Below are 54,632 nucleotides of genomic sequence, written 5' to 3' on the forward strand. Positions count from 1 at the left end.
GGACCTGATCATCGGGACCGAGCGTTCAGCGATCGGGACTCTGGCCGAGCGCAAGAGCCGGGCCACGATCCTGGTCCACTTGCCCCGCCTGGAGGGATGGGGTGAGCAGCCGCCGGTGAAGAACGGGCCGTCGCTGGGTGGGTACGGGGCCGAGGCGATGACCGCGGCCCTGATCAAGGCGATGGCGACGGTGCCGGAGCAGCTGCGTCAGAGCTTGACGTGGGATCGGGGCAAGGAGCTGGCCGGGCATGTCCAGTTCACGATGGCCACGGGCACGAAGGTGTTCTTCGCTGACCCCCACTCGCCGTGGCAGCGGCCGACGAACGAGAACACGAACGGGGTGCTGCGGCAGTACTTCCCCAAGGGCACGGACCTGTCGAGATGGTCGGCCGAGGACCTCGCAGCAGTCGCGTACACGCTGAACAACAGGCCCAGGAAGGTCCTGGACTGGAAGACTCCCGCGGAGGTCTTCGCCGAGCAGCTACGCTCGCTCTCAACGCACGGTGTTGCAACGACCGGTTGAACCCGCCCAGTACGTCAGCTTGGCGTACTCGGACGCGCTCATCACCGCCGGGGTGACGGCTTCGGTAGGCACCGTGGGCGACTCCTACGACAACGCCCTGGCCGAGACCGTGAACGGGCTCTACAAGGCCGAGCTCATCCACTCCAAGCGGGTGTGGGAGTCCGTCGAGGCGGTCGAACTGGCCACCATGGGGTGGGTGCACTGGTGGAACACCGCCCGCCTGCATGAGACCCTCGGCTACCGCACTCCCGCAGAGGTCGAGGCCGCCTACACTCACGATCAGGATTCAGCGCCCGTTGCGTCCTGACCTCGGAACGAAACCCAGGGCGCTTCAGGTCTCCTCGCCGTCGACCTTCGTCCCCTCGACCTTCCGGTCGGCCAGCACCACGGGTGAGGACTCCAGCCCGGCGAGGTTGCCGTTGCGCACGTACCCCTCGGCCGGCACCTTGTGGAACTCGCCGTCGCGATACACCACTGGCCCGTTCTCGCAGCCCAGCACGACGACGTCGCCCGCCTCCGTCGGCTGTGCGGCGGCCTCTCCGTGGACCCCGGGACAGTCGTCGGTCTCGGCCATGACCTCACCGGACGCGCGGTCGATCACCTGCACGGTGTCCCGGGAGTCCGCGGTGCCCTGCGTCGTCAGCAGCGACCCGTCGGCCAGCTCGAGCGCCACGCCGTGGTGCGGGGCCGTCGTCGTGGTCTCTTCCATCACGGGCATGAGGTCCCACGTGGCCTTGTCCAGGTGGGCGGACTCGAAGGTCTGGATCCTGCCGGTGCCGTCCGCGAAGAGCGTGGTCTGGCCGTTGTGCGTGACCACGTGCCCGGCGTGGTCGCCGGGGAACGTCACGCCGGTCATGCCCGGCTCGGACTCGTAGTTGTGGACGTGGTCGCCGTGGGCCTTCGCCTGGATGCCGGCGTTGAACACCTCCCAGCCGTGGCCGGTGACGACCATGACGTCCTTGCCGTTGCCGGCGTTGGCCAGGCGCTTGAACCCGGGGACGGCCTGCTCCGTCACCACCTCGCCGGACTCGGCGTCCAGCAGGGTGAGGCCGTCCTGGTGGGAGAGCAGGATGCGCGGGGTCACGGTGGTCACCTCGGTGGACTCGGTCGGGTCCACCCAGTCGGACTCGGGCACGGACGAGGCGGCGTCGGATCCGGAGGTGGATCCGGAGGCGAGGGCAGGGGCGGGGGACGGCGTCGGGCCGGCGGACCCGGTGCCGTCCGAGCACGCGGTGAGTGCGACGGCGGCGGCCGCGAGGGTGGCGGTGAACGTGGAGGCGGCGCGGCGGGAACGGCGCTGCGGGTGCGGGGTCATGGGGTCTCCAGTCGGTGCGGCTCAGGCTTGTTGCGACCCGTTCACACTAAACACTGTTGCGATCCATTCTCAACACGTGCCCCTGCGACATCCCCTGGGAGGATGGGCGCATGTCCGCCGCCCACCCCGCCTCCGCCGTCGCCCCCGTGCTGGGCTGGACACCGCCCCAGGGGTGGCCCGCCGCGCTGACGGAGCACCTGGGGATGGAGCTGTGGCGGGTCCCGGTGGTGGTGCTCAGCGCACTCGGGATCTACCTCACGGCACTCCTGCTGCTCCGGGTGTTCGGCGCGCGGCTGATCACGGGGCTCTCGGTGTTCGACACGGTGGTGGCCCTGATGTTCGGCGCTGTGGCAGGCCGCGTCATCCTGGGACACCCGCCCACGCTGGCCGCGGGCGTCGTGGGGCTGACCACGCTCGCCGTGCTCGAGGCGGTCTTCGGCACCCTCACCGGCACCGTGCGCGGCGCCCGTACGATGGGCGGCCGCGCCCGCGTGATCGTGGCCCGCGGCCGAGTCCTCGCCGACCAGGCGCGCCGCGGGCGCGTCACCCGCGGCCACCTCAACACGGCCCTCCGCGCAGCCGGGGTGCGCCACCTCGGCGAGGTCCAGGCGGTCATCCTCGAGGCCAGCGGCCGCCTCAGCGTGATCCGCGCCGGGGAGCCGATCGACCTCGACCTCCTGGGGGATGCCATCGGCTCGGAGCACCTCCACGACGACGCGGACTGAGCCGCGGCCTTCACGCCCGGCCGGGGCCGCCGTCGTCGTCGTGGCCGTCCTCGAACTCCCCCCGCCGGTGCAGCCGGCCCCCGGGCGAGCGCGCCCGCAGCCACGTCATCACCGTCAGCAGGATCAGCACCACCACCGACATGATCAGCCCGTTGAGGACCAGGACCCCGGCCGGCGCGGGATCCACCGCCCGCAGGAGCGTGGGCTGGGCGGCGGCGCCGGCCAGGGCGGACAGCACCAGCGGCCAGCGGGCGTCCAGCCGGTCCGCGACGCCGGCCCCGGCACCGCGGCGAGCCACAGGAGGGACCGCCGGGGCAGCGTCGGCCCGGACGGACGCGCCCGCTCCGCCGACTCGACCACCAGGAGCACCGCCAGCAGCGCGAGGAGCCCGGCCGCCGTCGTCGCCCCGGGCACCGCGGTCAGGAGCCCGCCGCCGGCGCCGCTGGTCACGTGCAGCGCGGCGAGCGCCAGGCCGCTGACGACGGCGGGGGCCGGTTCGTCGAGCCAGCGCCAGTCGCGCTCGTGGGCGGCGGGGGCCTGCTCGACGCGGATCATGGGCTCCATTGTGGGGCAGGGCGGCGAAACATCCACCCACCGGGAATCCACTGCAGTTCTGACCCTTCTGAGCTCCAATCAGGGCTCCAGAAGGGTCAGAACCGCAGTGGATTCGTGAGGAGGGGTCAGTGGTCGTCGGCGCCGTCGTCGTCGTGGTCCTCGTCCGGCACCCACTCCAGCAGGTCGCCGGGCTGGCACTCCAGGACCCGGCACATCGCGTCGAGCGTGGCCAGCCGCACGGCCTTGGCGCGCCCGTTCTTCAGCACGGCCACGTTGGCCGGGGTGATGCCCACCCGCTCCGCGAACTCGGCGACCCCCATCTTGCGGCGGGCCAGCTCGACGTCGATCCTCACCACGATCGGCACGCTCAGACCACCTCGTCCATCTCGACGCGCAGCGCGGTCGCGTCCGCGAGCAGGCCGCGCATGACCACGAGCAGCAGGATCACCGCGCCGCCGACGAGCGGGGCGAGCAGCTCCAGGAGAAGAAGGCCCGGGTTGGACGCGCCGGCGGCGGTCTGCCAGACCGTCGTGACGGCCACGATCCCCCACGCCGCGGCGAGCGCGCCGATCATCACGGCCGTCCACCGCAGCCCCGCCCCGCGGAAGATCTCGTGGGCCCGGACCAGGCCGAGGAGGCGCACGACGGCGGCCAGGGCCACCTGGATCGCCACGAGGGCGGCGATCAGCGCCACGGTCAGCGGCCACTGCGCGAAGGCGAACTCGGGGTACTCCGCGGCCATCGAGGCGGCGACGGCGGGGATCGCCCACACCTGGAGGGCCAGGATCCCGAGGATCCCGACGACGGACAGGACTTGGAGGGCCAGGGCAAGAGTGCGGTTCATGGCTTGAGTCTCGATGATCATCTATCGAGAGTCAACAGATTTCCATCGCAGGGCGACCATAGACGAGACCCAAAGAGAATCCACTGCAGTTGTGACCCTTCTGACCGCAGATTCGGCTCCCAGAAGGGTCAGAACCGCAGCGGATTCGCGATGGGTCCGCACCGCCCGCGGCCGGGAGCGCCGTTTCCCGAACGAAAGCGTCCCGGCACGTGCCGTTTCCCGAACGAAAGCGTCTCGTCGGCGGGGGTCAGTCGTCCGCGCCGAGCAGCTCCCGGATGTCGTCGGCCGTCAACGAGTCCGTGAACGCGCCCGCGCCGGAGTCGTCGGACTCGTCCACGAGCGCCCCGAACAGCTCGGCCTTGCGTCGCTGCAGCTCGAGGACCTTCTCTTCGATCGTCCCCTCGGAGACCATGCGGTAGACCACCACGGTGCGCTCCTGGCCGATGCGGTGTGCGCGGTCCACCGCCTGTGCCTCGGCGGCGGGGTTCCACCACGGGTCCATGAGGAACACGTAGTCGGCCTCGGTCAGGGTCAGGCCGAAGCCGCCGGCCTTGAGGGAGATGAGGAACACCGGCGCCTCGCCCTCCCGGAAGCCGCGGATCACCTCGGCGCGGCCGCGCGTGCCGCCGTCGAGGTAGGCGTGCTCCACCTCCATGGCGTCCAGCTCCTCGGCGATCACCTTGAGGAAGCTCGTGAACTGGCTGAACACGATCACGCGGTGGCCCTCGGCGAGGATCTCCGTGAGGTCGTCCAGGAACCGCTCCAGCTTCGAGGAGGGGATGGAGGCGTACTCCCCCTCCACGATCTGCGGCGCGAGCGCGAGCATGCGCAGCAGCGTGAGCGACTTGAAGATGGTGAAGCGGTTGCCGTCCACGTCGCTCAGCAGCCCCAGCACCTTGCGGCGCTCGCGCTGCAGCACGCGGTCGTACACCTTGCGATGGCTCGGCTCGAGCTCCACGCGCAGCACCTGCTCCTGCTTGGGCGGCAGGTCCTTGGCCACGAGCTCCTTGGAGCGGCGCAGCATGAACGGGCGCACGCGGCGGCGCAGGGCCGCCATCCGCTCCGGGTGCTCCCCGGACTCGATGGGCGTCACGTACGCCTCGCGGAACCGGCGGTGGCTCGGGAACAGCCCCGGCACGACGACGGCGAGCAGCGCCCAGAGGTCGCTGAGCGAGTTCTCCATGGGCGTGCCCGTGATGGCCAGACGGAACGGGGCGGGCAGGTCCCGGGCCACGGCGTGCACCTTGGAGGCGCGGTTCTTGAGGAACTGCGCCTCGTCGTAGACCACGCCGCCCCACGTCACCCTCCCGTACTGGGCGGCGTCGATCCGCAGCAGGGTGTAGCTCGTCACCACGACGTCGGCGCCGGCCACCGCCGTCTCCACGTCCGCTCCCCGCTTGCGCGTGGTGGTGTCCAGCACGCGCACGTCCAGGCCGGGGGTGAACTTGGCCGCCTCCGCGGCCCACACGGACACCACCGAGCTCGGCGCCACCACCAGGAACGGCGCGCGGCCGGGGTGCGCGGCGCGGGCGTGCGCCATGAGCGCGAGAGTCTGCACGGTCTTGCCGAGGCCCATGTCGTCGGCCAGGATCCCCCCGAGGTCCTGCTCGTACAGGAAGTGCAGCCAGCGCAGCCCCTCCTGCTGGTACGGGCGCAGGTCCGCCTGCAGCCCGGCGGGCTCAGGCGCCTCGGGCAGGCGCTCCATGGCGGCGAGGCGGCCGACGGCGGCGGTCCACGCGGGATCCTCCGTCGTCTCGTCGGCGAGCTCCTTGAGCTCCTCCCAGAACCCCACCTGATGCCGGGACACGGAGGGGTTCTCCGGGGTCCACTCCTGCAGCGTGGCGGCCTCGGAGAGCAGCGCGCGCAGCCGCTCGAACGCCGGATGGTCGAGGGAGAGGTAGGAGCCGTCGAAGAGGATCAGCGAGCTCTGCCCCTGCACGAGGGCGGTGAACAGCTGCGCGAACGGCAGCACGTGCCCGTCCACGGAGACCTGCACGCCCAGGTCGAACCAGTCGTTGCGGGCGGCGGTGGTGCTCGCCTCGATCCGCGGCGCCGCCGTCAGCTCGCGGTACTCGGGGCGCTCGCCGCGCACGTCCACGCGCACGTGGTCCAGCCGCTGCAGCTGCGGCAGCACGGTCTCGGAGAAGCGCGCCGCGGCCACGCCCTCGAGCACCTGCTCCTCGGCCCGGCCCGCCCGGGGCCAGGCCTCGGCGGCGGCGCGCAGGACCGCGTCCTCATGGCGGACGTCCCGCAGGGTGTCCCCCGCCGGGTTCATCCCGAGCTCGCGGGGCGGGTCGAAGTACAGCCAGGACCAGCGCAGCACGAGGCGGTGGTCCTTCTGGAAGTCGGCGCGCAGGCGCAGCACGGGGGGCTCGAACTCGGGCAGCTCCACGGACGCGTCGGGGCTGGCCACCTCGAGGGCGGCACGCAGCCGCGGGTACACGCGGTTGAGGAACTCGTCCTGGTCGGCGGCGGGCACGCGCACGGGCTCGCCCGCGAGCACGAGCTGCTGCACGGCCTCCGGGACCGGGGCGACGGCGGGGATGAGGTGCAGGGTGAACCCGCCGTCGTCGTCGGTGACGCGGTAGAAGCCCACGCTGCCCACCACCTGCACCCCGGCCATGCCGCCGGGCATGGTGCTCAGCGAGGGGGCGACCTCGAGGCCGCCGCCCGGGGCGCGCGTCACGTCGAGGCCCACGGCGGCGGGATCGTCGAGGACGACCCCGGAGAGCAGGCCCAGCGGCACCAGCTCGACGCCCGCGGACTGCGCCTCGGCGAGGAGTTGCCAGATGCGCGGGGAGTCGAAGCCGTGCAGGCCGAACCAGGCGTCCGTGGGGTAGGAGTCCTCGGCCATGAGCTGGCGCCAGATGAGGCGCAGCGCCCGCTCCTGGGCCGGGGCGAACTCGGCGCGCGGGAACTGGAAGGCGCGCCACGTGAGCCCGCCCTTGATCCAGGTGCCCTTCGCGCCGCGCCTGAGGGGGCGGACGATCACGTACAGCGGGCGGCCCTCCCGCAGGTGCTCCTCGCCCGCGGGCGCGGGGCCCCATTGGGCGTAGACGTTGCGGGAGGACTCGGCCACGAGCTCCACGCCGATCCCCAGCGGCGGGGCCGCCCCGAGCCGGCGCGGGGCGTCGAGCCCGGCCAGGGGCTCCATGACGCGGCGCCAGTCGAGGCCCGTGCCGCGGGCGGCCGAGCGCTCCCGGGCCGCGGCAGCCACGGCGTCGGGGTCCGAGGAGGGCGGCACGGGCAGGGCGTCGGCCGTGGTGACCATGTCCGCGAGCTTGCGGCGCGCGTCGTCGAGGGCCCGGCCGGCGTCGAGGCGGACCACCTGGTAGAGGACGGCGGCCACGTGCTTGCAGTCCGTCCCCACCGGGCACGTGCACTGCCCGCCGACGGGCTCCGCCTGGGCCGGGGCGTCCTCGCCGGGGGCGAACGCCTCCTGCACGTGCACCCGCACGCGGTAGGGGCTGGGCGCCGAGCCCTGGACGGACGCGGTGAGGAGCCCCTGGCCGGCGTCGTAGCGCAGGCGGCCGACGGCGCCGCGCGCCGCGATCTCGAACCCGCGGTCGGCCATCGTGGAGCCGACGACGGCCCGGATGGCCTCGGTGCGCAGGTGCGGCAGGACGTCTCCGGAGTCTGCGATGGCCATAGCGAACAGTTTCCCACGGCGGACTCCCCCGTCGCGAACGCCTGTGGGCCACACCGCGCCCGTGGGCTCTCGTCTCGGGTCCGGGGGGCTCTCTAGGGTGATCCCATGACCTCCTCCGCCGACCGCCCCGACTCCCTCCTCGGCCTCGCCCTCCCCGAGGGGGCCGGCCGCCGCGTGCTCGTCACCGGTGCCACCGGCTACGTGGGCGGCCGCCTCATCCCCGAGCTCGTCGCCGCGGGCTTCACGGTGCGCGCCGCCGCCCGCCGTCCGGATGACCTCCAGGGGCGTCCGTGGTCGGACGCGGTGGAGGTCGTCCAGGCGGACCTCTCGGAGCCCGAGCAGGTCCGTGCCGCCATGGAGGACGTGCACACCGCGCTCTATCTCGTGCACTCGATGGGCGGCAAGGGCGACTTCGTGGCCCGCGAGCAGAGGATCGCCGACGTCGTCGCCACCGCGGCGGACGAGGCCGGCGTCGCCCAGCTCGTCTACCTCTCCGGCCTGCACCCGGATGAGAAGCCGGTGGAGGAGCTCTCGGACCACATGCGCTCGCGCGAGCTCGTGGCCCGCCGCCTGGATGAGGCAGCGACCCCCGCGCTCGTGTTCGAGGCCGGCGTGATCATCGGCTCCGGCTCCACGTCCTACGAGATGATCCGCCACCTCTCGGACCGCCTCCCCGTGATGCCCGGCCCCACGTGGCTGACGAACATGGTGGAGCCCATCGCCATCCGCGACGTCCTCTACTACCTCGCCCAGGCGTGCGCCCTGCCCGAGCCCGTGCAGGCCCGCGCCCAGATCGGAGACGGCACCCCCCAGGCGTTCGCCTCGCTGCTGACCGAGTACGCCGAAGTGGCGGGCCTGTCCAAGCGCACCGTGATCCCCCTGCCCATCCCCGCCGCGCACCTCTCCGGCGTGTGGATCGGCCTGGTCACCCCGATCCCCGTGGGCGTGGCGATGCCGCTGGCGGCCTCCCTGCAGGAGGACGCCGTCACCTCGGACCACCGGGTGGCGGAGATCATCCCGGACCCGCCGGGCGGCCTGACGGACTACCGGGAGGCGGTGCGCCGCGCGCTGGCCCGGGAGAAGTCCGGCCCGCTGGACGTCATCTGGGACGCGGACGAGTTCTCGGTGGCCGACCCGGCCGCGCCGCTGCCCTCCGACCCCGAGTGGACCGGCCACACGGTCTACACGGACGACCGCGAGCGCGAGTCCGACCTGGCCGCCGAGGACGTCTGGCCCGTCATCGAGTCCGTGGGCGGGGCCAACGGCTGGTATTCCACGCCCTACCTGTGGCGGATCCGCGGCGTCATGGACAAGGCCCTGGGCGGCCCCGGCCTGGCCCGCGGACGCCGCGACGCAGACCACCTGCGTCGCGGGGACGTCGTGGACTGGTGGCGCGTGGAGGACATCGAGCCCGGCCGCCGCCTCACCCTGCGCGCGGAGATGCGCGCGGGCGGGCGGGCCTGGCTGCAGCTGTCCACGCAGCCCCGCGAGGGCGGCGGCTGCGTGTACCGGCAGCGGGCCGTCTTCATGCCGGACGGCCTGCTGGGCCGCGCCTACTGGACGGCCATCCTCCCGTTCCACGCCGTGGTCTTCCCGGAGATGGCGGCCAACATCCTGGCCGAGGCGCAGCGGCGCAAGACCGGGGGCGAGCGGACCCGCACGCGCAGCTTCGTGCGCGTGCTCGCCGACCGGCTGCCGATCAGGAAGAACCCGCTGGACCGCTCCACCCGCGAGGAGAACGAGGAGAGCGAGGGCGATCGGGGCTGAGCCGCCGCACCCACCGCAGACCGGGCGGGAGTATCGCCCAGTTGACGCGCAGGGTGGCGGCGGCCATGCGGCCCTGCCGCACCCGCTCGCCGAGGGAGTGGAAGATCCGCCCCGCCGCGCCCACGCGCAGCTGCGGGTCGAACCGCACCGTGCGGCCGGCGAGGGCGAGGTGGAAGGAGAGGTCGAGGTCGTCGTGCACGTCCGGGCGGCGCCGGTGGACGCGGCCGCTCACCTCCCGCCACGCCTCCGCCCGCAGCGCGAGGTTCGACCCCCACACCGGGGTGCCCGCGAGCGCCGCGCCCGCCGCCCACCGGTACGCGGCCGCGTAGGCTCGCGATCGCACGCGCCCGCGCCGTCCCGGCTGGTCGTAGAACACGCCCGGCCCGGTCAGGGCGTCCAGCGCGGGCTCGGCGGCGAAGCGCGCCACGATCCGCTCGATCCAGTCCGCGGGGGCGCGGGTGTCTGCGTCGCAGCGCAGCAGCAGGCTCCCGACGGCGGCGTCCAGCCCGGCGGCCGACGCGGCCGGGATCCCGCGCTCGGGCTCGGCCACCACGCGCGCTCCGAAGGACCGGGCGACGGCCGCAGAGTCGTCGCGGCTTCCGTTGTCGACCACCACGACCTCGTCCGCCGGCCGCGTCTGCCGGGCGAGGTGGGCGAGGCACACGCGCAGGTGGGCCGCATCGTCGAGGACGGGGATGACCACGCTGACGGTGTGGCCGTCCGCGGCGGAGGAGGCGCTCACGGGCCGTCCGCCGAGCGCACGGGAGCTGCCGCCGGTGCCGGCGCCGCCGCCCGCACCACGAGGGCCGAGCCGGCCAGTGCGCCGACCAGGTCCGCGGTGAGGTCCCCCAGGGTGTCGTCGTAGCCCACGCCGATCTCCTCGCTGACCGCGTGGTGGCCCCACCACTCGGCGATCTCCCACAGCACGCCGAGCGCCACGGTCAGGGCGGTGAGCACGAGCAGGGCGAGCCCGAGGCCGACGTGCCGCGCGAGCTCCCCCGCGTCCACGCCGCGGCGCCGCAGCCACGAGCGCAGCGTGACCGCCACGAGGGCGGCGATCACGGCGGAGGCGGCCGCATGGGTGAGCACGTCCAGCCATCCCACGCGGTGGTACAGCCCGATCACGCTGAACCACCCCGCGGTCAGCAGCACGGCCTGGCCGGCCCAGTCCAGCAGGCTCCCGCCGGCGAGCCAGCGCAGCTGCCACTGCGCGCCGAACACCAGGAACATCACGGCCGCGGACGGCCAGCCGGCCTCGGCGCCCGCGAGCGGAATCAGGGCGAGGCCGAGGGCGCGCAGCAGGTCGGCCGGCAGCAGGGGGAGCACGTCAGCGGCCGTCCTCACGGTGCCGGTCATCCCGGTGCTCACTGCGCCGGCCCGTCAGCAGCAGCCAGACCGCGGGGAGCAGCAGGGCGGAGCCCAGCGGGTACGCGAAGTCCTCGATGGGGGCCAGCCCCACGTAGAGCCCGGAGAGCAGGTCGTGGCCGTAGTCGAACAGGCCGGAGGCGATCATCACGTTGTCGAACACCGCGGTGAGGATCCAGAGCACCACCACGCTCGCCGCCATGGCCGCGGCGTGCGCGCGGCGCAGGCGCCCCGTGAGCGCGGCCGCCGCGACGGCGGCCAGCGCCGCGCCCACGAACACCGCGTTGAGCTCCCAGAACGTCATGCGCCCCTCCCCCTGACGTGCTCGAGGATCCGCAGGGCCCCCGTGAACAGGACCATGGTGATGTAGCTCAGGAAGAGCAGGAAGAAGCACTCCTCCAGGGGCAGCTGGGGCACCACCATCACGCCCGTCATGTACGGGGACTCGCGGTGCAGGAACACGCCCTCGGCGATCCCCCACACGTCCCACGCCAGGAAGTAGGCCAGCCCCACGGCGAGCACCGCGGCGCCGGCCGCCGGGCGGTGCCACAGGAGGAGACGGAAGCGGCGGTCGAGCAGCGCCATGCACCCGATCACGCCCAGCAGGATCAGCAGGTAGATCATGCCGCCCCCTCCCGCGCGAACGCCCAGCCGATCAGCAGCATGGTCACACCGAACCCCACGCCGTAGTTGAGCGGCAGGAAGAGCCTCCAGCCGCGGTTGGCCTCACCGGACGTCGCATCGGTGACGCCCCGGAAGCGCAGCACGTTGAGCAGGTACGGCGCCGCCAGCAGCCCGGCGAGCGGGCCCGGCCACTCGGTGCCCAGCATCAGCAGCCCCGCGGCCGCATACAGCGCCGCCGAGAGCCAGACCGTGGGGCGGGCGCCGAGCACGGTGGCCACGGACGCCAGGCCGCCCTCGCGGTCCGGGACCACGTCCTGCACCGCGCCGAACATCTGCGAGGCCATCCCCCACAGGAAGAACGCGCCGAGCAGCGCCCCCAGGGCGGGGGTGAACGCGGCACCGGCCAGCACGAGCCCGTAGACGGCCGGGGAGACGAAGTGCGTCGCCGACGTCGCCGCGTCCAGGAACGGGTGCTCCTTGAACCGCAGGCCCTCCCACGAGTAGGCGACCACCGCGAACAGGCTCACCACGAGCACCCCGACGGCGGCCCACTCGCCCCGCGCGATCGACCAGCCCGCGAGCACGGCCGCGAACGGCACGGGCAGCAGCGTGGACCACGCGAGGACGGACCGGCGCACGGCGGGATCGGCGAGCACCGATCCCTCGACCCCGCCCTTGCGCGGGTTGCGCAGGTCCGAGGCGTAGTCGAAGACGTCGTTGATGCCGTACATCGCGAGATTGTACGGCACGAGGAAGAACACCGCGCCCAGCACCACGAGCCACGCCGGCAGCCCGCCGGTGAGGATCACGGCGGCCGCGAAGGGGAACGCCGTGTTGATCCAGCTGACGGGGCGCGAGGCCCAGAAGAGGGTGCGGATCACGCGCGGTCCTCCCGCGCGGACTCCCCCGGCAGTGGGACACCGGGCCGGGGCGCGGGGACGCCCAGGTGCTCCCCCACGGCCTCCCGCGCGATCTCCGCCGAGATGAGGCACATGGGCACCCCGATGCCCGGCCGCACGGAGGAGCCGACGTGGACGAGCCCGGCCACGCCCGCGTCCCGCACGGGCGGGCGGAACATGGCCGACTGCGCCAGCGTGTGCCCCGGACCCAGCAGGGAGCCGCGCCACGCATTCACGTTCGCTGCGAAGTCCCCGGGCCCGTAGGTGCGGCGCACCTCGATCCGCTCGGCGAGGTCCGGGATCTGCGCCCAGCGCGCGAGCTGGTTGAGGGCGCGGTCGGCCACGGCCTCCACCACGGGGTCGCCGGGCTCCTCCACGCGCCACCCCTCACCGTCGCGGACGCGGATGCCGCCGCGGCCCCAGCCCACCTCGGCGGGCGCGGGGACGAGCACGAAGAGGTTCTCGTCCCCCTCCGGCGCGACGCCGGGATCGGTGGCCGAGGTGCGGGAGACGTAGATCGAGGTGTCGTCCGCGAGCATGCGCCCGGACTCGATGCGCCCGAAGTTGTCGTCCCAGTCCGCGGTGAACAGCAGCGTGTGGTGCAGCAGCTGCGGCAGGGCGCCGCGCACGCCCACGCACACGAGCACCCCGGAGGGGCCGGGGTCGCGGCGGTCCCATGCGGACTCGGGCACCCGCTGAGCCGGCGGCAGCAGCGCGGTCTGCACATGGTGCAGGTCCGCGGCGGCCACCACGGCGTCGGCGTCCAGGCGGCGCTCGGTGCCCGCGGCGTCCCGGCAGACGACGCCGGTCGCCCGGCCCGTGCGCCGGCGTCGCCGTGGGGAGGCCAGGCGGGCGCGCACGCGCGCGGCGCGGGTGCGGGGCGCCGGGGCGTCCTCCACCTCGATGCGGGTGACCTCCGCCTCGGTGCGGATCTCGACGCCGGCCTGCCGTGCCAGGTCCGCCATGGCGTCGACAAGGGCGGCGAATCCGCCGATCGGGTACTGGACCCCGTCGACCAGGTCCAGGTGGCTCATGAGGTGGTACATGGCCGGGGCGCGGCGCGGGGAGGTGCCCAGGAAGACCGCGGGGTAGCCGAGGATCTGGCGCAGGCGCCGGTCCTGGAACCGGGCCGCGACGTGCTCGCGCAGCCCGCCGAGCAGCTGGGGGCCGAGCGTCGGCAGGGCGCGCAGGACCTCGGGGTGCGCGAGGGCGAGCGGCTGGCGGAAGTCGGTGTAGAGGAAGTGGCGCTTGGCGAGGGCGTAGACGCGCGCGGCGGAGTCGAGGTACTCCCCCAGCCGGGCCCCCGCGCCGGGCTCGATCCCCTCGAAGAGCGCGGCGGACTCGGCGCCCCCCGTGAGCACGTCCACGGGGGCGTCGTGCCCCTCGAAATACACGCGGTAGGCCGGGTCGAGGCGGCGCAGGTCCAGCTGCTCGGCGGCGGAGGAGCCCATGAGCCGGAACCAGCGGTCGATCACCTCGGGCATGAGGTACCACGAGGGTCCGGTGTCGAACGCGAAGCCCGCGGCGCTCCACCGCCCGGCGCGGCCGCCCAGCTCGGCGTTGCGCTCCAGCAGGGTGACGGCGTGCCCGTCGCGGGCCAACAGCCCCGCGGTGGCCAGGCCGGCGAAGCCGCCGCCGATCACGACGACGCGGCGCGGACGGGTGCTCATCGGGTTCCTCCTCGGACACGGGACAGGGCGCTCGCCCCCAGGACGCGCGCGGCGATGCGGGCCTTCACGGCGTCCGGCACGCGCACGCGGCGGGAGGCCAGCTCGGCGGCGGGGGCGGCGTCGATCCGGCGGGCCAGCTCCGCGAAGAGGCCGTGCGCGAGCAGCACCGCCCGGCCGGCCCGCGGGTCGAGGGCGCGGATGCCGGGCAGGGCGGCGTCGAGGTCGCCGCGCAGGTCCGCCACGAGCTCGGCCTTGCGCTCCTCCGTGAGGACCTCCGGGGCGGCGCCGGGCAGGTAGGTGCGGCCCAGGCCGTCGTGGTCCGCCGCCAGGTCCCGCAGGAAGTTGACCTTCTGGAACGCCGCTCCCAGCCGGCACGCCGCCGACGTCAGCAGCTCCCGCCCGGCCGGGGTGTCCGCGCGGGTGCCGGGCAGGGAGAAGAACACCCGCAGGCACATCAGGCCCACCACCTCGGCGGAGCCGTGGATGTACCGGGCCAGGGACTCCTCGCCGTGCTCGCTCGTGGACAGGTCCGCGCGCATCGAGGCGAAGAAGGGGGCCGTCAGCGCGGGGGTGATCCCGTGGCGGCGGGCCACGTCGGCGAACGCGTGCAGCACGAGGTCCGTGGAGAACCCGCTCGCCATGGCGCGCTCGCACGCGGCCTCGTAGCCGTCCAGGGCGGCCCGCACCTCGGCCGGGTCCGCGCCGGCGGCCGCGGCGGTGCCGTCCACGATCTCGTCCGCCACGCGCACCATCGCGTAGATCGCGGCGATGTCCCGGCGCTGGGCGGCCGGAAGGGTGCGGCAGGCCCAGGAGAAGGAGGTGGAGTAGCGGCCGATGACCCGCCCGGACGCCGCGAGGGCGGTGCGGGTGTAGCGGTCCAGGTCGGAGACGGGGGTGGAGACGGGGTCGGAGACGGGCGCGCCCACGCTCACGCCTCACGTTCCAGGACGGCGCGGCACGCGGCCTCGAGCTCCGACCGCTCCGCGGTGCCGAGCGGCAGCGCGGCCAGGCGGGCGCGCCCGCGCTCCACGAGCTCGGCGGCCACGGAGCGGGCGTGCTCGCGCGCGCCGGCGCCCTCGAGGCCGCGCCGGGCGGCGTCGACGGCGTCCGTGGAGGCCGCGGCGCGGTCCAGCAGGGCGCGCACGGCCGGGTCCCGCCGGCCGTGCGCGGTGACCACGGTGGCCTTGCCCTCGCGCAGGTCCCCCGCGGCCGACTTGCCGGTGGCCGCGGGGGAGCCGAAGACGCCGAGGACGTCGTCCACCACCTGGTAGGCCACGCCCAGGTCCGCGCCGACGTCAGCCAGGGCCGCGGCGAACTCCTCGGACGACCCTGCGAGGAGCGCGCCGGCGCGCAGGGGCGCCTCGAACGAGTAGCGCGCCGTCTTGAGGCGCTGCATCGCCAGGATGCGCGCGAGGTCCGGCTCGTCCCCGGTGTGGCGGGCCAGGCCCAGGAGCACGTCCTCGAGCTCGCCGGCGGCGGTCGCGGTGGCGGCGTCCATCACGACGACGGCCACCGGCACCGCGCGGACCGGGTCCGGGGTGCAGGTCACGGCCAGGCGCAGGGCCTCGGCGAGGAGCGCGTCCCCCGCGATCACGGCCACGGAGAGCCCCGCGTGGGCGTCCTCTCCCGCGGGCACGCCCGCCGCGGCGAGGCGCACACGGTGCTCCTCCGCCACCGTGGGGCGGCCGCGGCGGACGGTGTCGCGGTCGATCACGTCGTCGTGCACGATCAGCGCGGTGTGCAGCAGCTCGAACGCCGCGCCGAGACGGTCCACCGCGGCCCGGTCCGCGGGCGGGACCGGGCCGCCGGCTGCCGCGCGGTAGCCGAGGTCCACGAGCTGCGGTCGGACGAGCTTGCCCCCGGCGACCGGGGCGCGCAGCGTCTCGACCAGGCCCGCGAAGGCGGCGGAGTCAGGAGCCCGCGAGGCCGCGTGGGTGAGCGCCTCGTCCAGGATGCCGGACATGCGGGAGCAGGCGTCGGGATCCGGCATGGGGCCTCCTGGGCTGGCGGTGCGAGTGAGGATGGGGCCGGTGCGGGGAACGCGGCGTGCCGAAAATAGTTCGACGGTCGAATCTCCACGCCACGCTAGCGCGCCTCTGCTCCGCCGGTCCACTCCCGGACGCCGCGGTCCCGCGCACGGGAGTGGACCGGCGGAGCGAGCGTCAGGACGTGGCGGCGGGCGCCTCCTGCGCCGCCTTCTCCAGCGTGGTCGCCGGGTCTACGATCTGGCCCTTCCACTGGCCGGAGACCGCGTAGACCACGCAGTGGGTGCCCTCCGTGCCGAAGGAGCTGAGCTCCGCCGCGGAGAGCACCGTGCCCGCGCCGATCTCCTCACGCTCGGAGAGCCGCTCTCCTGCGGCCTGGCAGACCGCGGCGGACGTGGAGGAGGCCTCCTCGCCCTCGGCGACCGCGGGGACGGGCCACAGGTACTCCGCCGTGTGCTCCTCCGCGCAGTCGGTCTCCTCGAAGTTGGAGAGGTCGCGCGCACCCAGAGGGGCGGTGAAGCACGTGCCCGGCCCATGCTCCACCGGGGCGGCGGAGGAGGATCCGGCCTGCGAGGCCGAGGCGGACTCCGTCGGCGAGGCCGCGGCCGACGTCGGGGCGCCGGCCTCCGGGGACGAGGCCGAGGACTCGGCCGTGTCCTGGCCGCCGCACGCGGTGAGGGCGAGCAGGGCGGCGGCGGAGAGCGCGGTGAGGCGGGCGGGGCGCGGCAGGGCGAGGGTCATGGAGGTCCTCCTGGACGACGGTGGTGCGGCCCACGGAACGGGACGCTCGCGGGGGATTCTATCGCCACAGGTCAGACGCGTATCACAGGGCAGAGTGAGATGGCGCACACCGAAGGGGCGACCCCCGGGCGCGCCCTGTCACACTGGTGCGCATGGACACCGCCGGCCCGCATGCCTCCGACGCCACCGCCTCCGACGTGGAGCGGGTGGTGCTCCTGGACGCGGACGGCACTCCCGTCGGCGCCGAGCCGAAGGCGACCGTGCACCGGAACGTCGCGGAGGGCGGCACGCCGCTGCACCTGGCGTTCTCGTGCCACGTCTACAGCCCCGACGGCCGCTTCCTGCTGACGCGCCGGGCCCTGGGCAAGAAGGCCTTCGGGGGCGTGTGGACCAACGGGTTCTGCGGCCATCCCGCCGTCGGCGAGACCCCCGAGGAGGCCGTGAGCCGCCGGGCGCCCCAGGAGTTGGGGGTGGAGGTGGCGGACGTGGCTCCCCTGCTGCCGGGGTTCCGGTACCGCGCGGCCGACGCGGCCGGCGTGGAGGAGCACGAGGTCTGCCCGGTGTTCCGCGCGACACTGCACGGCGACCCCGCCCCTGAGGAGGACGAGGTCGCCGAGTGGTGCTGGGTGGGCGTCGCCGAGCTGACCGCCGCCCTGGCCGCCGTGCCGCGGGCGTTCAGCCCGTGGCTCGTGGCGCAGTGGGAGCAGGGCGCGTTCGACGCCGGGTGAGACGGGGGCGGAGCGTCAGCGGCCGTTGACCTCGTCGAGCTGCGCGGCAGCCGACTCCACGGCCTCCTCCGGGGCGGGCTCGGCGGCGTCGGACTCCTGCGCCATGCGCCGCACCTCGTCCACGTCCAGGCCCTTGACCTGCTCGAGGAGCTGATCGAGCGCCGAGCCGGGAAGGGCGCCGGCCTGGGAGAACACGAGCACGCCGCCGCGGAACGCCATCAGCGTGGGGATCGAGGTGATCCCGGCCATCGCGGCGAGCTGCTGCTCGGCCTCGGTGTCCACCTTGGCGAACACGACGTCCTCATGCTTCTCCGAGGCGGCCTCGAAGACGGGGGCGAACTGTCGGCACGGGCCACACCACGAGGCCCAGAAGTCCACCAGGACGGTGTCGTTCTCGGAGACGGTCGAGCCGAAGGCGTCAAGGGTGAGATCGGTGGTGGCCATGGGAGGTCCTTTCATCGGTGGCGACGTCGGCGCCCGAGCGGGGCGGCGTCGTCAGTGGTTCACGGGGTGGAACAGGCCGTGGAGCGCGGCTATTCCGCCCCCGCGCCTCTGTCCCCGCGCGCGGGACCCCCGGCACCGCGCCGGTTCCGGCGCGCTCAGTGCCCGAACGTCTCCGGGTGCTGCCGGGGGCCGGAGCCGTCGTCGAGCGCGTCGATCCCGGCCATCTCCGCGGGCGTGAGGGAGAAGGAGAGGAGGTCCAGGTTCTCGGCCTGGCGCGCCGGATCCGCCGACTTGGGGATGACGACGCGCCCGTGCTGCAGGTGCCAGCGCAACACCACCTGCTGCACGGTGCGCCCCGTCCGGGCGACGGCGGCCGTGATCGCCTCGCGGGTCTCGATGCCGAGCTCGGCGCGGCCGATGGGCGAGTAGGCCGTGACCACGGCGCCGTGCGCGTGGACGGCGGCCTGCCAGCCGGGGATCGCGGCCACGGGGTCCACCTGGATCTGGTCGACCGGGGCCCGCAGTCCGGCCTCCGCGAGGCGGTCCAGGTGCTCGGCCGTGAAGTTGGAGACGCCCCACGCGCGGATCAGGCCCGTCTCCACGAGGCCCGCGAGCGCGGCCGCCGTCTCCACGTACCGGTCCTGCTCGGGATTGGGCCAGTGGATGAGCACGAGGTCGGCATGGTCCACGCCCAGGCGGCGCAGGGAGGCCTCGACGGCGGGCCGCACCCGCTCCGGGCCGCCGTGGTGCTCCCTGTTGAACTTCGTGGTGAGGAACAGCTCGTCGCGGGTGAGCACGCCCTCGGCGAGGGCCCGGGCGACGGCGAGGCCCACCGCGTCCTCGTTGCCGTAGTTCTCCGCCGTGTCGACGTGGCGGTAGCCGGCCGCGAGGGCCGCGTGCACCGCGTCGGCGCCCTCCTCCCCGGCCAGGCGCCACGTGCCCAGCCCGATCCGGGGCATCTCGACGCCAGCCACGCCCGTGCCCGTCAGCGTGACGGTGGCGGGGACGTCGGCGCCGAGGTCGGGCGCGGTGAGGTCGGGGGCGGCGGCGTGGGGGCCGCGGGGCTCCGCGGCGTGCGGGTCAGTCGTCACTGGTCGTCCTTCTCTCTGGTGGGGCCGCCTCCAGGGAAGCAGGCAGACCGGGCCGCGCGCGAGTCGCGGACGGCGCCGGCGACGTACGCTCGCAGGGGACGACGCCGTCGCCGTCCGGCCCCGTCCGCCCGCCCCGCCCTTCCCTCCGACACCCCCAGGAGACGCCATGACCGACCAGAGCGCCCGCACCGTGTTCGTCCTCAACGGCCCGAACCTGAACCTGCTCGGCACGCGCGAGCCGGAGGTCTACGGGACGGCCACCCTCGACGACGTCCGCACCCTCACCGAGGCGCGCGCGGCGCAGCACGGCCTCGCCGTGGAGTTCCGCCAGTCCAACCACGAGGGCGTGCTGATCGACTGGATCCACGAGGCGCGGGAGGCCGCCGTCGGGATCGTGCTGAACCCGGGCGGCTTCACCCACACGTCCGTCGCGATCCGGGACGCGCTGTCCGCCGTCGAGATCCCGGCCGTGGAGGTGCACCTGAGCAACGTGCACGCCCGCGAGCCGTTCCGGCACCACTCCTACCTCTCCCCCGTGGTCGAGGCGGTCATCGCCGGTGCGGGCGTGCACGGCTACGCGTACGCCGTGGAGCAGATCGCGCACCTCGCGTCCGAGGGCTGAAGCACGACGCCGGCCGCCGTCGTCCGGCGCGCGGCGCCTCCGGCGCCCGAGCCTGGCCGAGCCCCGATGCAGGGGCCTAGCGTCGGCGTCACGCACTGACCGTGAGACCGAAGGAGAGCCGTCATGGCTGAGAAGGACCCCCGCACCCACCTGCTCGAGAGGCTGGCCGACGTCCGTCTCGCCATGCTCACCACCTCTGAGGCCGACGGCCACCTCGTGACCCGCCCCATGGGCCTGCAGGAGGCCGAGCAGGACGGCACCCTGTGGTTCATGACCCGCGCGAGCTCCGACGTCGCCGACGAGGCCGCCCAGCGTCCCGTGAACGTGGCGGTCCAGGAGAAGTCCTTCTGGGCGTCCGTCTCCGGCCACGGCCAGGTGGTCCGTGACGACGAGCGCAAGAGGACGTACTGGAGCGCCGTCAACGAGTCCTTCTTCGGTGAGGGCTCGACGCCCGAGGATCCGCAGATCGTGCTCGTGGGCGTGGACGCCGAGTCCGCGCAGTACTGGGAATCCGCGGGCGCGGTGGCCACCGCGGTCGAGGTCGTGAAGGCCAAGGTCACCGGCGGCACCGCCGAGCCGGGCGACTCGACGACCGTGGAGTTCTGATCCGCTGAGGGGCGGATTCGGCAAGGCCCCGAGCTGGAGACCGACGACGGCGCCCCGCACCTCTGGGAGAAGAGGTGCGGGGCGCCGTCGGGTGCGGGTGCCCCCGTTCCACGAGTGCGAGTGACCGGGAAACCCGGTTTCGTCAGGGAAAGCGCCGGGGTCAGTCCTCGTCCTCGGCCGCGAGCTGGCCGCACGCGCCGTCGATCTCCTTGCCGCGGGTGTCGCGCAGCGTAGTGGGGATGCCGGCCGCGTTGAGGCGGTCGACGAACTCGCGGGTGACGTCCCGCTCCGAGGCGGTCCAGATGGAGCCCGGCGTCGGGTTCAGCGGGATGGGGTTCACGTGCACCCAGCCCTTGCCGCGCGCGTTGAGCTTCTTGGCCAGCAGGTCGGCGCGCCATGCGTGGTCGTTCATGTCCTTGATCAGCGCGTACTCGATGGACACGCGCCGGCCGGTCTTCACGAAGTAGTCGTAGGCGGCGTCGATGGCCTCGTCCGCCTTCCACCGCGAGTTCACGGGGATGAGCTCGTCGCGCAGCTCGTCGTCGGGGGCGTGGAGGGAGAGCGCGAAGGTGAGCGGGATGCCCTCCTCCGTCAGCTTGCGGATGGCCGGCACCAGGCCGACCGTGGAGAGCGTGACGTGCCGCGCGGACATCCCCAGGCCCTCGGGGGCCGGGTCCACCATGCGGCGCACCGAGGCGATGACCCGCTTGTAGTTGGCCAGCGGCTCGCCCATACCCATGAACACCACATTGGTGACGCGGTCGGCGTCGTGCCCGCCGTCCTTGCGCTTGCCGCCGAGGCCGCCCGCGGCGATCACCTGGTTGGCGCGGACGATCTGCTCGACGATCTCCGCCGTCGACATGTTGCGGGTGAGCCCCGCCTGGCCGGTGGCGCAGAACGGGCAGTTCATGCCGCAGCCGGCCTGGCTGGACACGCACAGCGTCACACGCCCCGGGTACCGCATGAGCACGGACTCCACGAGCGCGCCGTCGAACAGGCGCCACAGGAACTTGATCGTGTCCCCCCGGTCGGTCTCCATGCGGCGGACCTCGGTGAGCAGCGGCGGGAAGAACGCCTCGGCGATCGCCTCGCGCTTGTCCTTGGGCAGGTCCGTCATCTGCTCCGGGTCCGTGGTGAAGTGCTCGAAGTAGTGCACGGAGAGCTGCTTCGCGCGGAACGCGGGCAGGCCGATCTCCTTCGCCTTCTCCTGGCGCTCGGCCAGGGTGAGGTCGGCGAGGTGCTGCGGCGGCTGGGAGACCCGCGGCTGCTTGAACTGCAGCTGCGGGCGTCCGTCCGGGCCCATGGGCTGGACCCAGCCCTCGGTCTTGGGCATCACCTGGGGGCGCTCGGCGGCCGCGGCCTCGCGGCGCTTCGGCGCGGAGAGCTGGTGGCCGACCCCAGCGCGGTGCATGCGCTCGCGGTCCTCGGCGAGCTGGCGGGCCTCGGACTCGTCGATCATGCCGCGCTCGGGCCGTTTGAACGCGGGCTTGCCGGTGCGGTCCGTGCGATGGGCGGGGGCGGGCTTCGAGCCGGGGCGGCGGGGCTGGTAGTCAGACATCCCGTCCATTCTCCCAGACGGGGCGGCGGTCCCGGCGGGTCGGTTCACGACGACGTCGGCAGCCCCCGCACGATCCGGCGCGCCACCGCGCCCCGCCGGCCAGGACAGGGGCACCATGGCTGCGTTCACCTTTCGTTTACCTTGCGCCCGAGGTCTCACCGACCAGGGACCCATCGCCCGGATCCGCACGATTCCGGCATCTTCTGGACCTTGGAGGGACCTTCCGAGGGTTCGACGGACGCTCCGGACCACCGGCGAAGACTTGCCAAATCCCGCCGCCCGAGTAGGCTGGTTAACAAGTTGTTCACCTTTCGTTCACTTTGGAAGGGTGGGACACATCGATCCATCCGGCGGGGCCCGCCCCGCATCAGCCGCCGAGTGTCACGCCCGGCTCAGAGAGGAGTCATCCCCATGACCACCCCGAACACCGACCACCACCTGCCCACCGCCCCCAGCCCCCTGATGCAGCGCCATGTGCTGGCCCGCGTCGAGAACAAGCTCGCCCAGCGCTTCGCGGACGAGGTCCCCGCCGACGCCGTGCGCGCCACCGTCCGCGCGGTCGTCGCCGACCTCAAGGCCGAGGCCCGCTTGACCACGTTCCTGCCGGCCCTCGCCGAGCACGAGGCCGGCCGCCGCCTGCGCGAGGCCGCGCATGTCGCGGCCCACGGGGTCGCCCAGGCCGCCTGAGCCGCCTCGGGGTCAGCGGAGCCCGAGCGCCCGCCGCATCGGCTGGAGCTTCACGCCGACCTCCACGACCTCCTCCTCGGGCACCGCCCCGGGCACCATGCCGCCGCCGGCGTGCAGCCGGATCCCGCCGGGCACCTGCTGGCCGCAGCGCAGCGCGAGCGCGATCACGCCGTCGCCGGTCTCGTCCATCCACCCCACGGGCCCGGCGTAGCGGCCGCGGTCCACGGGCTCGACCTCGGCGATCAGCCGCACGGCCGCCTCTCGCGGCGTGCCGCCGACCGCCGCCGTCGGGTGCAGGGCCGCCACGACGTCCAGGACGGTGCCGCCCCCGTCCCGAAGCCGCCCGCGCACGGCCGTGGCCAGGTGGTGCACGTTGGGCAGGGTCAGCACGGTGGGCGCCGGATCCGCGTCCTCCAGCTCCACCACCGGTGCGAGGGCGTCCACCACCGATCGAGCAGCCCAGCGGTGCTCATGGCCGAGGCGCTCGTCCGCGGCGAGGCGGGCCCGCAGCGCGGCGTCCTCGGCCGCCGTCGCACCCCGCGGCAGGGAGCCGGCCAGCACGCGCGAGGAGACCTCGCCCGCGTGGCGCGTCGCGAGGATCTCCGGGGTGGCCCCCACGAGCCCGCCGACGGCGAACACCCACGTCTGCGGGTAGTCCGCCCGCAGCGCCTCGACCGCGCGCCACAGGTCTGCGTCCTCGGCCGGCACCGTCAACGTGCGGCTGATGACGACCTTCTCGAGCGGCTCCCGCCCGGCCCCGTCCCCGTGGCGCGCCAGGCGTTCCAGGACCTCCCGCACCCCGGCGGCATAGCCGACGTCGTCCCACGCGTGCTCCGCGGTGTCCGCGGGCAGGGGGAATTCCTCGCCTGTCAGCAGGCGCGCGTCCGGATCGGCGGCGGCGGCCGCGGCGAGCGCCGCGCCGTCCGCGTGCTGCTCGATGCCGCGCACCCCGTCCGCATCCGCCCGGGCGAGCCGCTCGGGCACGCGGAGGACGGCGGGCTCGGCGGAGTCGTCGGCGAAGGTCGAGGAGATCCAGCCGCGCACGGGCGCCGCGGGGTCCGGCCGTCCCGCGACGGCGGCCTGCCACAGCGCGGAGAGCCGGCGCAGCCGATCCCGCCCCGTCAGGAGCACCGTCCACCCGCCGGTGCCGCGCCATGCGACGTCCCCCTGCGCCCAGACCACCGCGTCTGCGAACGGCGAGGCGGCGGCGTCGAGCACGCCGGCCACGACCGGGCCGACGTCCGGGAGGGCGGATCGGGCACACATGGCGTCCATTCTCTCCCACGGCCGGGCCGTCGCGAACGGCCCCGCCCGGCCGCACCGCCGCCTCCTCGCAGACGCGATGCACTAGCGTGGAGGGGTTCGTTCGCCCCGCGTTCACCTCGAACGCCCGCCCACCCGAGGTCCTTCCCATGTGCCCCATCCCCCCGGATCCCGACGCCGCTCCCCGCGCCCCCGAGGACGGCGACCCGCTCGACGCCGTCGCCGACCAGCCCTCGGAGGCGGCGCCGCACGGGATGCCCGCCCGCGTGCTGGAGCGCGAGGCCGTGCGCCTGCACGCGCGGTACCCGGAGGTGGGCGACGTGGCGACGGCGCGCACCGTGCTGGCCGAGTCCTACGCCACGCTGTCCGCCACGAGCCGTCACCCGGAGATGCTCGCGACCACCTCGGTGCGCCACGCGGCCGACCGGCTGCGCGCCATGGCGATCGCGCAGGGCAGCATCGAGTCGCGCCACCCCCGCGTGCTCTTCGTGTGCCACGGCAACGCCGGCCGCTCGCAGATGGCCGCGGCCCTGCTGGAGAACCGCTCCGCCGGCGCGGTGAAGGCCCGCTCCGCCGGCACCTCCCCCGCGGGCGAGATCATCCCCACCGCGCTGGACGCCATGACCGAGGCGGGCATCCCCCTGCACCACGCCTACCCCAAGGGGCTGGACGAGGACGTCCTGCGGACGACCGAGCTGGTCGTGCTCTTCGACGGTGCGGACCCGTTCGAGATCCCCGCGGGCGCGGAGGTCCGCCGCTGGTCCGTCCCCTCCATCCGCGGCCTCGGAATCGAGCAGGTGCGGAGCGTGCGGGACGCCCTCGACCTCCAGGTGCGCGAGCTGATCGCCGACCTGGAGGAGCGGGCCGCCGCCTGAGCGTCGCCCCTGCCCTCCCCCACGGCCGCCCGGCCGCTCGCCGGGCGGCCGTTGCCGTCGCACGAGCCGGCGCGGAGGCGCGACGGGGTCGCGCGGCCACGGCGGCGCCGCGCAAGGACACACCGCGCGCGGCGGGATCGGCCCATGGACGGCATACCCCCATGGGGTATATGGTCCAGGGGTGAACAGCGAATCCGCCGGCACCTCCGCGTGCCACGCCGTCGACCCGTGCGAGGGCCCCGAGCCGCCCCACGCCGTCCACCGTGACAGGGACGCGCACCTGAAGCGGCTGCGCCGCATCGAGGGGCAGGTCCGCGGCATCCACCGCATGGTGGAGGAGGACGTGTACTGCATCGACGTCCTCACGCAGGTCGCCGCCGTCACCAAGGCCCTGCAGGCCCTGAGCCTCAACCTCACCTCGGAGCACCTGCGCCACTGCGTGGCGGAGGCCGCCGTGCAGGCGGAGGCGCAGGGCCGCACCGACCTCATCGACGAGAAGGTCGCGGAGGCCACGGCCGCCATCGGGCGGCTGCTGCGCTGACGCGCACCCCCGTCCGCGCCCTCACCGCCCAGACCTCAGACACCACCGGAACCACCGGAACCACCCACCCGAAGGAGCACCCCATGACCACCACCGACCTGAAGATCACCGGCATGACCTGCGGCCACTGCGTCGCGTCCGTGACGGAGGAGCTCGGCGAGCTCCCCGGCGTGACCGCCGTGGACGTGGACCTCGTCAAGGGCGGCGCGTCCACCGCCACCGTGACCTCCGAGTCCGACCTCGACCCCGCCGCCGTGCGCGCCGCCGTCGAGGAGGCCGGCTACCAGATCGTGGAGGGCTGACCCGTGACGGAGAATCGCACCCGTACGCCCGCGCAGGCCGCCGCCGAGGTGCTCAGCACCGGCGGGCGCCGCGTGGACCTCGACGTCTCCGGCATGACATGCGCCTCGTGCGTCGGCCGGGTGGAGCGCAAGCTCGGGAAGATCGACGGCGTCGAGGCCTCGGTGAACCTGCCCCTCGAGCGGGCCACCGTCACCGCGCCCGAGGGCGTGAGCGACGCCGAGCTGATCGCCGCCGTCGAGAAGGCCGGATACACGGCGCGGGTGCGCGATGACCCGCACGCGCGGCCCGCCGTCACCACGGCCCCCACCCCGGGCGCGGAGCCGACCGCGGACGCCGGCGCCATGGAGGACGCGGGGCACGCCGGAGGCCCCGCGGGTTCCAGCACCGGCCACCACGCAGCTCGCGGCGATCGCCCCGGCCACGCGGACCACGACCACGTGAACCACCTGGAGCACGGCCCGCGGGAGGACGTGCTGCGCCCACGGCTGATCGGGGCGGCCCTGCTGAGCCTGCCCGTCCTGCTGATCTCCATGGTCCCGGCGCTGCAGTTCCCGCACTGGGGCTGGGCGGCGCTCGCACTCTCCGCGCCGGTGGTGTTCTGGGCGGCCTGGCCGTTCCACTCCGCCGCCGTCCGCGCGGGCCGCCACGGCAGCTCCACCATGGACACCCTCGTGTCCGTGGGCGTGCTCGTCTCGTGGGGCTACTCCGCGATCGAGCTGCTGCTCGACCCGGGCATGACCGCCCACGTGGGCGGCGGCATGGCCGCGATGATGCACCACAGCCTCTACTTCGAGACCGCGGCGGTCATCACCACCTTCCTGCTGCTGGGCCGCTGGCTCGAGGCCCGCGCCAAGCGGGAGGCCGGCGCCGCCCTGCGCGCCCTCCTGGACCTCGGCGCGGCCCAGGCCACCCTGCTCCCCGGCTGGGACAGCGCCGACGACGGCGACGGCCCCTCCGGCGACCGCCTCGCCGAGCGCGTGGTCCCCGCAGAGCAGGTGAACCCCGGCGACGTCGTCGTGGTCCGCCCGGGCGAGAAGGTCCCCTCCGACGCGGTGGTGCTCGAGGGCGCCTCCGCCGTGGACGCCTCCCTGCTCACCGGCGAGTCCGTGCCCGTGGAGGTCGGCCCCGGGGACGAGGTCACGGGCGCCACCCTGAACACCTCCGGCCGCCTGATCGCACGCGTCACCCGCACCGGCGCGGACACGACGCTCGCCCAGATGGGCCGCCTCGTCTCGGACGCACAGACCGGCAAGGCCCGCGTCGCCCGCCTGGCGGACCGCATCTCGGCCGTGTTCGTGCCCGTCGTCCTGGCGCTGGCCGTGCTCACGTTCGCCGTGTGGCTGCTCGTCACCGGCGGCGACGTGGCCCCCGCCCTGCGTGCCGGCGTCGCCGTGCTGGTGATCGCGTGCCCGTGCGCGCTCGGCCTCGCCACCCCCGTGGGACTGCTGGCCGGCACCGGCCGCGCCTCCCAGCTGGGCATCCTCATCCGCGGCCCCGAAGTCCTCGAGGACACCCGCACGGTGGACACCCTCGTGCTGGACAAGACCGGCACCGTGACCGAGGGCCGCATGCGCCTGGCCGCCGTCCGCCCCGTCTCCGTGGACGAAGCGGGAGCCTCTCCAGACGCCTCCGTGCGCGGGACGGGAGCCCCCGGCGCCGCCGCGCACCCGGCCGAGGACCGCGTCCTCGCGCTCGCCGCGGCCGTGGAGACCGGCTCCGAGCACCCGATCGCCCGTGCGATCGTCGACGGCGCCCGCGAGCGCGGCCTCGATCTCGCCGCCGTGCAGGACTTCGCCTCCACCCCGGGCGGCGGCGTGACCGGCGTGGTCGAGGGCCGCCGCGTGGCCGTGGGACGTGGACCCGTGATCGACGACGCCCTCGGCGGCCCGATCCCCGCCGAGCACGCGGAGGCCTTCGCGGCCGCCGAGTCCGCCGGCGCCACCGCCGTGTGGGTGGCCGTGGACGGCCGGCTCGCCGGGATCGTCTCCGTGACGGACACCGTGAAGCCCTCCTCCGCGGCCGCGATCGCCCGGCTCAAGGACCTGGGCCTGCGCCCGCTGCTGGTGACCGGTGACAACGCCGCGGTGGCCGCCCAGGTGGGCGCCGCCGTCGGGATCGCACCCGAGGACGTGGTGGCCGGCGTCCGCCCCGAGGACAAGGTGGACGTGGTCCGCCGCCTGCAGGCCGAGGGCCGCGTGGTCGCCATGGTGGGCGACGGCGTCAACGACGCCCCCGCGCTCGCCGCCGCGGACATGGGGATCGCGATGGGCTCGGGGACGGACGTGGCCCGCGAGGCCGCGCAGATCACCGTGCTCGGCGACGACCTGGACCAGGTGGTGCAGGCGCTCGAGCTGAGCCGGAGGACTCTCGCCATCATCCGGATGAACCTGTTCTGGGCGTTCGCCTACAACGTGCTCGGCATCCCGATTGCGGCATTGGGCCTGCTGAACCCGATGATCGCCGGCGGCGCGATGGCGGCCTCGAGCGTGCTCGTGGTGCTGAACTCCCTGCGGCTCACGCGCTACGGGCGCTGAGCACCGGCTCAGTTCGGGACGGCGGCCGCGCGGGAGACCGCGAGCCACTCCTCGTGCTCGCCGGACTCCTCCCAGCGCTCGAACAGCTCGGAGGAGGCCGGCTCGCGCAGCACGACGCCGATCAGCTCGTGCAGGGTCAGGACGTCCTCGTCGGAGAACTGGGCCCGGAAGGTGGAGAGGTCCAGCTCGTCCGTGCCGGCGATCTCCTCGAGGGCGGCTGCCGCGGGGGCCTCGGAGTCGTCCGCCACCCGCAGGATCGCACCCATGGCGAGGAGCCGGGCGCCGGGGTCCGCGGGGATGAAGTCCTCATCCTCCTCCGAGCGGAAGGTGCCGCGGTACTCGTCGAGCCGGAAGGTCCCGTCCAGGACCTCGTCCACCAGCTCCTGCGCGGCGTCGTTCTCGAAGACGTGGATTCCCCAGGTGCTCATGGAGCAACACTAGGCCCGCCGCGCCGCCGGGGCCAGGACTCCGGCCGGTTCCCAGGGGTTCCTAGACTGGCCGCATGAGCACCGAGCCGACCCCCTCCGCGAGCCCCGAGACCCCCGCGACCTCCCCGTCCGAACAGAGCGAGCCGGGCGCATCGTCGTCGTCCGCCGCCCTGCCCCGTGCCGCGGCGCAGGCGGCGTGGCCCACGCGCGTCGAGGTCGGCGAGCGCCAGGTGGCCTACCGGCTCACCGTGGACGCCCCCGCCGAGGAGCTGTGGGCTGCGCTGGCCGACCCGCACCGGCACCACGAGGTGGACGGTTCGGGGACCGTGAAGCCGAAGGTCAGCGGGCCGCACCGGCTGGCCGTGGGCGACCGGTTCACCGTCGCCATGAAGAAGTACGGGGTGCCGTACCGGATGACGCTGACCACCACGGCCTCCGAGCCGGACCGCCTGATCGAGTGGGCGCACCCGGGCGGGCACCGCTGGCGCTGGGAGTTCCTGGACAACGGGGACGGCACCACGGAGGTCACCGAGATCTTCGACTACTCCTGGACGCGCCCCGCCGTGGGGAAGGCGCTCGAGACGCTGCGGCTCACCAAGGACAACGCCCGCGGCATCCAGGCCAGCCTCACGCGGCTGGCGGCCCGCCACCTCTGAGGGGCCCCCGTCGTCGTCGAAGGGGGGGGGTGGTCAGAAGGCGCCGTGCGCCGTCGTCCAGTGCGTGGCCGCCGGCGGCTCCGCCAGGTGCGGTGTGACGAGGGCACGCCAGGCCGGGAACGCGTCCGACTCGCGGAAGCCCACGGTGTGGTCCTCGAGGCGGCGCCACCCGATGATCAGCCGGTAGCACAGGGGGTCCTCCACCTGTCGGACCAGCTCGAAGGACGTGGCGTCCCTGTCCCGGAACAGCGCGGCGGCCTCGGCGACGGCGGTCTCGAATGCCTCCTCGGCACCCTCGGCCACGTGCAGCTCGACCATCTCGCGGACCGGCCCCGACGGCGTCGCGGCGCTCATGCGCGCGGCCTCGGGCTCGTGGAGTGGCCGGTGAACCAGGCGACGAGCTGGCCGTCCGCCTCGATGCGGACCTCGATCATGCGGTCCCGGCCGAACTCGACGGACTGTCGGGCGGTGGCGGTGAGCCGCGCGCCCAGGCGGGCCGGCGCCACGTAGGTGATCTCCGCGCGCCGGGTGACGGGAGCGGCGCCGAAGGTCGCCACGCAGTACGCCAGCGCCGAGTCCGCGAGGTGGAACAGGAAGCCGCCGTGGCAGATCTCGTGGGAGTTCACCATGTCCGCAGTGACGTCGCGGTGCAGCACCACGCGGCCCTCGGCCACCTCGCCGAGGGTGACGCCGTGCTCGCGCACCGCGGGGTCGTTCGCGTAGATCTCCTCGAGGCGGGCGAGGATCTCGTCCCGGCTCTGGCCGGGCGAGCTCTGGGGGGTCTCAGTCATGGGCCCATTGTGTCGCAGGCCGCTCCGCCCCGCACCTAGGGTGGCGGCGTGACGCAGACCACCTCCACCCTCGTGCGCCTCCGCGCCCGCGACGGCTTCGTGCTCGCGGCCCGCCACTTCGCCCCCACGACGACGGCGCCCCCGGCTTCGTCTGCCGGCACCGTGGTGATCGCCTCGGCGACCGGAGTGAAGGCCACGTACTACCGGCGCTACGCCGAGTTCCTCGCCGGCCACGGGTTCCACGCGGTCACGTTCGACTACCGGGGTGTCGGGGAGTCCCGTGAGCCGTTCGCCGTGGCCCGGCGGGCGCGCTGGGCGGACTGGGGCGCCCTCGACGCGGACGCCGTGCTCGGCTGGGCCCGGACGCACCTGCCCGGCCCCCTCCTGACGGTGGGTCACAGCTACGGCGGGTTCGGCGTCGGGCTGGCGGACGAGGCGCGGCATGTGGCCCGGCACGTGGCCGTGGGCGGGCAGCACGCCCACTGGCGGGACTACCGGGCGCGGCCGGGAAGGGCGCGGATGTGGGCGCGCTGGCACGCGGCGATGCCGGTGGTCACGCTTGCCCGCGGTCACTTCCCGGGGCAGCGGCTCGGCTGGCTCGAGGACCTGCCGCGCGGGGTCGCCCTGGACTGGGCGCGCAGCCGCCGCGACTTCACCGCGAGCGCCCGCACCGCCGCCGGCCGGGACGAGCTGCGCCGTCGTCTGGCCGCGTTCACGGCGGACGCGCTGATCGTGGCGCCCGTCGACGACGACTTCGGCACCGACGCCGCCCTCGATCGCGCGGGCGCCTACTCGCCGGGCCGGCGGACGGTGCGCTGGCGCGTGCGGCCGGAGGAGCTCGGTGTGGCGGAGATCGGGCACTTCGGGCTGTTCCACGCGCGGTTCGCGTCGACCTTCTGGCCGGCCACGCTGAAGTGGCTGCGCGACGGCGTCGCCCCGGCCGCGGCCCGCTGAGGCTCGGGCGTCGGGCGCGCTGCGGCCCGCCCCGTCCCCACGACGACGACGGCGGCCGCCCCGGCCCGGATCTCCGGGCGGGACGACCGCCGTCGCACTGGTGCGCGTGATGTATCGACACTACCCCGCGCCCAGCGGATGCCCAGGCGACACGTCAGTCCTGCATCGCGTAGTCGATGACGACGCGGCCCTCGATCTTGCCGTGGCGCATCTCCTCGAACACGTGCTCCGCCGCGAGCCAGACGTTTCTGCTGCAATCAGCGGCGGATCACGACCGAAACGTCTGGCTCACGGTGCGGGGGTGGGGAGGGGAGGAGGGGTGGGGCGGCGGGCAGCTCACGCGGCCGCGCCCGGCGTCCCCCCTCGTACACTCGGCGCATGCTCCCGGACCCCAGCCCCACCGTCACCGTGGACGGCCTCCTGCTGCGCCCGCTGCGCGCCGCGGACGAGATCGCGGCGCGCGAGGCGGACGCCGAGCTGCACCGGGAGGGGTTCGACTTCCTCCTCGGCGGGGCCACTCTCTCCTTCCCCGCGATCCGCCGCGCGTTCGCCGCCGAGGCGCGCGGCGACGTCGAACCCGGCCGGGTGCCCGCCTCCTTCTACGTGGGCGTGGACGAGGTGGGCGAGCTGGTGGGCCGGGTGTCCGTCCGATGGGAGCTGAACGAGGCGCTGCGCCACGTCAACGGACACGTGGGCTACGCGGTGCGCCCCGCGTTCCGGAGGCGGGGGCACGCCGCGCGCCTGCTGCGCGGCGCCCTGACGCTGCTGGCCGCGCGCGGGACGCCCACCGCCCTGCTCACCTGCGACGAGACGAACACCGCCTCCGTGGCCACGATCCGCGCGTGCGGGGGCGTGCTGCGGGACCGGGTCGAGACGGACCTCGACGGTGCGCCCTTCGACGTCCCGAAGCTGCGCTTCGACGTCCCCACGACGGCGGCCTGACCGGAGGGGCGGCGCGGACCGCGCCGCGCCGCCGGCCTCAGTACGCCTTGACGCGCTGCTCCACGATCAGGTGGATGAGCGCGAAGCGGCCCTCCTCCTGCACGGCTTTCAGGGCGGCCTCGACGGCCGCGGGCACGTCCGCGTCCCGCTCCACGCGCACGCCGAACCCGCCGAACGCCTGCGCCATCTGCGCGAAGTCCGGGTTCTTCAGCTGCGTGCCGGAGATGCGCTCGGGGTACTGCTTCTCCTGGTGGGTGCGGATGGTGCCGTACTCCTGGTTGTCCATGACGATCACGAGGGGCGTGGCGCCGTACTGCGCGGCGGTCGCCAGCTCCTGGCCGTTCATGAGGAACTCGCCGTCGCCGGCGATGGTCACCACGGTGCGGTCCGGGAAGTTCAGGGACGCGGCCACGGCGCCCGGCACCGAGTAGCCCATGGAGCCGTTGCGGGCCGAGATCATGGCGCGGTAGCCCTCGGTCGGGAAGTACCGGTGCGCCCAGTTGGTGTGCTCACCCGCGCCGAGGGAGACCATCGAGTCCTTCGGCAGCTTCGGCACCAGGTTGGCCATGAGCGTGGCCATCCTCGCCTGACCCTCGGACGGCTCGGCCGGGGGCAGGGCCGCGAACTTCTCCTGCTCGCCGCGCATGCGGGCGGTCCACTCCTCCCACTCCGGCTTGACCTCGAGCTCCATGCGGACGAGGTCGCGGACGAACACGTCCGGCTTCGCGACGATCTGGTGGGACACGGGACCGGAGCGGCCGCGCAGCGAGGGGTCGATGGTGACGAGGAAGTTCTTCTTGTCCCAGTTCTGGCGGATCGTGAAGCCGTTGGTCACGACGTCGCCGGGCACGGTGCCCACGAAGACGATGAGGTCGGTCTCCTCGAGCAGGTCGTAGGTGGGCTTGGGGCGGCCGTAGCCGATGGGCCCCACGTAGGAGGGCGAGGAGAACGGCACGGTGCCCTCGGTGCGCCACTCGGCGGCGGCCGGGATCTTGTGGTCCTCGAGCCACTGGGTGAGCTGCTGGGCGCCCTCGTCCGTGAAGTCGTTGCCGCCGGTGATGAACAGGGGCTTCTTCGACTCCTTCAGCGCCGCGTGCAGGGACTTCCAGTCCTCCACCGGCATGCCGCCCGGGGCCACGGGGATCTGCGGGTGCACGTGATCCTCGACCTCGACGCGGATGACGTCCTCCGGCAGGCCGACGACGACGGGCCCAGGGCGCCCGGAGGACGCGGCGAACATCGCCTCGGCCACGATCTCGGAGGCGCGCTCGGGGTGGTCCAGGACCATGACGCGCTTGGCGCCGCTGCCGAACCAGGCGTGCGGGTCGAACTCCTGGAAGGCCTCGCGGTCTCGGTGCTCGAACGGGATGAGGCCCACGAACAGCACCATGGCGGTGGAGTCCTGCCACGCGGTGTGCAGACCGACGTGGGCGTTCGCGGCGCCGGGACCGCGGGTCACCATGGCGACGCCGGGCACCTCGTTCATCTTGCCCTCGGCCTCGGCCATGTAGGTGGCCCCGCCCTCATGGCGGCACACCACGTTCTCGATCCCCGAGTCGTGCAGGCCGTCGAGGACGTCGAGGTAGGACTCACCGGGCACGGTGAACACGCGCTTCACGCCGTGCGACTCCAGGGTCTTCACGATCACGTGGCCGGCGCTCAGTCGCTCGGCGGCCTCGGGGTTCTGCGTCATGGGGGCTCCTGTCGGCGTGCTCCGGGAGCGCCCTCGCACCCCGGTCGGTCCGGCCCCGGCACTGGGATCGAGGGGCCTGCGGTCACAGTAGTTGACGACGCGCGGGCCGGGGAGGCGTGCCACGCGGTGTGACGTGGCACTCCCCCGTACAGTTGGCCCATGCTCTCCGCCCGCACCCTCACCCTGCTCTCCTCGATCGCCGCGTTCCTCAACACCGCGCCCGGCCCGCGAGGCGGTGCCGAGCAGCCCGAACGCCTGACCGCCGGCGCCCAGCTCGCCGACCTCGTCCCGGCCCTGCAGGAGGGCGACGCCCGCCTGCGCGTGGCCGCGGCCGCCGTCGTGCGCGCGAAGGACCTGCGCGAGCGCCTCACCTCCGCCTGGGCGCTGGCCGCCACGAACGAGGCCGCCGCCACCGAGGGCGTCAACGAGCTGCTGGCCACGGTCGGCCCCCTGCGCCTCGTGGCCGGGGAGGAGGCCGTGGACTTCGCGCCCGCGGACACCCCGTCCGACGCCGTCGAGCGCCTCACCGCGCTGGCCGCCCTCGCGATGGCCGAGGCCGCCGTCGACGGCGAGCTCTCCCGCCTGCGCGTGTGCGCGGGCGAGGACTGCGAGAACGCGCTCGTGGACGCCAGCCGCAACCGCTCCAAGCGCTTCTGCGACGCCGCCAACTGCGCCAACCGCACGCACGTGCGCAGCTACCGCGCGCGCCTGGCCGAGGAGACGGCGGAGACCCCGGCGCCCGAGGCGGGCGGGAAGGCGGAGCCCGTGAAGGAGGACGCCCCGGTCGAAGAGCCCGTGAAGGCCGAGGAGGGCAAGGCCGAGAAGAAGGCGGCCAAGGAGGCCGAGAAGAAGGCCCGCAAGAAGGCGGAGAAGAAGGCGGCCAAGGAGGCCGAGAAGGCCGCCAAGAAGGACAAGAAGGCGAAGAAGGACACGGAGAAGTCCGACGACTGACGCCCGTCTGAACTCCCGGTGACGGGGCGCGCGGCCCCTTCTGCGCGGCGCGGGTCGCCCCTACGCTGGCGCCCATGAGCGACCAGCGCGACCCGGCCCCCTCCCCCGCCCCGTCCCCGTGGGCGGTCAGCGACCCCGGCGTCCCCGCCCACCGCAAGGTCGGCGTGGTGGGAGCCGGCGGCGTCGGGACGGCGATCGCGTACGCCACCCTGATCCGCGGCGTGGCCCGCGAGGTCGCGCTCTACGACATCGACGAGCCCAAGGTGCGCGCCGAGGTCCTCGACCTCGCCCATGGCACGCCCTTCACCTCCGCGGACGCGATGACCGGCGGGGCGGACCCCGCGGTGCTGGCGGAGGCGGAGATCGTGGTGGTCACGGCCGGCGCGAAGCAGAAGCCGGGCCAGACCCGCCTGGACCTGGCCGAGCGCAACGTGGCGATCCTGCACGACCTGCTCCCCCGGGTGCAGGCCGCGGCGCCGGACGCGCTCATCGTGCTGGTGACCAACCCCGTGGACGTCCTCACCCTCGTGGCGCAGCGGATCACGGGGCTGCCCGCCGGACGGGTGATCGGCTCCGGCACCCTCCTGGACACCTCACGCCTGCGCTGGCTGCTGGCGGGTCGGGCGGGGGTGCACACGTCGTCGGTGCACGCGTCCATCCTGGGCGAGCACGGGGACACGGAGTTCCCGGCGTGGAGCTCCGCGCGGATCGGGCCGATGCCCATCCTCGAGTGGCCCGACGCCGCCGCGCCGCTCTTCTCGCTCGCGGACCTGGACGCCATCGCCCACACCGTCACGAACGCGGCCTACGAGGTGATCCAGGGCAAGGGCGCCACCACCTACGCGGTGGGCGTCGCGACGACGCGCCTGCTCGAGGCGGTCCTGCGGGACCAGCACGCCATCCTGCCGGTCTCCACGGTGCTCGACGGCCCCCACGGGCTGCACGACGTCGCGCTCTCGCTGCCGGCCGTCGTCGGGCGGGCGGGGGTGGAGCGGGTCATCCCGCTCGAACTGGACGCGGCCGAGACCGCGAAGCTGCAGGCCTCGGCCGCCGCGCTGCGGGCGACGGCGGCGCGGTTCGGCTTCTGAGGGGCGGTCCGGCTTGTGAGGCGCGGGCGGGGGTCCTCCAGCCGGCGAGCTCAGCCCTGCGGCCCACGCTCCTTGGCGGCGCGCTCGGCGGCCGCCTTGGCGCGGCGCTCGGCGGCCGCCTTGCGGAAGGTCTCCTCGGAGGAGAGGTTCACGCCGGAGCCATGGGAGAGGCGCGGCGGATTCTCGCGGGTGGAGAGCTGCAGCATGGCGACCACCACGAGCGAGGTCATGAAGAACACGCCGAAGGCGATGAGGCCGATGTCCACGCGCAGCGGGTTCGAAGTGCCCCCCGAGGCGGTGAGGGCGGCGATGACGCCGCCGACGAGGCCGAGCACGGCGGAGAAGATCAGCGGGCCCTTGACCGTGGTGCGCAGCCCGCCGCGTGCCGGACGGCCGGCACCGGTGCCGGCGCGGTCGTGGGACGGACGGGGGGACGGTGCGCTCACGGTGCGCCTCCTACGGGCTCGGGTGGCGTGCGCGCGGGCGCACGGGGGTGACGGCGACGTCGGCCCGGGCGGGATCCTCCCCGCGGGCACGACGACGGGCCGCCCTCAGTCTACGCCGGGTGGCCGAGCCGGCTCAGAGGCCGCGGGCGCTACCGCGATCCCGGCGCACCTCGTGGTGGAAGCCGAGTCCGGAGATGAGCAGGAGGACGCCGATGATGATGGCGCCGCCGCCCACGATGCCGAGCTGGCCGTGGGGGTTGAGCCCCTGAAGGGCGCCGACCGCGAGGCCCAGACCGGAGAGCAGGCCCACGGCGCCCGTCCAGAGCTGGTCCCGGGCGGGGATGAACTCCCGGCGGTGCCGGGCCCACGCCACGAGCTCGGCCGCGCCGCCGGCCACGAGTGCGACCGCGACGGTGACGCCGATGGCCGAGGGAGAGCCCAGGAAGAGCATGACGATGGTCCCCAGCATCCACGCCGCGGCGGCGAGGGAGAGCGGGGAGCGCATGGCCACGGGCACGGGTTCGCGGCGCAGATACTCCCACATCGCGGAGCCGGAGAACACCAGGTAGAGCGCGAAGGCCACCTTCATCCAGGTGACGCCGGGGTTCGGCACGAACACGGTGGACAGGCCGAACACGAGCGCGACGACGGCGCGGACGAGGATCGGCTTGAACACCACGGAGGAGATCTCGAGGGGGGTGGTCACGGCAGGCACCGCATCAGTCTAGGCGCGGTCGTCCCGGGGGCGCGGGGACGGGGCGTGAGGAGGGGGCGCGGGCGACCGTGCCGCTGTCGGGGCTCAGCCCGTCCCGAGCCTCATCCACGCGCCGCCCCGGGCGCGCAGGCCCAGGGTGAGCGCGCGCATGCCGAGGTACACGACGCCGAAGCCGACCCACAGCGCCACGACCCGCGTGCCGGCGTCGGGGGCGGAGAGCAGGGGTCCGGAGCGGGCCAGGAGCCACAGCACGGGGGCGTAGACGGCGAGGTTCACCAGCCCCGCGAGCGCGAGGTAGCGCGCGTCCCCGGCGCCGATGAGCACGCCGTCCAGGACGAACACGAACCCGGCGAGCGGCTGCGTGATCGCGAGGACCCAGAGGCCGGCGGTCGCGGCGGCCTGGACCGCGGGGTCGGCGGTGAAGAGGGAGGGCAGCCACGGCGCGACGGCGGCCAGCGCCACGCCGGTGAGCAGGCCGAAGCCCAGCGACCAGCGGACCATGACCGCGGTGAGGCGGCGGGCGGCGTCGGGACGGGAGGCGCCGAGCTCCGCGCCGATGAGGGACTGCGCCGCGATGGCCAGGGCGTCGAGGGCGAACGCGAGCGTGGAGAACAGCGTGAAGACGAGCTGGTGCGCGGCGAGCACGGTCTCCCCCGCGCCGGTGGCCGCGACCACGGTCAGCAGGATCGCGGCGCGCAGGCTGGCGGTGCGCAGCAGCAGCCACGAGCCGACCTGCGCCGTGGCCCGCATGCCGGCCGCCGTCGGGAGCCAGCCGGTGCCGGCTCGCCGGAAGCGGGGCGCGAGCACCACGAGGTAGGCGGCGAGCATGGCCCACTGGACGATCGAGGTGCCGAGCGCGGAGCCGGCGACGCCCATGCCCGCCCCGTAGACGAGGGCGAGGTTGAGGCCGATGTTCGCGGCGAACCCCACCCCGGCGACGACGAGCGGGGTCACCGTGTCCTGCAGTCCCCGCAGGACACCGGTGGCGGCCAGGACCGCCAGGAGCGCGGGCAGTCCGGGCATGGACCAGCGCAGGTAGGCGACGGCGTGGGCCTGCACCTCGCCTGTGGCGCCGAGCGCTCCGGTCAGGGCGGGGGCGGCGGCCCAGCCGAGCACCCCGAGGACCGCGCCGAGCAGGAGGCCGAGCCCGACGCCGTCGCGGCCGCGGGACATGGCCGAGGCGAGGTCCCCCGCCCCGACCAGGCGGGCGACGGCGGGTGTGGTGGCGTAGGCGAGGAAGATGAGCAGCCCGGCGGCGGTGTGCAGGACGGTGGTGCCGATGCCCGCGCCCGCGAGCTGCGCCGTGCCGAGGTGTCCGACGATCGCGGTGTCCGCGAGGAGGAACAGCGGCTCCGCGATGAGCGCGCCGAACGCGGGGACCGCCAGCGCGAGGATGCGGCGGGCGAGGGGGCGGGAATCCCTCATCCGACGAGCGCGGTGAGGAACGGCAGGAACGCGGTGGGCGCCACGGGCTGGGGGACCTCGGGCAGGAGGGGGGCCACGAGGTAGAGCATGGCGATCGCGATGCCGTTGTTGGTCATGTGCAGGAGCACCGCGTACCCGAACGACTTCCCCATGAGGATGTAGGACACCGTGATGGCGACCGCGAGGGTCACGTACGGGATGGTCTCCACGAGGTCGAAGTCCCCGCCCGTGCCGAGGAAGTGCAGCAGCGTGAACGCCAGGATGGACACCACGGCGCACACCCACACGTTCACGTAGCGCGACAGCTTGCCCACCAGCAGGTGGCGGAAGAGGTACTCCTCCACGAGCGGGGCGGCGACCACCGTCATCAGGACCATGAGCAGCGGCGGGGCCTGCGTGGTCATCTCCTCGAGGGCGGCCTGGTTGGCGCTGGTCTGGGCCTGGCCGAGCAGGCTAAGGACCAGCACGTTCACGACGATGCACGCGAACCAGGTGGCCGGCAGCAGCAGGATCTTCCACCACGTGCCCGTGCGGAACACGCGCAGCGAGGTGACGAGCGGGCGCCACGCGACGGCGACCACGAGCAGGACGAGAACGGCGTAGCTGAGCAGGTTCACCCGGAAGGCGTCCAGGACCTGGAAGTCCTCCTGGTTGGCCGGGACGAGGTCCAGCGCGATGGCCGCGAAGAGGCCGAGCCCCAGGATCATGAGCGCCCCGTAGGCGAGCACCACCGCGAGATCGCCCCAGTGGAAGCGGCCGGGGGTCCAGTCGGGGGTGGTCCGGGCCGCGGGGGCGGGGCGGCCGGGCCAGCCTGAGGGCGGCCAGCCGGCGGGCGGGGCGGGGGGAAGGCTCATGGCGGCCACGCTACCAACGGGGGCGGACGCGGGGACGGATACCCGAGCGGCCACCGGAGCGCACGCAGCCCCGGCCGACGGGGACCGGTGGGCGGCCGGTTGGCGGGGGGCGAGGCGGAGGGTCTACGGTGCACGTCATGGCCCTGTTCTCCCAGCCGGTGTTCATCAACCTCCCCACGACGGACGTGGAGCGCATCCGCGACTTCTGGACGTCCCTCGGCGCGACCGCGATGGACGACTACTCCGACGAGTACTCCGTGTGCATCGAGCTCACCGAGTCCACGTACGCGATGTACCTGAGCCCCGGCTACTACACGGACTTCATCGGCGACCGCGAGATCGCCGACTGCATGACCACCAACGCGGCCCTGATGGCGCTCACCGTGGGCGACGCCGCCGCCGTCGACGCCCTGGCCGACCGCGCGGTGGAGGCCGGCGCCGAAGAGGTCCCGCTCCCCGCGGACCTGCGCGACGAGATGGCCGGCTCCGGCATGCACTCCCGCGAGATCGTGGACCCGGACGGCCACCAGTGGGAGTTCATCACCGCCTGAGCGGGGCACGTTCACGACGACGACACGCACCGCTCGCCCGCACGTCACCCGGGACGCGGGACGCCGTCACCCACGGCTCCTAGCCTGACGCGGCCGACAGCCGTCGGCGCCGTCAGCCCGGCCCCGCCCTCCCCGGCGCGGCCACCGGATCCAGGAGCACCCCCATGCGCACTTCGCACCGCACGCTCGCCCTGCTCGCCGCCGTGAGCCTCGCCTCCGGCGCAGCCGCCCCCGCCCAGGCCGCCTCCGACCACGGCACCGGAACCGGAACCGGCAAGCCCGCCCACTCCGCCACCGCCACCGCCAAGCACGCCTTCGAATTCGGCGTCATCGGCGACGTCCCCTACGGCCAGGCCCAGGTCGACCGCTTTCCCGAGATGATCGACGAGCTCTCCGCCCAGAGCGACGAGCTCGAGTTCCTCGCCCACGTGGGCGACGTGAAGGCCGGCTCCGCCGTCTGCTCGGACGAGTACTTCCAGATGATCCGCGGCGAGTTCGACCGCCTGACCCTCCCGCTGGTCTTCACCCCCGGCGACAACGACTGGGTGGACTGCCACCGTGCCAACAACGGCGCCTACAACCCGCTCGAGCGCCTCGACTCCGTCCGGGACATCTTCTTCCCCGTCGCCGACCGCACCCTCGGCGTCCCCATGAAGGTGGACTCCCAGGACGAGCTGGGCCTGCCGGAGAACCTGCGCTTCCGCGAGCAGCGCGTGGAGTTCGTCGCCATCGACGTGCAGGGCTCCCACAACTCCACCGACCCGTGGGCCGGTCTCGGCCTGACCGTCCCCACCCCCGAGCAGCTCGCCGAGGTCGCCCACCGCGACGCCGCGAACATCGCCGAGGTCAGCGAGGCCTTCGACGACGCCCGCCGCACGAACGCCCGCGGCGTCGTGATCTTCACCCAGGCGGACATGTTCGAGCCCCGCCTCGCCGCCGCCGGCATCACCGAGACGGACGTGGCCGCGTTCCGCCCGATCGTCGGCGCCATCGCCGAGCAGGCCCGCGCCTTCGACGGCCCGGTCTACCTGATCAACGGCGACTCCCACCGCTACAACGCCGACGAGCCCCTCGCCGCCGGCTCCCCCTGGGTCGACGCCTACGGCGTGGGCGCCGTCGAGAACCTGCAGCGCGTGACCGTCGAGGGCGACGCCACCTCCAACGAGTGGACCCGCTTCACCGTCGCGCCGAACAGCGCCGGCAAGGGCAAGAACGCCGCGCAGGAGCTGCTCACCTGGGAGCGCGTGCCCTACACCTTCTGAGGTCTGAAGAACGTCTGAGGCCCCGCCGTCAGAACCACGACGGCGGGGCCTCGCCTCGTCCACGTCCGCACCGGCTGTTCTGGGCCATCTTCCCCTACAGCCCTCAGGATTCTGGGCGAACATCCCGCCCAGAATCGAGTTGTGGGCGTGTCCCACCCGCAGACACGCCCAAAAACCCGAGCGGGACCGAGCCAGCCCCCCGCTCACGCCCCGAGGCGGCCCGTCAGCCGGCCGTGCATGTCGGCGCTGGCCTGGTTCAGCCCCCGCACCTTCACCTGCACCCCGTGCCGCGCGTACTTGGTCTGCACCGCGTCGAGGGCCGCCACCGTGGATGCGTCCCACACGTGGGCCTCGCTCAGGTCCACCACCACCCGCGCGGGGTCGAGCGCGTACTGGAACTGCGAGTACAGGTCGTCCGAGGAGGCGAAGAACAGCGCACCTCGCACGCGGTAGACGGCGGTGGCGCCGTCGTCGTCGAGCTCCCGCTCCACCGTGACGAGGCGCGAGACGCGCTGCGCGAAGAGCACGAGCGCGGTGAGCACGCCCACGCCCACGCCGACCGCGAGGTTGTGGGTGGCCACGGTCGCGATGACGGTCACGAGCATGACCGCCGTCTCCGAGCGGGGCATGGCCCGCAGCGTGGAGGGGCGCACCGAATGCCAGTCGAAGGCGGAGGCGGCCACGAAGATCATCACGCCCACGAGCGCGGCCATGGGGATCTGCGCGACGACGTCGCCGAGCACCACCACGAGCAGCAGCAGGAAGACGCCCGCCAGGAACGTGGACAGGCGCGTGCGGGCGCCGTTGGCCTTCACGTTCATCATGGTCTGGCCCACCACGGCGCAGCCGCCCATGCCGCCGAACAGCCCCGAGACCACGTTGGCCACGCCCTGCCCCCAGGACTCGCGGGACTTGTCCGAGGGGGTGTCCGTGATGTCGTCCACGAGCTTGGCGGTGAGCAGGGACTCCAGCAGCCCCACGAACGCCACCCCGACGGCGAAGGGCAGGATCGCCTGCAGCGTCTCCCACGTGAGGGGCACGTGGGGAGGCGCGAACACCGGCGGGGCGTCGGGCAGGGCGCCGCGGTCGCCCACGCGGGGCACGTCCAGGGCGGCGGCCACGGCCAGCACCGTCACGACGACGATCGCCACGAGCGTGGACGGCACCGCGGTCGTGAGGCGGGGCAGGGCGAGCACCACCGCCAGCGAGAGCACCGCGAGCGGGTAGACGAGCCACGGCACGCCGATGAGCTCGGGCAGCTGGGACGTGAGCACCAGGATGGCCAGCGCGTTCACGAAGCCGACCATCACCGAGCGCGGCACGAACCGCATGAGCCGGGCCACCCCGAACACGCCCAGCAGGATCTGCAGGGCCCCGCCCAGGATGACGGCGGCGATCAGGTGGTCCACGTCGTGCGAGCGGGAGAGCGGGGCGACGACGAGCGCCACCGCGCCCGTGGCCGCCGAGACCATGGCCGGGCGCCCGCCCACGATCGCGATGGTCACCGCCATCGTGAACGAGGCGAACAGCCCCACGCGCGGGTCCACGCCCGCGATCACTGAGAACGCGATGGCCTCCGGGATGAGCGCCAGCGCCACCACGAGGCCCGCGAGGACCTCGGTGCGCAGCCAGCGCGGGGTGCGGAGCGTGCGCAGGACGGACTGGCGTTCCAGGGGCGTGGGCGCGCGGTCGGGCGCGGCCACGGAGGCGGAGGAGGGCATGCGTCGAGGGTAGCGGCGCGTGGGGTGGGCGCGCGTTGAGGCCACCCGACGGGCTCATGCGGTGCGCATCACACGGACGGGGTCCCGGAACGCGGCGAACGCGGCCGGGAGCAGGCTGGCCGCCACCGCGGTGAGCGCGGCGAGCACGGCCACCCCCGCCACGAAGTCCAGCCCCAGCGCCCCGCCCTGCCCCACGACGACGGCGTAGCCCGTCCCCGCGCCCACCACCGCCCCGAGCACCGCCGGCGCGGCGGTGCGGACCGCCACGAGCAGCACGAGGTCCGCGCGGCCGATGCCCAGGGTGCGGCGGCGCCCGAGGTCGCGGCGACGGATGAGCACGTCGGCGAGCACCACGATCGCCACGAAGAAGGCGCCCGCCCCGAGGATCAGCAGCAGCAGGGACCGGCCCAGTCCGGCCAGCTCCCCGGTGATCGTCGCGTTCCCGGCGGCCAGCGCCTGCGCGGTCTGCACCTGCGACGAGCGAGGGTCGGGGTCGATCACGGCCAGGGCGGAGTCCTGCATGGCGCGGGTGCCGGCGGTGTCCGGGGCCAGGACGCGGACCTGCTGGACCACGAGGGAGGCCGGGACGGCGGGCACGGCGAGCGCGTACCCGTCGAGGTCCTCGAACGGCGTGCGCGCCTCGAACGCGCCCACCACGGCCCACTGGCGTCCGTCCCCGGCCTCGAGCGCCCCGGAGGGCTGGGCCAGGCCCAGTTCGGCCAGCTTCGCCTCGGGCACCACCACCTCCCCGGGGCCCGGGAGGCGGCCGCGCGTAAGCTCGACGCCGCGATCCAGGGTGCCCACCACGTGGGTCACCGCCACGGGCGCCCCGCCCGCACCGACCGCGGCGTTCACCGCGTCCACGGGGATGTCGCGGGCCAGGGCGGCCTCGGCGGCGTCGAGACCGGCGAGGGTGGTGACGGTGGCACCGGTGAGGAAGCCGGTGCCGCCCGAGTCCGTCACGGTGAGCACGCGCGCCGCGGGCCCGGAGAGCTCCGCGGCGACGGCGGCCTCCGTGGCGGCCTGACGGCCCACCGTGGCCACGGCGGCGAAGCACATGGCGGCCACCACCAGCAGCACGAGGGCGGAGGGCACGGGCGAGGTGCGCGCGGCGGTGAGGGCCTCGCGCAGCAGGGTTCGCAGATTCATGGGCGGGCCTCGAGGGTCATAGCCGCACCACCTCGTCCGCCCGCGCGACGACGGCCGGGTCGTGCGTGGCCACCACCACGGTGCGCCCCTCGGCAGCCGTCTCGGCCAGCGCGTCGAGCACGAGGGAGGCGTTGTCCGGGTCGAGGTTGCCCGTGGGCTCGTCGGCCAGCACCACCGCAGGGGTGTTCACGAGTGCCCGGCAGACCGCCACGCGCTGGGCCTGCCCGCCTGAGACCTGGCCCGGCCGGTGCTCGGCCCGGTGTCCCAGGCCGAAGCGCTCCAGCAGCGCCCGGGCCCGCTCCTCCAGCACCCGACGCTCCAGCCCTGCGTACAGACCGGGCTCCACCACCGAGTCCAGGATGGGCCGGGACGGGTCCAGCTCGGCGTCCTGGAACACGAACCCCACGGACGTGGCCCGCAGCCGCGCCCGGCGCCGGTCCGGGAGGGCGGAGGCGTCGACGTCGCCCAGGCGCACCACGCCCGCCGAGGGCGTGAGCATAAGCCCCAGCACGTACAGCAGCGTGGACTTGCCGCGCCCGGACGGGCCGGTGAGCGCGGTGACGGCGCCAGGGGTGAAGCGGTGGGTCAGGCCGTCGAACAGCTCCTCCGCACCGCGCGTGTACGCGAAGCGCAGGTCCGCCACGGAGAGCTCACCCGTGCTCACGGCGCGCCGTCCAGCACGCGCACGGTCTCCCCGGCGTCCACGCCGTCCACCACGGCCAGGCCGTCGGCGGAGCCGCGGACCGTGACGGTGCGCGCCTCCTCGACGCCGTCCCGCACCACGGTGACCACGACGCCGCCGCCGGGCTGGGTGCGCAGCGCGGACACGGGGACCACGGGCCCGGTGACGGGCGGAACCACGTTGACCTTCGAGAGCAGGGAGGTGGAGGCCTCGGCGGGCAGGGAGTCGCAGTCCGCGCCGCACACCGCGCCGCCGTCGGGGGCGGTCAGGGGGATGCGGATCAGCCCTTGGTCGTCCGCGGTGGACTCGCCGGCCACGGCCTCCCACTCGTGCTCGCCGTGGGGCACGGTCACCGCGGTGCCGGCCGGGATCATGGCGGCCTGGTCCTGGTTGACCTCGATGGCGAACGTGGGCTCGTCGCCGGGGCGGGCGACGATGGTCTCGCCTCCCGCGAGCGCGCCGCCGACGGCCGTTGCCTTCGCGTCCACGCTGAGTGCGGCGGGGAGTGATTCCAGCACCACGAGCTGGCCCAGCTCCACGGTGCCCGCGGCCGGGTAGTCGCGCTCGGTGAGCCAGCCGTTCCAGGCGACAGCGGTGGCCTCGTCCCAGGTGCCGGTGACCTCCACCTTCGCCCCCGTGGCGGCGAGCATTCGCTGGAACGCGGCGACATCGCTGCCGGTGGCGCCCTCGTCGAGCGCCCGCCACTGGGGCAGCTCGCCCTGCACGGCGATCACGGGCTGCTGCGCGACGGCGTACAGCACGTCCCCGGCGGCCACCTCACCGGACTCCCCGGCCCGGGTGACGACGCCGGACAGCGCGTTCACGGCGGCCGGCGCCTGCTCGCGGGCCACGGACACGCCGAGGGTGATGACGCGGCCGAGCTCCTGCTCGGCGACGGTGACGACGGCGTCCTCGGACGGACGCTGATCGGCCTGGGCCGGAGGGGTGAGCGTGGCCCGGCCGGCCCAGAAGGCGAGGGCGGCGACGAGCACGAGCGTGAGGACGAGAGCGGCCCAGCGGGTGACCTTGCTCATTCGGAGTATCCGAAGAGCATCGAGTCCGGGGGCTGAACCGGACAGGCTTCCGAGACCTCGGCGGAGCGCGCGTCCGTGAGGCCCATGATGGAGTCTTGCACGGGCCACCAGCTGATCCGCTCCGGCGTGTTGAAGGCCGCCAGCCATGTTTCCTTCGAGGGCCGCTGGGATGTGTCCACGGTGATGCCATGGTCCTCAAGACACGGGATGGCGTACTGGTCCCAATAGTCGTAGAGCAGGCGCAACTGAGCGTCAGAGAACTCCTGGTCCAGGCTCGGATCGATGGGGAACAGGGCATCGCAGGTCCATGAGACCAGTTTCACGGCCGCCTCCTGCGAGGGCGGCGGAGTGTCATACGTCACCCCCACCATAACCTCGTTGTACGTGGCGGGAACCCCTCGCTCGGTCATGCACTGCGCGGACCATCTCGCCTGCTCTTGCCTGGAGGTGGCCCACCCGCGACGGGTGACGGCCGGGGGGTTGCTGATGCCCAAGAAGGCGGCGTTTCGTGCGAGCTGTGACTCATACCAGCGCTCCCGCTCGTCAGCCTCGGTCATCCGCCGCTCGATCTTCTCGGTGGGCGTCCAGGTCTCGGGATCCCACACCTTCTCTGTAGGGGAACCGGTCGCCGCGGCGCTCGTGGACGGAGCAGTGGTCGCACATCCAGACAGAGTCAGAACAGCGGTCACCGCCGCGGCGGTGACCGCTGCGAACTTCGTCTTCATCTTGGGCTCAACCTCAGTAGGGGTAATAGCAGTAGCCGTAGGTGCCCGACAGCAGAAGCGAGGTCGATGACCCCGTCCAGGTCTGCGTCATGCGGAGTCCGGAATCCCATCCATATTTGTATAGCCCAGGCTTCTTGGTGGTCTTTCCGCCGACGTTGTAATACATCGTGTCCGTATACCGCTGCTGCTCCACCTGCAGGCCGACATACCCGCCTCCGGCACTGCAGTCCTTCCTGCCAGTCTCTGACAACGCTTGCGCTGGCGCCGCTCCAGAGACCGCCAGCAATCCAGCGACAGCCACGCCAGCGCCTACCCTGCTGGCCCACTGCTTCACACCCATGATGTTCCTCCTCCGACCTAAAGCCCCTTGTGAGGTGTGTCACACGCTATGGCGTGGCCCGCTCAGCGTCAAGAGTTTTCTCAGATGCTTCACACACCCACGTTTGACCTTGCACCGGAATGCGCCCCGGCACGGCCGTTCCGCCGCGCGCTCGTAACTGAAGTGCCCTGGGTTTCGTTCCGAGGTCAAGACGCAACGGGCGCTGAGTCCTGGTCTTGAGTGTAGGCCGCCTCGACCTCCGCGGGGGTGAGGTAGTCCAGGGCCTCGTGGAGGCGGGTGGTGTTCCACCAGTGCACCCACCCCATGGTGGCCAGCTCGACCGCCTCGACGGACTCCCAGATCCGTTTGGAGTGGATGAGTTCGGCCTTGTAGAGCCCGTTCACGCTCTCGGCCAGGGCGTTGTCGTAAGAGTCGCCCACGGTGCCCACTGAGGCGCTCACCCCGGCGGTGATGAGCGCATCCGAGCAGGCCAAGCTGACTACCGCGATCCGAGTGGTGCACCAGGCCCTGGCGGCCACGGCTGGCGCCAGTGCTCAGCAGCGCGCGCTCCAAGGCCAGCAGCGGCAGCCCCACGGTGTGAAGGCTGCCCGAGACAGCCCATCCCACGATGCGCCGGGAGTAGACGTCGGTGATGAACGCGACGTAGCAGAACCCGCCCAGGATCCTGACGTAGGTGATGTCAGCGACCCACAGCTGGTTCGGCCGCTCGGCGGTGAAGCAACGTTCCACGAGATCAGGGCGGGCGTCTGTCTCTCCTGCAGGGCGGGTCGTGATCGGCTTGCGGCCACGGCGGATTCCCTGCAGGCCGGCGGTACGCATGAGACGGGCGACCTGGTCCCGGCCGATCTCCCACCCGGCGCGGGCCATCGCATGGTGCATCTTGCGGACGCCGTAGACGCTGTAGTTCTCCATGTGAATCCGGCGGAGTTCCTCGAGCAGCAGGACGTCTCGCAGGGCCCGCGCGGAGGCCGGTCGTGTCTTCGCGGCGCGGTAGCTCACGTCGAGGTGATGAACCCACATTCCGTCGCACGAAGGGTGCGGCAGATGGCCTCGACCCCGAACTGATCGCGGTGTTCGTCGATGAACGCGATCATCTCGTCGTGGGGCGGTCGAGCTCCGCTGCGAAAAAAGCCGAGGCGGCCTTGAGGATCTCGTTCGCGCGCCGCGCCTCGGCCAGCTCGCGTTTGAGCCTGCGGATCTCCTCCGCAGGGGTCTCTGAGACGGGTGCCTGAGCTATTTCGTGGCCGTGGCGTTGGCACCACATCCGCAAGGTCTCTTCGCTGACATCGAGCTGCGGGGCTACCGCCCGGATGGAATGCGAACGGGGCCCTCCTTGCGTGGCTTGGCGTTCCAGGACCATCCTGACCGCGCGCTCACGCAGCTCGGGGCTGAACTTCTTGGGCATGTTCCGATTCTCCTTCGTTGGGATCGGAACGAAACCCAGGGCGCTTCACTCTCCGCTGCACGCGAGGAGGATCCGTGATGCGGAGCGTCTGGGCCCGCCGTTCGAGAGCGGAGCGGTAGGCCGCTTCCTTCTCGGCCTCCGCCGTCAGGACCGGTTGAATCGCGACTGGCGGCGTCCACCGAGATGGACTCCATTCCTCCGGCGCTGTCGCGCCTGCGCAGTCAGCGACGTCCTGTCCTGCGGATCCGCCTTCATCCCCGCACGCGGCGAGATCGACAGTGAGCGCAAGCCCGACTGCCAGACCCCGGCCACGTCTCCCTGTGATGTCAGGCCCGCTCATGACCAGAAGCCCTCGGTCCCATGACGATCCTCCTCAGGATTCCAACCCGATATGAGCTACGTCACATAGTAGACGCTACCCCCCACAGCAAGGGATTCTCCTGGCCTCGTCAGGCCGTCCCGAGTCCCTTCACGCTCGCTGCAGTCATCACCGGGCGTCTTCTCCCGAGGCCGCACCGCCGCCGTCGTCCTCCCCGCCCTTGAACTGGCTCATGTAGAGCCGGTGGTAGGCGCCCCTGGCCGCGAGGAGCTCGGCGTGGTTGCCCTGCTCCACGATGTCGCCGTGCTCCATCACGAGGATCACGTCGGCGTCGCGGATGGTGCTGAGGCGGTGGGCGATCACGAAGCTCGTCCGGTCCGAGCGCAGCGCCGCCATTGCGCCCTGGACCAGCACCTCGGTGCGGGTGTCCACGGAGGAGGTCGCCTCGTCCAGGATCAGCAGCGAGGGCTGCGCCAGGAACGCGCGGGCGATGGTGATGAGCTGGCGCTCGCCCGCGGACACGTTGGAGGCGTCCTGCTCGATGACGGTGTCGTAGCCCTCGGGCAAGGTGTGCACGAAGCGGTCCACGAACGTGGCCCGCGCCGCGGCGACGACCTCCTCGTCCGTGGCGTCCTGCCGGCCGTAGCGGATGTTCTCCCGGATGGTCCCGCCGAAGAGCACGGCGTCCTGGAGCACCATTCCCGTGTGGGAGCGCAGCTCCTCCCGGCTCACGGTGCGGGTGTCGACACCGTCCACCAGGATGCGGCCGCCGTCGACCTCGTAGAAGCGCATGAGCAGGTTGACCAGGGTGGTCTTGCCGGCGCCGGTCGGGCCGACGATGGCGACCGTCTGGCCCGGCTCCGCCACCAGGTTGAGGTCCGTGATGAGGGGCTTGGCCTCCGAGTAGGAGAACCGCACGTGCTCGAACTCCACCCGCCCGCGCACCGGCTGCGGCAGGTGCGCGGGGGCCGCGTCGCGGTCCTCCTCGTCCTCGTCCAGCAGCTCGAAGATGCGCTCCGCCGAGGCGACGCCGGAGATGAGCATGTTGGACATGCCCGCCACCTGCCCCAGCGGCTGGTTGAACTCGCGCGAGTACTGGATGAACGCGGTCACGGCGCCCAGGGTCATCTGGCCGCTGGCCACGCGCAGGCCGCCGGCCACCGCGATGCCCACGTAGCCCAGCCAGTTCACCCACTCCATGATCGGCATGATCATCCCCGAGTAGAACTGCGCCTTGAACGCGGCCTCGTACAGCTCCTCGTTGCGCTCGTCGAAGCGCGCGGCCATGTCCCGCTGACGGCCGAACACGGTCACCAGCTCATGTCCCGTGAACGACTCCTCGATGTGCCCGTTGAGCCGGCCCGTCTCCCGCCACTGCGCGGAGAACAGCGCCTGGGACTTCTTGCCGATCACGCCCACCACCACGCCGGCCACCGGCAGCGCGATCAGGGCGATGAGCGCGAGCTGCCAGGACAGCCAGAACATCATGCCGACGACGCCGATCACGGTCAGCGCCGAGTACACGAGCGAGGCGAACGCCTCCTGGAGGGCCTGCTGGACGTTGTCCACGTCGTTGGTGGTGCGGGAGAGCAGATCTCCGCGCTGCCCACGGTCGAAGTAGCTCAGCGGCAGCCGGTTGATCTTGGCCTCGATGTCCTCGCGCAGGCGGAACACGAGGCGCATCACGAGGTCGTTGAGGACACGCCCCTGCAGCCACATGAAGGTCTGCGCCACCAGGTACATGGCCAGCACGATCAGGATCAGCCGGCCCAGCTCGGTGAAGTCGATCCCCTCGCCCGGCGTGAACGCCATGCCGGAGAGCATCTCCGCGGCCTGGTCCTCGCCCTGGGCGCGCAGCCCGTCGATGACCTGCTCGCGGCTCAGCCCGCCGGGCATCTGCGCGGAGACCACGCCGCCGAAGATCACGTCCATCGCCCGGCCGAGCACGCGCGGCGCCCACACGTTGAACACCACGGCCACCAGCACCATGACGGCGACGACGGCCAGCCCCAGCTTCTCCGTGCGGAACAGGCTCATGAGCCGCTTCGCGGACGGCAAGAACGCCTTGGCCTTGCGGGCCGGCCCGCCGCCCCAGTCGTCGGTGGCGCCCTGCTCCTGGATCTCGAGGATCTCCTCGTCGGTCAGGTGCTCGCTCATGCCACGTCCTCCGCGGTCAGCTGGGAGTCCACGATCTCCCGGTAGGTCTGGTTGTCCGCCAGCAGCTCGGCGTGGGTGCCGCGTCCGACGACGCGCCCCTCGTCCAGCACGATGATCTGGTCCGCGTCGGTGATGGTGGCCACGCGCTGGGCGACCACGATGCGGGTGGTGTCCGCGGCGGCGTCGTCCAGGGCGGCGCGCAGGCGCGCGTCCGTGGTGACGTCGAGCGCGGAGAAGGAGTCGTCGAAGACGAGGACGCGCGGCTCGGCCACGAGGGCACGCGCGATGGACAGGCGCTGGCGCTGGCCGCCGGAGACGTCCGTGCCGCCCTGGGAGATGCGCGAATCCAGGCCGGACACCTCGCCCTCCTCGGGGGCGGGCGCCGGGGTGGTGCGGGCCCGCACGAAGTCCGCGGCCTGCGCGGTCTCCAGCGCGGCCCAGATCTCCTCGTCCGTGGCGTCCGGGGCGCCGAAGCGCATGTTCTCCGCGACCGTGCCCGAGAACAGGTACGGCCGCTGCGGGACGAGCGCGACGGCGTCGGTCAGCTCGGCGCGAGCGAGGTCGGTGACGGGGACGCCGTCGACCAGGACCTGCCCGGACGTCGCGTCGTAGAGGCGCGGGACGAGGCTGATGAGCGTGGACTTGCCGGAGCCCGTGGGGCCGATGATCGCCGTCGTGGTGCCGGGGGCGACGGCGAAGCTCACGCCGTCGAGCACGGGGGCCTCGGCGCCGGGGTAGGCGAAGGTGACGTCGCGGAACTCGACCGCGCCGGCGCGGCGCGCCGGGGTCACGGGGTTCGCGGGCTCGACGACGGTCGGGACCGTGTCCAGGACCTCGCCGATGCGGCGGGCGGAGATCACGGCGCGCGGGAGCATCATCATCATGAAGGTGCCCATCATGACCGCCATGAGGATCTGCAGCAGGTACTGCATGAAGGCGGTGAGGGAGCCGATCTGCACGAGACCCTGGTCCACGCGGTGGCCGCCGAACCACAGCACGGCGGCGGTGGCCAGGTGCAGGATCATCGTGATCACGGGGCCGAGCAGCACGAACAGCCGGCCGATGCGCACGGAGGTGTCCGTGAGGACGGCGTTGGCGTCGCTGAACCGCTGCGCCTCGTGGCGCTCGCGCACGAAGGCACGGACCACGCGGATGCCCATGACCTGCTCGCGCATGACGCCGTTGACGTCGTCGATGTTGTCCTGCATGCGCTGGAAGAGTGGCATGAGGCGGCTGACGATCCACGCCACGATGACGAGCAGCACGGGCACGGAGACCCACACGAGCCAGGAGAGCCCGGCGTCCTCGCGGATGGCCATGACGATGCCGCCGATGGCCATGATCGGCACCGCGACCATGAAGTTCAGGGCCATGAGCGTGAGCATCTGGACCTGGTTGACGTCGTTGGTGCCGCGCGTGATCAGCGTGGCGGCGCCGAAGCGGCCCAGCTCCTCCGCGGAGAAGCCGTCCACGCGGGTGTAGATCGCGCGGCGCAGGTCCCGGCCCACGCCCATCGCGGCCTTCGCCCCGAACCAGACGGCGGAGATGGCCGCGACGACCTGCACGAGCGCGACGCCGAGCATGACGAGCCCGATGCCCCAGATGCGGCCGGTGTCGCCCTTCGCGATGCCCTCGTCGATGATGCGGGCGTTGAGGCTGGGCAGGTAGAGCATGGCCAGCGTGCTGACGAGCTGCAGCACGAGCACGGCGAGGATCGCCCCGAGGTACGGGCGGCCGTGGCGGCGCAGGAGGGTCCAGAGCATGGGGGTCCTAGGGGTGGCTGGTGCGGGGCGGATCGGGGCGGATCGGGTGGCGGCGGCGCGCCTGGTGAGGCCTTGACGAAGGCGCCGCGGGCGGCGGGACGGGGCGCGTCGTCGGGCCCCGTCGATCCCCATTCTGCACCCGGCGGCGGACGGGCCAGGACGGGCCGCCGTCGTCCGTGCACCACCCCGTTCCTCGCCTCGCGCAGGCTTCGGGACTCACCTCGTCCAGGCCTCGCCGCTCACCTGTGACGACCCGCACTTCCGGACCGCGACGCACGGTCCGAAGCGGCTGAAAGGCACGGGCGAAGCGCAGGTCGGGGGCCTGCATCCCGTCGGACCGACGCTTGTTCACGGAAACGCCCCCATAGGGCTCGGTCGAGTGAAGAGGAGTCGGTCGGTCGAGATCCCCCGGCCGGGCCCTGCGAGAATCTCGTCCATGACCGAGACCCCTCGCCACGAAGTGACCCTCCGCTTCCTCGCCGCCCCCACCGACCAGGGCCACTCCGGCACCGTCGACGCCGGCCGCGTGCTCGAGTGGGTGGACAAGGCCGCGTTCGCCGCCGCCACCGCCTGGGCGGGGACCTACTGCGTCACCGCGTACGTGGGCAACATCCACTTCCGCGAGCCCGTGACCGTCGGGCAGATGGTGGAGGTCACCGCGAGCGTCCTCTACACCGGGTCCAGCTCGATGCACATCAACACGACGGTGCGCTCCGGCGACCCGAAGACCGGTGAGCTGAGCGAGGCGACGCGGTGCCTCGTGGTGTTCGTCGCCGTCGAGGACGGCAAGCCCGTCAAGGTGCCCGAGTTCGTGCCCCGCAGCCTGGAGCAGGAGCTGGCGCGCGAGTACGCGATCTCCCGCATCGCCGTGCGGGACGAGATCACCGCCGCCATGAAGGAGCAGGTCTACTCCGACGCCGGCACGGCCGAGCGCGTGGTCCTGCGCTTCCTCGCCGCGCCGACGGACGTGAACTGGGGCGGCAAAGTGCACGGCGGCATCGTCATGGAGTGGATCGACACCGCCGCCTACCTCTGCGCGACGCGCTGGGCCGGGCGGGACACCGTGGCGGTGTTCTCCGGCGGCGTGCGCTTCTACCGCCCGCTGCACATCGGCGACCTGGTGGAGGTGGAGGCCCGGCTGATCTACACCGGCAACAAGGGCATGCATGTGGCAGCACGCCCGCGACCTGCTCGAGATCCGCGCGAAGGCCCCCGGCAACCGCCTGCCCGACCACCTGCTGGGCGCGGGCGGGGCCGGCGCAGGGGAGGCAGGCAGCGCGTGACCGGCACAGCTGGCGCGTGACCCATAGTTTCAAGCCGCGACAGGGGTGACGTTGCGGCTCGAAAGTCTGGGTCGGTGGAAGGTGAGGCTGTGCCCGGGCCGAGCTGGCCCGGGCACAGCTTCCGGTCGGCGTCAGCGCCGGAAGAGGCGCGCGAGGAAGCCGGGCTCCTGGCCGCCGGCGCGGGCGGCCGCACGCTCGGCGTCGGTGTGACGGCCTCCGCACCACTGGCCGGCGGGCACGGTGGCCTTCACGGAGTCGATGTGCTGGCCGCAGCCGGCCCAGGTGGTCTTGCCGCAGACGTCGCACTTCGCAGGACGGCACATGATGAGGTTCCTCTCGATCGGGGATGTCGGGGGTTCAGCAGTCGGCGAGCTGTATCCGGAGACCGCTATCCAGGCCGGATAACGGTCTCCAGGTACGACTCGGCCGGAAGGCAGGGGCCGGAGGTGGGGCCGCTCAGGCCAGGCTGAGGAAGAGCTTCTCGAGCTCCTCCACGGTCAGCTTCTCCTCGGACTCGGCGGCGCCCTCGGGATCGCTCACGCAGTACTTCATGGCGGAGGAGACGATCGCGAAGCCGGCCCGGTCCAGGGCGGTGGAGACGGCGGAGAGCTGGGTGACGACGTCGCGGCAGCTCCCCTCCCCCTCGACCTCGCGGATGACGGCGTCGAGCTGCCCGCGGGCGCGCTTGAGGCGGTTGAGGATCTTGCGCTGGGTCTCGGCGTCGGCGGCGCGCATGGCGGGTCCTTTCGGGGACGGTCAGAGAACAGGAGAACGGTGAGTCGGGGCTTGGCCAGGCCCACGCAGGTCGGCGCTCAGGATACCCCCGGGGGTGTCTCGGGCGACGCGTCAGGCCACGAGGCCGGCGATCTCCGCCGCCAGCACTCCGACGCCCATCAGGAGCACGAACCAGCCGAAGCCGATCCGCAGGGCCCGGTCCGGCACCCGCTTCCCGAGCGCCACACCGATCAGCGCGCCGAGGACCGCCATGCCCGTCAGGGCCAGCAGCAGCCCCCAGTCCAGGCTCACGCCGGGCAGCTTGCCGGCGAACCCGGCGAGGGTCTGCGCCGCGATCACCATGAGCGAGGTCCCGACGGCGGCGCTCATCGGCAGCCCCGCCAGCAGCACCAGCGCGGGCACGATGAGGAACCCGCCCCCGGCGCCCACGAGGCCGGTGATCAGCCCGACCCCCAGCCCCGTGGCCAGCAGCCGGCCCACCCGGACCTTCCTCTCACCCTCGGGCTCCCCGCCGTCGCGCCGGCCCCGGATCATGCCCCGCGCGGTCAGGAGCATCATCACCGCGAAGCCGATCATGAGGACCGGCCCCGGCAGGAGCGAGCCCAGCGCGCCGCCCAGCACCGCGCCGACCATGCCACCGGCCGCAAAG

General features: G+C 73.5%; 56 protein-coding genes, 3 pseudogenes and 1 other annotated feature (1 of these 60 running past the window's edge). Of the genes and pseudogenes, 20 read left to right on the plus strand and 39 right to left on the minus strand.

The features are described 5' to 3' along the window. Positions 1-523, plus strand: a 523-nt coding sequence (locus tag KZX60_RS03710) for an IS30 family transposase (RefSeq protein WP_248115693.1), incomplete at its 5' end; no start/stop codon positions are given. Between the two features lie 4 nt (positions 524-527). Next, positions 528-830, plus strand: a pseudogene (locus KZX60_RS03715) (integrase core domain-containing protein); the annotation flags it as partial. Positions 831-854: 24 nt separating this feature from the next. Here the strand turns inward: KZX60_RS03715 and KZX60_RS03720 are convergent. Next, positions 855-1,838 carry a hypothetical protein gene (locus KZX60_RS03720; RefSeq protein ID WP_248115694.1) on the minus strand — a complete coding sequence of 328 codons (984 nt, stop codon included), beginning with the start codon at positions 1,836-1,838 and terminating at the stop codon, positions 855-857. Between the two features lie 110 nt (positions 1,839-1,948). Between KZX60_RS03720 and KZX60_RS03725 the strand changes: the two genes are divergently transcribed. Further along, entirely contained in the window at positions 1,949-2,563 is a 615-nt protein-coding gene (locus KZX60_RS03725) for a YetF domain-containing protein (RefSeq protein ID WP_248115695.1), read from the plus strand. A 10-nt stretch (positions 2,564-2,573) separates the two neighbouring features. Here the strand turns inward: KZX60_RS03725 and KZX60_RS11950 are convergent, their stop codons facing one another. From KZX60_RS11950 to KZX60_RS03745, 5 genes are all read right to left on the minus strand, one after another. After that, a complete protein-coding gene (locus KZX60_RS11950; RefSeq protein ID WP_282442578.1) occupies positions 2,574-2,696 on the minus strand; it encodes a hypothetical protein in 123 nt (40 codons plus the stop codon). An 11-nt stretch (positions 2,697-2,707) separates the two neighbouring features. Continuing rightward, complete coding sequence (locus tag KZX60_RS03730; protein ID WP_248115696.1) at positions 2,708-3,118, minus strand: hypothetical protein; 411 nt, start codon at positions 3,116-3,118, stop codon at positions 2,708-2,710. A gap of 125 nt (positions 3,119-3,243) precedes the next feature. Beyond that, the gene (locus KZX60_RS03735; protein ID WP_248115697.1) at positions 3,244-3,483 is read right to left on the minus strand and encodes a helix-turn-helix transcriptional regulator; all 240 of its coding nucleotides are present in this window, start codon (positions 3,481-3,483) and stop codon (positions 3,244-3,246) included. A gap of 2 nt (positions 3,484-3,485) precedes the next feature. Continuing rightward, positions 3,486-3,962: a DUF2975 domain-containing protein gene (locus KZX60_RS03740; protein WP_248115698.1), complete on the minus strand. Its 477-nt coding sequence runs from the start codon at positions 3,960-3,962 to the stop codon at positions 3,486-3,488. 247 nt (positions 3,963-4,209) lie between these two features. Further along, a complete protein-coding gene (locus KZX60_RS03745; protein WP_248115699.1) occupies positions 4,210-7,611 on the minus strand; it encodes an SNF2-related protein in 3,402 nt (1,133 codons plus the stop codon). Between the two features lie 105 nt (positions 7,612-7,716). Here KZX60_RS03745 and KZX60_RS03750 point away from each other — a divergent pair, with 105 nt between their 5' ends. Then, positions 7,717-9,378: an SDR family oxidoreductase gene (locus KZX60_RS03750; protein WP_248115700.1), complete on the plus strand. Its 1,662-nt coding sequence runs from the start codon at positions 7,717-7,719 to the stop codon at positions 9,376-9,378. Here KZX60_RS03750 and KZX60_RS03755 read toward each other — a convergent pair. The 9 genes from KZX60_RS03755 to KZX60_RS03795 all read right to left on the minus strand — a co-directional run bounded on the left by KZX60_RS03755 (position 9,311) and on the right by KZX60_RS03795 (position 16,662). Next, positions 9,311-10,120 (minus strand): glycosyltransferase family 2 protein, encoded by an 810-nt coding sequence (locus KZX60_RS03755; protein WP_248115701.1) that lies wholly within the window; start codon positions 10,118-10,120, stop codon positions 9,311-9,313. The two genes, KZX60_RS03750 and KZX60_RS03755, sit on opposite strands and share 68 nt — an antisense overlap. Beyond that, a complete protein-coding gene (locus KZX60_RS03760; protein WP_248115702.1) occupies positions 10,117-10,704 on the minus strand; it encodes a hypothetical protein in 588 nt (195 codons plus the stop codon). The genes KZX60_RS03755 and KZX60_RS03760 overlap by 4 nt, the downstream gene beginning before the upstream one ends. Before the next feature lies 1 nt (position 10,705). Next, positions 10,706-11,047 carry a lycopene cyclase domain-containing protein gene (locus KZX60_RS03765; protein ID WP_248115703.1) on the minus strand — a complete coding sequence of 114 codons (342 nt, stop codon included), beginning with the start codon at positions 11,045-11,047 and terminating at the stop codon, positions 10,706-10,708. Beyond that, complete coding sequence (locus KZX60_RS03770) at positions 11,044-11,367, minus strand: lycopene cyclase domain-containing protein (protein ID WP_282442579.1); 324 nt, start codon at positions 11,365-11,367, stop codon at positions 11,044-11,046. The genes KZX60_RS03765 and KZX60_RS03770 overlap by 4 nt, the downstream gene beginning before the upstream one ends. Next, complete coding sequence (locus KZX60_RS03775; RefSeq protein WP_248115704.1) at positions 11,364-12,248, minus strand: prenyltransferase; 885 nt, start codon at positions 12,246-12,248, stop codon at positions 11,364-11,366. The genes KZX60_RS03770 and KZX60_RS03775 overlap by 4 nt, the downstream gene beginning before the upstream one ends. Next, complete coding sequence (gene crtI, locus KZX60_RS03780) at positions 12,245-13,936, minus strand: phytoene desaturase family protein (RefSeq protein WP_248115705.1); 1,692 nt, start codon at positions 13,934-13,936, stop codon at positions 12,245-12,247. Before crtI ends, KZX60_RS03775 begins: the two co-directional genes overlap by 4 nt. Then, the gene (locus KZX60_RS03785; RefSeq protein WP_248115706.1) at positions 13,933-14,868 is read right to left on the minus strand and encodes a squalene/phytoene synthase family protein; all 936 of its coding nucleotides are present in this window, start codon (positions 14,866-14,868) and stop codon (positions 13,933-13,935) included. Before KZX60_RS03785 ends, crtI begins: the two co-directional genes overlap by 4 nt. Then, positions 14,865-15,926 (minus strand): polyprenyl synthetase family protein, encoded by a 1,062-nt coding sequence (locus tag KZX60_RS03790; protein WP_248115707.1) that lies wholly within the window; start codon positions 15,924-15,926, stop codon positions 14,865-14,867. The genes KZX60_RS03785 and KZX60_RS03790 overlap by 4 nt, the downstream gene beginning before the upstream one ends. Before the next feature lie 172 nt (positions 15,927-16,098). Further along, the gene (locus KZX60_RS03795; RefSeq protein WP_248115708.1) at positions 16,099-16,662 is read right to left on the minus strand and encodes a hypothetical protein; all 564 of its coding nucleotides are present in this window, start codon (positions 16,660-16,662) and stop codon (positions 16,099-16,101) included. A 152-nt stretch (positions 16,663-16,814) separates the two neighbouring features. On the opposite strand from KZX60_RS03795, the gene idi reads away from it, so the two are divergent. Next, a complete protein-coding gene (gene idi, locus KZX60_RS03800; protein WP_248115709.1) occupies positions 16,815-17,390 on the plus strand; it encodes an isopentenyl-diphosphate Delta-isomerase in 576 nt (191 codons plus the stop codon). Positions 17,391-17,405: 15 nt separating this feature from the next. Here idi and trxA read toward each other — a convergent pair whose 3' ends face one another. Continuing rightward, entirely contained in the window at positions 17,406-17,834 is a 429-nt protein-coding gene (gene trxA, locus KZX60_RS03805) for a thioredoxin (RefSeq protein ID WP_248115710.1), read from the minus strand. 155 nt (positions 17,835-17,989) lie between these two features. After that, complete coding sequence (locus tag KZX60_RS03810) at positions 17,990-18,925, minus strand: aldo/keto reductase (RefSeq protein ID WP_248115711.1); 936 nt, start codon at positions 18,923-18,925, stop codon at positions 17,990-17,992. Between the two features lie 166 nt (positions 18,926-19,091). On the opposite strand from KZX60_RS03810, the gene aroQ reads away from it, so the two are divergent. Both aroQ and KZX60_RS03820 read left to right on the plus strand, forming a co-directional pair. Then, entirely contained in the window at positions 19,092-19,547 is a 456-nt protein-coding gene (aroQ, locus tag KZX60_RS03815; RefSeq protein ID WP_248115712.1) for a type II 3-dehydroquinate dehydratase, read from the plus strand. Between the two features lie 123 nt (positions 19,548-19,670). Then, positions 19,671-20,153: a pyridoxamine 5'-phosphate oxidase family protein gene (locus KZX60_RS03820; protein ID WP_248115713.1), complete on the plus strand. Its 483-nt coding sequence runs from the start codon at positions 19,671-19,673 to the stop codon at positions 20,151-20,153. A gap of 160 nt (positions 20,154-20,313) precedes the next feature. On the opposite strand, the gene rlmN is transcribed toward KZX60_RS03820, so the two are convergent. After that, entirely contained in the window at positions 20,314-21,711 is a 1,398-nt protein-coding gene (rlmN, locus tag KZX60_RS03825; protein WP_248115714.1) for a 23S rRNA (adenine(2503)-C(2))-methyltransferase RlmN, read from the minus strand. Positions 21,712-22,122: 411 nt separating this feature from the next. Between rlmN and KZX60_RS03830 the strand changes: the two genes are divergently transcribed. Beyond that, positions 22,123-22,398 carry a hypothetical protein gene (locus KZX60_RS03830; protein ID WP_248115715.1) on the plus strand — a complete coding sequence of 92 codons (276 nt, stop codon included), beginning with the start codon at positions 22,123-22,125 and terminating at the stop codon, positions 22,396-22,398. A gap of 12 nt (positions 22,399-22,410) precedes the next feature. On the opposite strand, the gene KZX60_RS03835 is transcribed toward KZX60_RS03830, so the two are convergent. Continuing rightward, complete coding sequence (locus KZX60_RS03835; RefSeq protein WP_248115716.1) at positions 22,411-23,664, minus strand: chorismate-binding protein; 1,254 nt, start codon at positions 23,662-23,664, stop codon at positions 22,411-22,413. Positions 23,665-23,810: 146 nt separating this feature from the next. On the opposite strand from KZX60_RS03835, the gene KZX60_RS03840 reads away from it, so the two are divergent. The 4 genes from KZX60_RS03840 to KZX60_RS03855 all read left to right on the plus strand — a co-directional run bounded on the left by KZX60_RS03840 (position 23,811) and on the right by KZX60_RS03855 (position 27,914). Further along, positions 23,811-24,536, plus strand: a complete 726-nt coding sequence (locus KZX60_RS03840) for a protein-tyrosine-phosphatase (protein WP_248115717.1) — start codon at positions 23,811-23,813, stop codon at positions 24,534-24,536. A gap of 181 nt (positions 24,537-24,717) precedes the next feature. Further along, the gene (locus KZX60_RS03845; protein ID WP_248115718.1) at positions 24,718-25,077 is read left to right on the plus strand and encodes a metal-sensitive transcriptional regulator; all 360 of its coding nucleotides are present in this window, start codon (positions 24,718-24,720) and stop codon (positions 25,075-25,077) included. A gap of 83 nt (positions 25,078-25,160) precedes the next feature. Next, entirely contained in the window at positions 25,161-25,379 is a 219-nt protein-coding gene (locus KZX60_RS03850; RefSeq protein WP_248115719.1) for a heavy-metal-associated domain-containing protein, read from the plus strand. Positions 25,380-25,427: 48 nt separating this feature from the next. Further along, entirely contained in the window at positions 25,428-27,914 is a 2,487-nt protein-coding gene (locus KZX60_RS03855; protein WP_298710225.1) for a heavy metal translocating P-type ATPase, read from the plus strand. 8 nt (positions 27,915-27,922) lie between these two features. On the opposite strand, the gene KZX60_RS03860 is transcribed toward KZX60_RS03855, so the two are convergent. After that, entirely contained in the window at positions 27,923-28,342 is a 420-nt protein-coding gene (locus KZX60_RS03860; RefSeq protein WP_248115720.1) for a DUF4259 domain-containing protein, read from the minus strand. A 74-nt stretch (positions 28,343-28,416) separates the two neighbouring features. On the opposite strand from KZX60_RS03860, the gene KZX60_RS03865 reads away from it, so the two are divergent. Beyond that, entirely contained in the window at positions 28,417-28,998 is a 582-nt protein-coding gene (locus KZX60_RS03865) for an SRPBCC family protein (RefSeq protein ID WP_248115721.1), read from the plus strand. A 33-nt stretch (positions 28,999-29,031) separates the two neighbouring features. Here KZX60_RS03865 and KZX60_RS03870 read toward each other — a convergent pair whose 3' ends face one another. Then, positions 29,032-29,352, minus strand: a complete 321-nt coding sequence (locus tag KZX60_RS03870; protein WP_248115722.1) for an antibiotic biosynthesis monooxygenase — start codon at positions 29,350-29,352, stop codon at positions 29,032-29,034. Further along, on the minus strand, positions 29,349-29,789 hold the full coding sequence (locus KZX60_RS03875) for a hotdog fold thioesterase (RefSeq protein ID WP_248115723.1): 441 nt from the start codon (positions 29,787-29,789) through the stop codon (positions 29,349-29,351). Before KZX60_RS03875 ends, KZX60_RS03870 begins: the two co-directional genes overlap by 4 nt. A gap of 48 nt (positions 29,790-29,837) precedes the next feature. Here KZX60_RS03875 and KZX60_RS03880 point away from each other — a divergent pair, with 48 nt between their 5' ends. Both KZX60_RS03880 and KZX60_RS03885 read left to right on the plus strand, forming a co-directional pair. Further along, positions 29,838-30,743, plus strand: a complete 906-nt coding sequence (locus tag KZX60_RS03880; protein ID WP_248115724.1) for an alpha/beta fold hydrolase — start codon at positions 29,838-29,840, stop codon at positions 30,741-30,743. 378 nt (positions 30,744-31,121) lie between these two features. Beyond that, positions 31,122-31,685 (plus strand): GNAT family N-acetyltransferase, encoded by a 564-nt coding sequence (locus KZX60_RS03885; RefSeq protein WP_248115725.1) that lies wholly within the window; start codon positions 31,122-31,124, stop codon positions 31,683-31,685. A 37-nt stretch (positions 31,686-31,722) separates the two neighbouring features. On the opposite strand, the gene KZX60_RS03890 is transcribed toward KZX60_RS03885, so the two are convergent. Continuing rightward, positions 31,723-33,378, minus strand: coding sequence for a thiamine pyrophosphate-dependent enzyme (locus KZX60_RS03890; protein WP_248115726.1), 1,656 nt, complete (start codon positions 33,376-33,378; stop codon positions 31,723-31,725). A 159-nt stretch (positions 33,379-33,537) separates the two neighbouring features. On the opposite strand from KZX60_RS03890, the gene KZX60_RS03895 reads away from it, so the two are divergent. After that, positions 33,538-34,329: a CGNR zinc finger domain-containing protein gene (locus tag KZX60_RS03895; RefSeq protein ID WP_248115727.1), complete on the plus strand. Its 792-nt coding sequence runs from the start codon at positions 33,538-33,540 to the stop codon at positions 34,327-34,329. A gap of 74 nt (positions 34,330-34,403) precedes the next feature. Continuing rightward, the gene (locus KZX60_RS03900; protein ID WP_248115728.1) at positions 34,404-35,417 is read left to right on the plus strand and encodes an L-lactate dehydrogenase; all 1,014 of its coding nucleotides are present in this window, start codon (positions 34,404-34,406) and stop codon (positions 35,415-35,417) included. Positions 35,418-35,467: 50 nt separating this feature from the next. On the opposite strand, the gene KZX60_RS03905 is transcribed toward KZX60_RS03900, so the two are convergent. From KZX60_RS03905 to KZX60_RS03920, 4 genes are all read right to left on the minus strand, one after another. Continuing rightward, positions 35,468-35,863, minus strand: a complete 396-nt coding sequence (locus KZX60_RS03905) for a hypothetical protein (RefSeq protein WP_248115729.1) — start codon at positions 35,861-35,863, stop codon at positions 35,468-35,470. Positions 35,864-35,996: 133 nt separating this feature from the next. Further along, positions 35,997-36,578 carry a hypothetical protein gene (locus KZX60_RS03910; RefSeq protein WP_248115730.1) on the minus strand — a complete coding sequence of 194 codons (582 nt, stop codon included), beginning with the start codon at positions 36,576-36,578 and terminating at the stop codon, positions 35,997-35,999. An 84-nt stretch (positions 36,579-36,662) separates the two neighbouring features. Next, a complete protein-coding gene (locus KZX60_RS03915) occupies positions 36,663-38,003 on the minus strand; it encodes an MATE family efflux transporter (RefSeq protein WP_248115731.1) in 1,341 nt (446 codons plus the stop codon). Next, positions 38,000-38,857 (minus strand): type II CAAX endopeptidase family protein, encoded by an 858-nt coding sequence (locus KZX60_RS03920; protein ID WP_248115732.1) that lies wholly within the window; start codon positions 38,855-38,857, stop codon positions 38,000-38,002. Before KZX60_RS03920 ends, KZX60_RS03915 begins: the two co-directional genes overlap by 4 nt. A gap of 137 nt (positions 38,858-38,994) precedes the next feature. Here KZX60_RS03920 and KZX60_RS03925 point away from each other — a divergent pair, with 137 nt between their 5' ends. Beyond that, entirely contained in the window at positions 38,995-39,408 is a 414-nt protein-coding gene (locus KZX60_RS03925; protein WP_248115733.1) for a VOC family protein, read from the plus strand. 164 nt (positions 39,409-39,572) lie between these two features. Beyond that, positions 39,573-40,670: a hypothetical protein gene (locus tag KZX60_RS03930; RefSeq protein ID WP_248115734.1), complete on the plus strand. Its 1,098-nt coding sequence runs from the start codon at positions 39,573-39,575 to the stop codon at positions 40,668-40,670. 203 nt (positions 40,671-40,873) lie between these two features. On the opposite strand, the gene KZX60_RS03935 is transcribed toward KZX60_RS03930, so the two are convergent. The 9 genes and pseudogenes from KZX60_RS03935 to KZX60_RS03975 form a co-directional block, all read right to left on the minus strand. Further along, entirely contained in the window at positions 40,874-42,391 is a 1,518-nt protein-coding gene (locus KZX60_RS03935; protein ID WP_248115735.1) for a SulP family inorganic anion transporter, read from the minus strand. Between the two features lie 54 nt (positions 42,392-42,445). Further along, on the minus strand, positions 42,446-43,540 hold the full coding sequence (locus KZX60_RS03940; RefSeq protein WP_248115736.1) for a permease: 1,095 nt from the start codon (positions 43,538-43,540) through the stop codon (positions 42,446-42,448). Positions 43,541-43,556: 16 nt separating this feature from the next. Continuing rightward, entirely contained in the window at positions 43,557-44,204 is a 648-nt protein-coding gene (locus KZX60_RS03945) for an ABC transporter ATP-binding protein (RefSeq protein WP_248115737.1), read from the minus strand. Further along, positions 44,201-45,256 (minus strand): hypothetical protein, encoded by a 1,056-nt coding sequence (locus KZX60_RS03950; RefSeq protein WP_248115738.1) that lies wholly within the window; start codon positions 45,254-45,256, stop codon positions 44,201-44,203. The genes KZX60_RS03945 and KZX60_RS03950 overlap by 4 nt, the downstream gene beginning before the upstream one ends. Next, positions 45,253-45,981: a hypothetical protein gene (locus KZX60_RS03955; protein WP_135030879.1), complete on the minus strand. Its 729-nt coding sequence runs from the start codon at positions 45,979-45,981 to the stop codon at positions 45,253-45,255. The genes KZX60_RS03950 and KZX60_RS03955 overlap by 4 nt, the downstream gene beginning before the upstream one ends. A gap of 13 nt (positions 45,982-45,994) precedes the next feature. Next, complete coding sequence (locus KZX60_RS03960; protein WP_135030880.1) at positions 45,995-46,321, minus strand: hypothetical protein; 327 nt, start codon at positions 46,319-46,321, stop codon at positions 45,995-45,997. Positions 46,322-46,506: 185 nt separating this feature from the next. Further along, positions 46,507-47,726: pseudogene (locus KZX60_RS03965) on the minus strand (IS3 family transposase). Then, positions 47,323-47,454 (minus strand) — a sequence feature (AL1L pseudoknot). Its footprint overlaps the pseudogene before it by 132 nt. Before the next feature lie 487 nt (positions 47,727-48,213). Next, positions 48,214-50,202 (minus strand): ABC transporter ATP-binding protein, encoded by a 1,989-nt coding sequence (locus KZX60_RS03970; RefSeq protein WP_248115739.1) that lies wholly within the window; start codon positions 50,200-50,202, stop codon positions 48,214-48,216. Continuing rightward, complete coding sequence (locus tag KZX60_RS03975; RefSeq protein ID WP_248115740.1) at positions 50,199-51,965, minus strand: ABC transporter ATP-binding protein; 1,767 nt, start codon at positions 51,963-51,965, stop codon at positions 50,199-50,201. Before KZX60_RS03975 ends, KZX60_RS03970 begins: the two co-directional genes overlap by 4 nt. Before the next feature lie 436 nt (positions 51,966-52,401). Between KZX60_RS03975 and KZX60_RS03980 the strand changes: the two are divergent. Beyond that, positions 52,402-53,248: pseudogene (locus tag KZX60_RS03980) on the plus strand (acyl-CoA thioesterase). A 131-nt stretch (positions 53,249-53,379) separates the two neighbouring features. Here the strand turns inward: KZX60_RS03980 and KZX60_RS03985 are convergent. From KZX60_RS03985 to KZX60_RS03995, 3 genes are all read right to left on the minus strand, one after another. Then, positions 53,380-53,571, minus strand: a complete 192-nt coding sequence (locus tag KZX60_RS03985; RefSeq protein WP_248115741.1) for a hypothetical protein — start codon at positions 53,569-53,571, stop codon at positions 53,380-53,382. A gap of 133 nt (positions 53,572-53,704) precedes the next feature. Beyond that, positions 53,705-53,983, minus strand: a complete 279-nt coding sequence (locus KZX60_RS03990; RefSeq protein WP_248115742.1) for a metal-sensitive transcriptional regulator — start codon at positions 53,981-53,983, stop codon at positions 53,705-53,707. Between the two features lie 111 nt (positions 53,984-54,094). Further along, positions 54,095-54,632, minus strand: partial view of a sulfite exporter TauE/SafE family protein gene (locus KZX60_RS03995; protein WP_248115743.1) — the 3' portion only. It continues 221 nt past the right edge of the window; only the last 538 of its 759 coding nucleotides appear in the window; the start codon falls outside the window, past its right edge; the stop codon is at positions 54,095-54,097.

It is taken from the genome of Micrococcus sp. EYE_212, assembly GCF_023147585.1.
Taxonomy (GTDB): Bacteria; Actinomycetota; Actinomycetes; order Actinomycetales; family Micrococcaceae; genus Micrococcus.

Bases quoted from the DNA above. Each gene is read 5' to 3' on its own strand.
- KZX60_RS03720 (WP_248115694.1), bottom strand. From the start codon at position 1,838: ATGACCCCGCACCCGCAGCGCCGTTCCCGCCGCGCCGCCTCCACGTTC.
- KZX60_RS03725 (WP_248115695.1), top strand. From the start codon at position 1,949: ATGTCCGCCGCCCACCCCGCCTCCGCCGTCGCCCCCGTGCTGGGCTGG.
- KZX60_RS03730 (WP_248115696.1), bottom strand. From the start codon at position 3,118: ATGATCCGCGTCGAGCAGGCCCCCGCCGCCCACGAGCGCGACTGGCGC.
- KZX60_RS03740 (WP_248115698.1), bottom strand. From the start codon at position 3,962: ATGAACCGCACTCTTGCCCTGGCCCTCCAAGTCCTGTCCGTCGTCGGG.
- KZX60_RS03745 (WP_248115699.1), bottom strand. From the start codon at position 7,611: ATGGCCATCGCAGACTCCGGAGACGTCCTGCCGCACCTGCGCACCGAG.
- KZX60_RS03750 (WP_248115700.1), top strand. From the start codon at position 7,717: ATGACCTCCTCCGCCGACCGCCCCGACTCCCTCCTCGGCCTCGCCCTC.
- KZX60_RS03765 (WP_248115703.1), bottom strand. From the start codon at position 11,047: ATGACGTTCTGGGAGCTCAACGCGGTGTTCGTGGGCGCGGCGCTGGCC.
- KZX60_RS03770 (WP_282442579.1), bottom strand. From the start codon at position 11,367: ATGATCTACCTGCTGATCCTGCTGGGCGTGATCGGGTGCATGGCGCTG.
- crtI (WP_248115705.1), bottom strand. From the start codon at position 13,936: ATGAGCACCCGTCCGCGCCGCGTCGTCGTGATCGGCGGCGGCTTCGCC.
- KZX60_RS03790 (WP_248115707.1), bottom strand. From the start codon at position 15,926: ATGCCGGATCCCGACGCCTGCTCCCGCATGTCCGGCATCCTGGACGAG.
- KZX60_RS03795 (WP_248115708.1), bottom strand. From the start codon at position 16,662: ATGACCCTCGCCCTGCCGCGCCCCGCCCGCCTCACCGCGCTCTCCGCC.
- idi (WP_248115709.1), top strand. From the start codon at position 16,815: ATGGACACCGCCGGCCCGCATGCCTCCGACGCCACCGCCTCCGACGTG.
- trxA (WP_248115710.1), bottom strand. From the start codon at position 17,834: ATGGCCACCACCGATCTCACCCTTGACGCCTTCGGCTCGACCGTCTCC.
- aroQ (WP_248115712.1), top strand. From the start codon at position 19,092: ATGACCGACCAGAGCGCCCGCACCGTGTTCGTCCTCAACGGCCCGAAC.
- KZX60_RS03820 (WP_248115713.1), top strand. From the start codon at position 19,671: ATGGCTGAGAAGGACCCCCGCACCCACCTGCTCGAGAGGCTGGCCGAC.
- rlmN (WP_248115714.1), bottom strand. From the start codon at position 21,711: ATGTCTGACTACCAGCCCCGCCGCCCCGGCTCGAAGCCCGCCCCCGCC.
- KZX60_RS03830 (WP_248115715.1), top strand. From the start codon at position 22,123: ATGACCACCCCGAACACCGACCACCACCTGCCCACCGCCCCCAGCCCC.
- KZX60_RS03835 (WP_248115716.1), bottom strand. From the start codon at position 23,664: ATGTGTGCCCGATCCGCCCTCCCGGACGTCGGCCCGGTCGTGGCCGGC.
- KZX60_RS03840 (WP_248115717.1), top strand. From the start codon at position 23,811: ATGTGCCCCATCCCCCCGGATCCCGACGCCGCTCCCCGCGCCCCCGAG.
- KZX60_RS03850 (WP_248115719.1), top strand. From the start codon at position 25,161: ATGACCACCACCGACCTGAAGATCACCGGCATGACCTGCGGCCACTGC.
- KZX60_RS03860 (WP_248115720.1), bottom strand. From the start codon at position 28,342: ATGAGCACCTGGGGAATCCACGTCTTCGAGAACGACGCCGCGCAGGAG.
- KZX60_RS03865 (WP_248115721.1), top strand. From the start codon at position 28,417: ATGAGCACCGAGCCGACCCCCTCCGCGAGCCCCGAGACCCCCGCGACC.
- KZX60_RS03870 (WP_248115722.1), bottom strand. From the start codon at position 29,352: ATGAGCGCCGCGACGCCGTCGGGGCCGGTCCGCGAGATGGTCGAGCTG.
- KZX60_RS03875 (WP_248115723.1), bottom strand. From the start codon at position 29,789: ATGACTGAGACCCCCCAGAGCTCGCCCGGCCAGAGCCGGGACGAGATC.
- KZX60_RS03885 (WP_248115725.1), top strand. From the start codon at position 31,122: ATGCTCCCGGACCCCAGCCCCACCGTCACCGTGGACGGCCTCCTGCTG.
- KZX60_RS03890 (WP_248115726.1), bottom strand. From the start codon at position 33,378: ATGACGCAGAACCCCGAGGCCGCCGAGCGACTGAGCGCCGGCCACGTG.
- KZX60_RS03895 (WP_248115727.1), top strand. From the start codon at position 33,538: ATGCTCTCCGCCCGCACCCTCACCCTGCTCTCCTCGATCGCCGCGTTC.
- KZX60_RS03900 (WP_248115728.1), top strand. From the start codon at position 34,404: ATGAGCGACCAGCGCGACCCGGCCCCCTCCCCCGCCCCGTCCCCGTGG.
- KZX60_RS03915 (WP_248115731.1), bottom strand. From the start codon at position 38,003: ATGAGGGATTCCCGCCCCCTCGCCCGCCGCATCCTCGCGCTGGCGGTC.
- KZX60_RS03920 (WP_248115732.1), bottom strand. From the start codon at position 38,857: ATGAGCCTTCCCCCCGCCCCGCCCGCCGGCTGGCCGCCCTCAGGCTGG.
- KZX60_RS03925 (WP_248115733.1), top strand. From the start codon at position 38,995: ATGGCCCTGTTCTCCCAGCCGGTGTTCATCAACCTCCCCACGACGGAC.
- KZX60_RS03930 (WP_248115734.1), top strand. From the start codon at position 39,573: ATGCGCACTTCGCACCGCACGCTCGCCCTGCTCGCCGCCGTGAGCCTC.
- KZX60_RS03935 (WP_248115735.1), bottom strand. From the start codon at position 42,391: ATGCCCTCCTCCGCCTCCGTGGCCGCGCCCGACCGCGCGCCCACGCCC.
- KZX60_RS03940 (WP_248115736.1), bottom strand. From the start codon at position 43,540: ATGAATCTGCGAACCCTGCTGCGCGAGGCCCTCACCGCCGCGCGCACC.
- KZX60_RS03950 (WP_248115738.1), bottom strand. From the start codon at position 45,256: ATGAGCAAGGTCACCCGCTGGGCCGCTCTCGTCCTCACGCTCGTGCTC.
- KZX60_RS03955 (WP_135030879.1), bottom strand. From the start codon at position 45,981: ATGAAGACGAAGTTCGCAGCGGTCACCGCCGCGGCGGTGACCGCTGTT.
- KZX60_RS03960 (WP_135030880.1), bottom strand. From the start codon at position 46,321: ATGGGTGTGAAGCAGTGGGCCAGCAGGGTAGGCGCTGGCGTGGCTGTC.
- KZX60_RS03970 (WP_248115739.1), bottom strand. From the start codon at position 50,202: ATGAGCGAGCACCTGACCGACGAGGAGATCCTCGAGATCCAGGAGCAG.
- KZX60_RS03975 (WP_248115740.1), bottom strand. From the start codon at position 51,965: ATGCTCTGGACCCTCCTGCGCCGCCACGGCCGCCCGTACCTCGGGGCG.
- KZX60_RS03985 (WP_248115741.1), bottom strand. From the start codon at position 53,571: ATGTGCCGTCCTGCGAAGTGCGACGTCTGCGGCAAGACCACCTGGGCC.
- KZX60_RS03990 (WP_248115742.1), bottom strand. From the start codon at position 53,983: ATGCGCGCCGCCGACGCCGAGACCCAGCGCAAGATCCTCAACCGCCTC.